Raw genomic sequence first — 57,671 nt, 5'->3', positions numbered from 1 at the left:
TCGGAGTGGAGCGGGGCCACCGGCTGCGCACACTCCAGCTGCGGGGCGCGCACGGCGCCGAGCGCCCGCGCCTGCCGGGCGGGCGGCGCCCCTACGTGCGGGCGACGCTCCCGCCGCGGCCCGATTCGATTCGCTACGACCGCGAGGAATCGGCCCTGCTGCTCGGCTCCACGGGGCGGATCTCGCCGGTGCCCGAGGCGGCGTGGGATTTCGAGGTGGGCGGGGTGCGGATCCTGGAACGCTGGTTCGACGAGCGGGCCGCCGCCGCACCCGCGGGCACCCTGGAGGCGATCCGGCCCGGGGCGTGGCCGCAGGAGTGGTCGTCGGAGCTGCTTGAACTGGTGACGGTGCTGGCGCTGTACGCGGAACTGGCTGACGGGAAGCCGGAGTTGGACGAGGAGGACCGGATCACCCGGGCGGAGCTCACCGCGGCGGGCGTGCTGCCCGTACCGGCGAAGGCACGGCGGCCGGCGTCGGTCCTCGACCATCACGAGGAGGGGCCGGGAGGCCAGTTCGCGCTTCTCTAGAGCCGCCCCCACCGGAGCCGTCGGGACGAGTCGGCCGTCCCCTGCCCCTGCCCCCGGGCAGCCAAAAGCCGCCCCACTGCCCCGGGAATGACGGATGGATGGGCAGTCGAGCGGCCTCTGCATGTGCGTGCGGGGTCGGCCGCCGCCGTCAGCCTCGGCGGCTGCCGAACAACGACCGGCGCAACCGCCTCAGCGGCGCGAACAGCGAGACGCGCGAGATCCGCGTGCCCCTGCTGGTGTTGCGTGTACGCGGCACCTCACGCGAGGTCAGTTCACGCATCAGCATCGTGGCCTCGGCCGTCTCGCGCTGCGGGACGGCAGGGCCGCCGAGCACCGAGAGATGGCGGTCGAGCCGCGAGCTGGTCGCACTGCTCCCGCATGTGATGGCAGGCACCCGGGGCCTGCTGCGCACCGTTATCTGTTCCATGTCACTCCCCACCCGTACGAGGGCACCCGTCACCGGGCAGGTTAACCCTATCCCCCCGTCGTGACACCCGTGTATCCCACCCACAGGATTCATCGCAGGGGTACCGGTGTTGACAGACCGTAATTGTTCAAGGGGGCGGCAGGAAGGCGGAGTTGAGCTAACTTGGAGTGGTTTCGACCATGATGCCGCTCTGCTGCGGATCGGGGGATCTGTCCTGTGAGTGAAGTGCCGGGCGAAGACCGGGTGGTGGCAGGCCGATACCGCCTTTTGGCCCCCTTGGGGCAGGGCGGGATGGGCGTCGTGTGGCGGGCCCGCGACGAGGTGCTCGGCCGCGAGGTCGCCGTGAAGGAGGTCCGGGCGCCGGCCGGCCTCGGCGGCACCGACCAGACACGGCTGTACGCCCGGCTGGAGCGGGAGGCGTGGGCGGCGGCCCGGATCTCGCACCGGAACGTGGTGACGGTGTACGACGTGGCGACCGAGGACGGCCGCCCGTGGATCGTGATGGAGCTGGTACGGGGGCTGAGCCTGTCCGACGTCCTGGCGGCGGACGGCACGCTCACCCCGCAGCGGGCCGCGCACATCGGCGCCGAGGTCGTCACCGCGCTGCGGGCGGCGCACGCCGCGGGGGTGCTGCACCGGGACGTCAAGCCGGGCAACGTACTGATCGGGAACGACGGCCGGGTGGTCCTCACCGACTTCGGCATCGCCATGGTCGAGGGCACCTCGGCGCTGACGATGACGGGCGAGCTGATCGGCTCGCCGGAGTTCCTGGCGCCCGAACGCGCGATGGGGCGCACCCCGGGCCCCGAGTCGGACCTGTGGTCGCTGGGGGTGCTGCTGTACGCGGCGGTCGAGGGGAGTTCCCCGTTCCGGCTGGACACGCCGCTCTCCACGCTGCGTGCGGTGGTGGACGAGGAACTGCCGCCGCCGACCGGGGCGGGGGCGCTGCGCCCGGTGATCGAGGGGCTGCTGCGCAAGGATCCGGCGGAGCGGATGACGGGCGCGGAGGCGGAGCGGCAGCTGCGGATCGTCGGGGCGGGCGGCACGGCGACCGTCACCGGCGGGGTGCACGGCAGCCCCACCGTCACGGGGCCGACCCCCTACCGGCCCACGCCGACGCCGAGGCCGGCGCCCGCGCCCGTGCCCCTGCCGTCGACGGGGCCGCCCAGTGGCGTGTACGGCCCGCCGACCGGGCAGACGGCGACGACGAGCACCCAGGACCGGCCCCGGCGGAGTGTCGCTGTGCTCGCGCTCGGCATCGCCGTGCTGCTGCTCGCGGTCGCGGGACTGGTGTACGCATTTACCAAGAAGGACGACCCGGGCACCACCGCCGGGCAGACCGGCTCGGGAGGCACGGACAGCAGCACCGGCTCCACGGGCAGCACCGGCACCGGCGGCACCACGACCGAGGGGAACGGCGGCAGCAGTTCCACCGGAAGCAGCGATGCCACCGGCGGCACCAGCACCACCAACGGCAGCACCGGCACCACCGGCGGCAAGACCACCCCGCCCCCGCAGCAGACCGTGCAGGTGTCCGTGCACGCGGTGCGCGACAGCTATACGGGAAAGTGCCCGCCGGCGTCGGGTGCGCTGCCGGCGTTCACGGCGACGATCACCGTGGGGCGCGCTCCGGCCGATGTGGAGTACCAGTGGGCGACCGGGAGCGGGGAGACCAGCGGCGGCGAGTGGCTGAAGGCGACCTTCGCCGAAGGGACGCTCGCGCAGCAGGTGCAGCACACGGAGGGGACGTACAAGAAGGACGAGACCTGGACCGACACGATCCGGGTGAAGGTACGGAGCCCGAAGTCGGCCGAGTCGAACTCCGTGTCCTTCACGGTGACCTGCGAGAAGGAGACCCCGACCACCACCGAAGGGCAGAACGGGTCGGGCGGGACGACCGCACCGCCGCCGACGACGACCGACGGCGGTGCGACGTACGGAGCGACGTCGGGGCTAGGCGGCTGAGTCCATGACCGGGAGGTATCCGCCGGACTGGCCCGTTGCGGTGGGGTGGTAGGACTCGCCGATGTTGCCCCAGTTGAGGCTGTGCAGCCACGGCGCCGGGGTGCAGATCTCGTGGCCGGAGAAGGCGGAGGCGACCCCGGCGAAGGTGTAGCCGTGGTCGGCGGCGCGCTTGGCGGTGGCGGTGTTGAGGTAGTCGGCCGCACTGTTGATGGCCGTACGGGACTTCTCGCTGAGACCGACCGAGCAGGTCCCTCCGATCTTGTAGAAGCGGGGGTAGCCGAGGACGACGACACGGGCGGACGGTGCCTTGGCTCTGATGCCGTTGTAGACCGAGTCGAGCTGTCCCGGCAGGGTCGAGTCGACGTAGGCGCGGGCCTGGTTGACCCGGTTGATACAGGCCGACTCGCCCTGCAGGACGCAGGTCGTCATGACGTCGGCGAAGCCCGCGTCGTTGCCGCCGACGGTGATGCTGACGAGGTCGGTGGCGGCGCTGAGGGCCGTCAACTGACTGCCGGTGACATCGCCCGTACGGGCACCGCTGCACGCGGCGAAGGCGAAGCTGGTGGGTGCGGACCTGGCCGCCCAGAGGGCCGGGTAGGCCTTGGTGCTGCGCTTGCAGTTGCCGCTGGAACCGTCGTAACTGCCGGCGCCGACTCCGGAGGAGTACGAGTCGCCGAGGGCCACGTAGTCGACGCCCTGTGCCTTCTGGTCCGCACTTGCGGCGCTCGCCCCGGTGAGGGCGAGGGCTCCGGCGAGTACGAACGAGGTTGAGAATGCCGCGAATCGGGACAGTTTCATGGAACCTCCCTTAGCAGGTTTTCCGCCACTCGTTTCGTACCAGCCCCAGTGACCCGCCGGTAGTGTTCATGCCAAGAACATTCGGCTCGGATCTTCTTTACACTTTTTCCGCATCCTTGACGGCGCTCCGCAGCCTGCGCGACATTGAAGCCCGGCATCCGGCGCGTCGGGGGGCAAAGTCGCCAATGCAGACCATGCAGAACATCAGTGACAAGCCGTCGGGCAGCAGCGGACCCGGGCGTGAGTTCCTCCTCCTGGTCGCCGGGGCGGCACTCGCCGTCGCCGCGGCGGGGGCGGTCCTCGCGTTCACCGACATGTCGTCGCCACTGCGGGCGCCGTTCACCGTCGTCTTCATGGTGGTGGCCCCGGGTGCGGCGGTGGCGACGTGGCTGCGCGGCCTGGATCCGCTGGGCCGCACGGTGGCGTCCGTGGCAGCGGCCCTGGCGCTCAACCTGCTCGTCGCACAGGCCATGCTGGCCATGCACCTCTGGTCGGTCAGGGGCGGGATCGCGGCGGTCGCCGGGATCAGCGCCCTCCTCTTCCTGCTCACACTTCTGCGGCGCCGAGGCGGCCGTACGGCGAGAAGGCAGGCATCCTGACGTGGACAACCCTCGCGCAAGCTCGCGCACCACCGGCTCGCGGCTCGACCTCACCGTCTGCCGACCCGGCGAACTCAGCGCCGCCGACCGGGCGTCCTGGACGGCCATGCAGTCCAAGGCGCACCTGCACGGCTCGCCGGAACTGGCGAACCCCTTCCTGTCCCCCGAGTTCGCACTGGCGCTGGGCCGGTGCCGGCGCGGGGTGCGGATCGGGGTCGTACGGGAGGGGGGTGAACCGGCCGCGTTCTTCGCCTACCAGAGATCCACCACCGGCGTGGGCCGGGCACTGGGACTGGGCGTCTCCGACAGCCAGGGCATCGTGCACAGACCCGGCTTCGAGTGGGACGCCCGAGCGCTGCTGCGGGCGTGCGGGCTCGCGGTGTGGGAGTTCGACCATCTCGCCCAGGGGCAGGGCGCGTTCGAGGCCGGTGCGACCGGCAGCTTCGCCTCGCCGGTGATCGACACCCTGGACGGGTACGACGCGTACCTGGCCCATCTGCGGGACCACTCGCCGAAGTTCCTCAAGTCGACGCAGGCCAAGGAGCGCAGGCTCGGCCGCCAGGTCGGCGAGGTGCGGTACGTGCACGACGAGCGCGACCCGGCGGTGCTGCGGGCGCTGATGCGGTGGAAGTCCGCGCAGTACCGCAGGACCGGGCGCAGCGACCGCTTCGCACAGGAGTGGATCACCCGGCTGGTGGAGCAGCTCTTCCACACCCGCACCGACTCCTTCACGGGGCTGCTGTCGGTGCTGTACGCGGACGGCCGGCCGGTCGCGGCGCACTTCGGTCCGCGCTCGGAACGGATCATTTCCAATTGGTTCCCGGCCTACGACCCGGAGTTCGCAAAATATTCGCCGGGTTTGCTGATGCAGCTCAAGATCGCGGAATCGGCGGCCTCGGAGGGGATCGCCTACATCGATCTGGGGCGCGGCCAGAAAGAGTACAAGGATTCCCTCAAGACCAGGGAGATCATGGTCTCCGAGGGATGGGTGATGCGCCGTCACCCTGTGGCATTCGGCCACCGTGCGCACCGTGCTCCGGTGCGGGCACTCCGGAATACGGTCGTGGAACGGCCTGAACTGTTCGAACCCGCCGACCGGCTGCTCAAACGGATCGGGGAAATCCGATCAGGACGCTTCCGGATGTGACCGTCGAAGTACGGCCAAAGTCACAAAAAAGCGAGGCTACGTTCCAGGTCTTGCCATAGGGTCCCAATCATCAATACCGTCGTACATCCACCCGCAAAGGTCCATCGAGCAAAGCGGCTCTAGGGGAGGGCTCAAGCGTCGCGATGAAGGCCGGAGCGGGAGCGCGGTAGGGGGGTGCCGTGCTCGGCGAGAGAAGGTTCTCTGCCGGGGCACGTGCCGCGCAGAGCAATAGCCAGCTCACCCAACAGGTACGGCCGAACCAGTACGGAGTGCGATTCCGTCATGGCCGGGGTGAAACCCCCCTTTCGAACCGGAAACTCATCCGGACCGCCCGGGGGCGGGCGGTCCACCGGTGGAGAGGGAAAAGACTCATGAGCTCATTTCTCCGACCCGCGGTACCCGGCCAAGATCCGCTCGGCGAGCCGTCCACGAATGGCAGCAGCCGAAGTAGCGCGATCAAGAAAAGCCTGAAGTACCGGCCCATCTCTTCTCATCTCGCGATCACTCCGCCCGTGAGCGTCGTGATCCCCGCCATGAACGAGGCGGAAAACCTTCCGTACGTCTTCAAGACACTGCCGGAATGGATACACGAAGTCGTTCTCGTCGACGGGAATTCCACCGACAACACGGTGCAGGTGGCCCGTGAGCTGTGGCCGGACGTGAAGGTCGTCCGGCAGACCGGAAAGGGCAAGGGCGACGCGCTGATCACGGGATTCGCCGCGTGCACGGGCGACATCATCGTGATGGTCGACGCGGACGGCTCGGCCGACGGCCACGAGATCGTCAGCTACGTCTCCGCGCTGGTCTCCGGCGCCGACTTCGCGAAGGGCTCGCGCTTCGCGAACGGCGGCGGCACGGACGACATGACGCCGGTCCGCAAGCTCGGCAACTGGGTGCTGTGCTCGGTCGTCAACGCCAAGTTCGGCGCCCGCTACACCGACCTCTGCTACGGCTACAACGCCTTCTGGCGGCACTGCCTCGACCAGATCGACCTCGACTGCACCGGCTTCGAGGTGGAGACCCTGATGAACATCCGGGTCGTCAAGGCGGGCCTGCGCGTCCAGGAGATACCCAGCCACGAGTTCGAGCGCATCCACGGCACGAGCAACCTCAGCGCGGTGCGCGACGGGCTGCGGGTGCTGCGGGTGATCCTCAAGGAGCACGGCAAGCGGCACGGCAGGCGCCACGCGGCACTGCCCGTCGTCGCGCCCCGCCGGATCATCGGCCGGGGAGAGGCGTCTTGAGAGCACAGCCCACCGAGGAGTTCTCCGTGGTGATCTGCGTGTACACCGAGGAGCGCTGGGAGGACATCCTCGCGGCGGTCTCCTCGGTGCACGCGCAGTCGCGGCCGGCGGCGGAGACGCTGCTGGTCGTGGACCACAATCCGGCGCTCAGGGAGCGGCTGGAGAAGGAGTTCAAGGACGCCGACGACACGCGGCCGGTGCGGGTGCTCGCCAACGCGGGCCCCCGCGGGCTGTCCGCCGGCCGCAACACCGGCATCGCCGCGGCCCGCGGCTCGCTCGTCGCCTTCCTCGACGACGACGCCGTCGCCGAGCGGGACTGGCTGCACCACTTCGCCGCCGGTTACGCCGATCCGCGCGTCATGGCGGTCGGCGGCCGGACCATGCCCGCGTGGGCGTCCGGCGGGCGGCCCGACTGGTTCCCGGAGGAGTTCGACTGGGTCGTCGGCTGTACGTACAAGGGCATCCCGCCGGGCAAGGTGCGGGTCCGCAACGTGCTGGGCGGCAACGCCTCGTTCCGCAGGTCCGCCTTCGACGCGGCGGGCGGCTTCGCCACCGGCATCGGCCGGGACGGCGACAAGCGGCCGCTGGGCTGCGAGGAGACCGAGCTGTGCATCCGGCTCGGCAGGGCGCTGCCGGACGCGGTGCTCCTGATCGACGACCGGGCGGTCATCCACCACAAGGTCCCCGCGGTCCGGGAAAGGTTCGGCTATTTCCGCACCCGGGCGTACGCGGAGGGCTTGTCGAAAGCGCTCGTGGCACGGAGCGTGGGTGCGGGCAAGGGACTTGAGTCCGAACGCCGGTACACGACCCGGGTGCTGCCCGGGGGCGTCGGGCGCGGGCTGCGGGACGCGGTTCTCGGCCGCCGGGGCGGGGCGGGCAGGGCGGGGGCCATCGTGACCGGAGTGGCCGCGGCGGCGGGCGGGTACGTACTCGGGAGCGTACGGGCCCGCAGGGGAGGCGGGAGCTTCACGCCTCCCCCGATCGCACCACTGACGCACGGCGCGGGCGGGGAGAGCGAGGGACGCGAGGGGGCGCACGCATGAGAAGCACCGCTGTGAGCACGGGGACCGCTGTTCCGATCCTGATGTACCACGCCGTCGGACACCGGCCCGCCGAGGCGGCGTACGGGCTGTCCGTGTCACCGGAGTCCTTCGCCGAGCAGCTGGCCCTGCTCGAAGCGAACGGCTTCACCCCCGTCACCACCGGGGAGTTGGGGGACTCCTGGCGGTCCGGGCGCACCGTCCTGCCGCCGAAGCCGGTCCTGATCACCTTCGACGACGGGTACGAGGGCGTGCACCGGCACGCGCTGCCCGCCCTCGTCAAGCACGGCTTCCGGTCCAGCCTGTTCGTCTCGACGGGCTGGCTGCGCGGCCGGTACGAGGGTCCGGGCGCGCTGGACACCATGCTCGACTGGGACCAGGTCCGCGAACTCGCCGCCGCGGGAGCGGAGATCGGCGGGCACAGCCACAGCCATCCGCAGCTGGACCAGCTCGACGACGACGGGCTGCGGTACGAGGTGCTGCGCTGCCGGGAGCTGGTCGCCGACGAGCTCGGGAGCGCTCCCGTCTCGTTCGCGTACCCGTACGGCTACTCCAGCCGGCGGGTCCGCGCGGCGGTCAGGGACGCCGGGTTCGGGCAGGCCCTCGCGGTGAACAACGCCCTGGCCACGCGCGCCCAGGGCCCGTACGCCCTGCGCAGGGTGACCGTCCAGCGCAGCACGGACATCGGGCGGTTCGAGCGGCTGGTGGAGAACCGGGCGACCTTCCGCGACTTCGCCAGGGAGCGGGCGCTCACCCGGGGATACGCGGTGGTGCGCAGGTCCCGGTCCGCCGTCCGCCTCGTGCGGCAGTCCCGAGAGGCAGCCGCCAGCCGTGTCTGACACGACCACCGCCCAGGCCGAGAGCGACACCGGGGGGAACAGGAAGGTGCCCGGGGCGGGCCCGCCGGCCCCGCCGGCCCGCAGACTGCGGCTGCCGGTCCCCGGGAAGGGCGGCGGCAGTCCGCTCTTCCGCAACGCCTACGCGCTGATGCTCAACACGGGTGTCAGCGCCCTTCTCGGCCTGAGCTTCTGGCTGGTCGCGGCGCGGTACTACACGCCCGCCGCGGTCGGTCAGGGGTCGGCGGCGATCGCCGCGATGAAGCTGCTCGCCGGGCTGGCCGCGCTGACCCTGACCGGGGCCCTGGCGCGGTTCATCCCGGTGTCCGGCCGCCGCACCGGGCGGCTGGTGTTCCGCACGTACGCGGGAAGCTCCCTGTTCGTCGCGGTGGCGGCCGGGATCTTCCTGCTCACGCTCGACTTCTGGGGACCTTCGTACCGGTTCCTGCACGGGCCGCTGAACGGTCTCGGCTTCGTCCTCGCGGTGATCATGTGGTCGCTGCTGACGCTCCAGGACGGGGTGCTGACGGGGCTGCGCAGCGCGCTGTGGGTGCCGGTGGGCAACACCGTGTTCTCGGCGGTGAAGCTGGTCCTGCTGGTGCTGATCGCCACGTCGATCCCGACCGCGGGCGTCTTCGTGTCGTGGGTGGCGGCGATCGCGGTGTCGGTGGTTCCGCTGGGCTTCCTGGTGTTCCGGAAGCTGGTGCCCCGGCATGTGAAAGCGACCGAGGGGCTGGCCGAGCCGCCGACGACGCGTCAGATGGGGCGGTTCCTGGCCGGTGACTACACCGGTTCGCTGTTCTCACTGGCCGTGGTCTATCTGGTGCCGGTGATCGTCGCCTCGCAGGTCAGCTCGGCGGACAACGCGTACTTCTACATCACCACCACCATCGGTGGCACCGTCAATCTGCTCGCCATCAACATGGGTGCGTCACTGACGGTGGAGGGTGCGCACGACCCCGCCTCGCTGGCCCGCAACTGCCGTGCGTCGCTGAAGAAGATGGCGAAGCTGATGGTGCCGGTGGCGGCCGTCCTCTTCTTCGGGGCGCCGTACATCCTGCACGTCTTCGGCGCCGGATATGCGGAGGCGGCGACTGGGCTGCTGCGCTGGTTCGCGGTCGGCGCGCTGCTGCGGGTGGTCATAGAGGTCTACTTCGCGGTACTGCGCGCGCAGAGCCGCACCAGTGGACTCGCCTATCTCCAGGGCGGGTTGTGCGTCCTGGTGCTCGGGCTGACGCTGCTCCTGCTGCCCCGAATGGGACTGACGGGCGCGGGCGTCGCCGAGGTGTCGAGCCTCGCGGTGGTCGCTGCGATCGCCGCTTTCAAGCTGTACGGGGTGGTCAGGTCGGTTCCCGCGGAGAAGGCTCCCGTACGGACGGAGCCCGCGCCCGGGAACGTACCGGACGAGGCGGCGGCGCCGGAAGAAGCAGGGGCCGAGTCCCAGGAGGAGGCCGCCGCGTCCGTTCAGGCGCCCCCCGAGCGCCCGCGCTGGGCGCTGCGGACGGCCCTGGGCGACGCGAGGACGCTGCCGCTGGGCACCCACGTCGACTTCGACCACCAGGAGCGCAGACCGGACGTACGGATCGGCCCGGAGACTCCGGCGGCCGGGCTGTACATCCCCCGGGGCGCCTCCGGAGTCGTACCGGACATGAAGAAGACGGAGGACGGGAAGCCGGAGGGCGCCGAGGAGGCCGGCGAGGAGGGCGAGCACCGGCCGACCTGGGCGCTGCGGCTGCCCGCACCACCACCCGATCGCTTCGCCAAGTCCCATGCACCGCACACCATTTCGGACCCTGCGCGCACCGCGTCGACCTCATCCACCCCGGGCGCCCTGCCGTCCGCCGAGGAGAGCGAGAAACCCGCACCGCCGGTGGGCGAAGCCGCTGACGAGACGGGCGGGGGCACCGCTCCCCCGCCGCACCGCGCCTTCCTGGCGCTCCGCCACCGGCTCCCGGAACTCGCCCTGGGCGCAGTGCTGTTGGCGGCCGTGCTGCTGTACTGGCTCCCGGTGCGGGGCATCCGGGAAGCGGACCTGGAGCAGATCGGCGGGCTCGGTCTTGTCACCGTGCTGCCCCTCGCCACACTGATCGGCGCCGTGCTGCTCGTGGTGTCGTTCGCGTCGATGCTGTGGCTGGAGCGTCCGAGGACCGCGCTGCTCGCCGTGGCGCTGATCGCGACCGTGGTGTCGCTGCACGCCCTGCCCGCCGTCCTTGAGGAGGCGCCGCGCTTCCCGACGGCCTGGCAGCACCTGGGCTTCATGGACTACATCGACCGCACCGGCACCGCCGTGCCCGATCTGGACGCGCGGTGGAGCTGGCCGGGATTCTTCGCGGCGGCGACCTTCGTGGCCGAGGCGTGCGGGATCTCCGACATGTCGGAGGTCATCCGCTGGTGGCCGCTGACCATGCAACTCCTGTACCTGGCACCGCTGTTCCTGCTGATGAAGTCGCTGCGGGCGAGCTGGCGGGCCAAGTGGACGGGCGCCTGGTTCTTCGTGCTGAGCGGCTGGGTCGGCCAGGACTACTTCTCGCCACAGGGCTACACCTACCTCCTCTACCTCGCCTTCGTGGCGATCCTGCTGGTGTGGTTCCGGGAGCCGCGCGTCATCTGGACGAAGCGGCGCCCCGGCGAGGCGGAGGTGCGTCCGGCCGGGCGGCGCGAGAAGGCGACGCTGCTCGTGGTGCTGATCGCCCTGTTCGCGGGGACGGTGCCGGCGCACCAGCTGACCCCGTTCGTGATGGTCGGGGTGCTGGCGCTGCTGGTGATGTCCGGGCGGTCCACGCTGCGCGGACTGCCGATCCTCCTCACCGTGCTGGTCACGGTGTGGATCGGGTTCTTCGCCGAGCCGTACTGGTCGGGGCACTTCGACGAACTCTTCGGCGGCATCGGCGGGTTGGGCGACAACGTGTCCTCGTCGGTGGCCGGCCGCATCGAGGGCGGCAGCTCCACGCACAAGCTGGTGCTGTACGTACGGGTGGCGCTGGCCGGCGGTGTGATGGCGCTGGCCTGCTGGGGCGTCTCCAGACGCCGGTTCGCGGGCTACAGCGAACGCTCGCTGCTCGTCCTCGCGTTCGTGCCGTTCCTGATGCTCGGCATGCAGTCGTACGGCGGCGAGATGGCGCTGCGCGTCTTCATGTTCGCGCTGCCCGGCGCGGCCCTCCTCGCGGGCCTGGCCTTCTTCCCCCGTACCGGCGCCACCCGGGCCGAGCGGGACGCGGACCGCACCAGCCTCGCCCCGCTCGCCGCCCTGCTGGCCGGGCTCGTCCTGATGGGCGGCTTCCTGGTCGCACGCTGGGGCAACGAGGCGTTCGAACGGGTGCGGGCGGGCGAGGTCGCGGCGATGGAGTACGTGTACGCGCACGACGAGCCGACGGCCCGGCTGCTGTGGATGAGCAACGACATCGTCGACAACGTCACGCCCGCGATGCCGTGGGGCGCCAGGGACATGGAGAAGGTGCAGTACGAACCGACGGCGGCGCCGCGCGACCCGGTGCTGGTGGCCGGTCTCGTCAAGTCGCTGAAGGACGCGGGCCCGAACTCGTACCTGATGATCAACCGCAGCCAGACGGTCTACCTCCAGATGAACTCGGGCTACGCGCCGAGCTGGGAGCGGCGCCTGGTCCAGAACCTGGACGCGCGACCGGAGTTGAAGAAGGTCCTGGCGAACGAGGACGTGACGCTCTACACCAGGGCCGAGCGGCCGGAAGGGCCGGTCGCGAAGGCGGAACCGGGGCCGATCGGGCCGAGGGTGACGTGGACGCCGTGGTCGGTGGTCGGCGCGCTGGCCGCACTGGCGCTGATCGTGCTGCTGGCGGTGCGGGAGGTGGTGCGGGTGGCGCGGCCGGAGAGCGTGCGGAAGCTCCAGTGGATGCAGTCGACGTACTGGTTCTCGCTGCCGCTGCTGGCGGTGCTCCTGGGGGCGCTGGTGGAGCGGCTGGTGTCGCTGTCGGGGGTGGGCACGTAGGGCCGGGCGGGCACGTGGTGGACTGGGCGGGCACGTGGTGGGCCGGGCGGGCGCTACTTGCGGGTGAGCCAGCGCAGCTCGTACGGGCCCATGTCGAAGTCCTGGCCGTCGACCTGGGCCTCGATGGGGCGGTCGAGGGTGTTCACGACGAGGACGGTCTTCTCGCTCGCGAGCACCCGGACGTTGGGGACGTCGTCGGCGGCGACCGGGACCTTGTCGTCGTAGCGGGTGCCGGGCGGGAACTCCTTCGCGAACCGGGAGATCAGCTTCATCATGGTCAACTCTGCGCCGCCGTTGGCGAGTTGGGTGGGCGTCCAGAGACAGCCCGCGCACTTCGCGCCCTCGTTCTGCGGGTTCCAGTAGAAGGCGGTGCCGGTGCCGCCGCGTACCAGAGCGATCATGCCGGCGGCCTGGACGGCGGCGCGGTGCGGTTCGCTCCAGCCGTCGCGCTCGTCCTCGGCGTCGCCGGGTTCGACGTAGTACTCGGCCCACCAGAGCGGCAGCCTGCCGCCGGTCTGCTCCCGTACCCAGCGGCTGACCGCGGTGAGCTTGTCGGTGGCGCCGAAGTCGGACGGCAGCAGTTCGTCGTCCCTGGTGTAGCTGGAACCGTCGACGACGACGAAGTCCGCGCCCGTCTTGTGCTCGTTCCAGTACGTGAAGGCGTCGAGGGAGCGCTGGTCGAGGGAGCCCCAAGGGCCCTTGACGGCGGAGGCGTCCTCGGTGACGCGGGGTTCGAGGCTGTCCATGACGAGGTAGGGGCCGCCGACGAGGATGTCCTTGTTGACGCTCTTCAGCTCGGCACGGACGAGGTTGTAGAGCTTGGTGTAGCCCTCGTAGTCCCAGCGCCTGGCGCTGTCGTCGAAGAAGCCCTTGAACTCGTTCCACACGATGAAGTGCTTGACGTCCGGGTAGCGGCGGGCCACGACCCCGGCGAGTTTGGCGAAGTCGGCGTAGTGCTCGGGGGTGGGCGCGGTCTCCAGGGACTTCTTGGACCAGTTGGTGTTGGCGGCGCCCTGCTTCCCGCCCTTCATCCAGTCGGGGGCGCAGCACAGGGTGACGACGGGGGTGCCGCCCGACCTGCGGATCAGGTCGATGCGGCTGTCCATCTCGGCGAACTGGTAGCGGCCCGGGGAGGGTTCGGGGTTGTTGGAGCCCCAGCCCATCAGGTGCTGGATCTGCGGCAGCCGCTGGGCGGCGAGGAGCTTCTCGGCCCTGGAGCGGGCGGCGGCGTCGCCCGCGTCCGCGCTGAACTGGGTGTGCGTGAAGCCCCAGCCGAGGTTCGGGTCCGGCTTCCCGGGAGCCGGTGGCGGCGGGGTGCCGTGCACCTTGGCGCCGTCCGTGGAGGTGCCCGCGCTGTCGCCTCTGCCGTCGCCGCCCGGCCAGGCGGTGCACATGGTCAGTACGAGCGCGAGTGCGGCCATGCCCACGCCGATCAGCGCGGTGAACCGCCACCGCCGCGCCCCCGAGTCCCACCCATGACGTCCCATCATTTTTCAGGGTAGCGGCGGTAGTTGGGATTCCGGTGGGCTTGTCGGGATCCGGCCGGGACGGGGTGGGTCCGGGAGGGGGCGCGCAGAGGCTCTCGGCGGGCCCGCAGGACAAAGTCCGTGCGCGGGGCGGCCGGGTGCCGGATCATGTGCGGCATGTCTGCGAACCGCGAGTCCGCGAGTGCTGTGCCGGTGGGCCCGGTACGTCCGGAACCGGCGGGCCCCGTACGTCCGGAACCGGCGGGCCCGGTAAGCCCGGAACCGGCGGGCCCCGTGCGCCCGGAGTCTGCTCTTCCGCTTCGTCTGAACGTCGACGACTCCGACTCTCCGGCGGACGTGGTCGACGCGCTGTTCCTGGGCCGGTTCGCGACGGGCGAGCAGCCGTACTCGCACAGTTCGTCCATCGACCGGGTGCGCTCCGGCGCCGAACTGCTGCCGCCCGGCGCGACGGTGCTGCGCGCGGCCAGGGACGACGACCGCAGTGCGCTGCTCGCCGAGGGCGACGGCTGGACGCTGCTGGTGTCGCGCTGGAACCGGGGCGCGGACGTGACCGTGACGGCCACCTCGGCCGAACTGGCCGAGAAGGTACTCGGCGAGGCGACCGACGGCGCGCAGGACGAGCCGGAGCCCCAGCCCGAAGCCGTCACGATGGGCTTCTGGTACGTGTCCCCGCGGCGCGGCCCGCACCGTACGACCCGGCAGATCTCGGCCGGGACGTGGGAGGAGGTCCGCGGCAACTACACCGCTCCGGTGGCCGACGCGATGGACCGGCTGATGAAGGTGACGCCGGACGACGTCGCGGGCCGGCTGCTGCTGTTGCACGGACCGCCGGGGACGGGGAAGACGTCCGCGCTGCGGACGCTGGCGAGGTCGTGGCGGGACTGGTGCCAGGTGGACTGCGTGCTCGATCCGGAGCGGCTGTTCAACGACGTCGGCTACCTGATGGACATCGCGATCGGGGAGGAGGACGGGGCCACCGGCAAGTCCCGGTGGCGGCTGCTGTTGCTGGAGGACTGCGACGAACTGATCCGGGGCGAGGCGAAGCACACGGCGGGCCAGGCGCTCTCCCGGCTGCTGAACCTGACCGACGGTCTGCTCGGGCAGGGCCGGAACGTCCTGGTGGGCGTCACCACGAACGAGGACCTGGAACGGCTGCATCCGGCGGTGGTGCGGCCGGGGCGGTGCCTGGCACGGATCGAGGTGGGGCCGCTCTCCCGGCGGGAGGCGGTGACGTGGCTCGGCACGGACGAGGGGATCGGCCGGGACGGCACGACCTTGGCAGAGCTGTACGCGCTGCGCCGCGGGGTCTCCCCCACGGCCGTGCCGGGGGCTCGGTCGGGGGGTGCGGATGCAGGGCTGTACCTGTGAGCGGGCGGGGCGGGTGGTCTTCGTGCGGGTGCGTCGTGGCTGATCGCGCAGTTCCCCGCGCCCCTAAATGCCTACCCCCAGCCCTCTTGGGCAGCGGGGCCGCCCCCCGGGGGCGGGACGGGTGGGCAAGGGGGCGGCCCCCACCGCGGCACGCCCCTCCCGCGACCGCACGCCCTCGCCACCGCCCCCCTCAGTCCGCGTAAGCGGCCCGTACCGCCTCCTCCGCCACCGCCACCGCCGCCGCCCGACTGAGCCCGAGCCGTCGAGCACGCTCGGCGTACGACCGCGCCGCCGACGCCGCCTCCCTCTCCGCCGCGTCCCCCGCCGCCGCCACGAACGTCCCGTTCCGCCCCCGCGTCTCGACCACCCCGTCCGCCTCCAGCGCCCGGTACGCCTTGGCGACCGTGTTCGCCGCGAGTCCCAGGTCGGCGGCCAGGCCCCGGACCGTCGGCAGTTTGTAGCCCACCGGCAACGCCCCGGAGCGGGCCTGCTCCGAGACCTGTGCGCGGAGTTGCTCGTACGGGGCGGCTGCGTCGTCGAAGTCCACGACAATCTTGAGAGTCACGGAACGGATTGTCCCCCACCGCCGACAGCGAAAGCGGCCCCCTGCGCCGAAAAAGAAGAGGCGCCCGCGCCCTCCCGTTGCGTACCGTCGCCGCTGATGACAGTGATCATTCGTGACTTCCGGCCAGAGACCTCCGACCTCGCCGCCATGGTGCGGTTCCGGCGGACGACCCTCCCCTACAACCTGACCACCGCCGCGAGCGTCGCGGACAACGTGGCATCCGTTCCCGCCGAGGCCCACAGCCGCTTCCTGGTGGCCGAGGACAGCACGACCGGCGAGATCGTCGGCGCGTTGCAGGCCCGGTTGCACCACACGAGCACCGAACCCGGCCACGCCTCCTGCATCCCCGTCGTCCTCCCCGACCGCCGTGGGCAGGGCATCGGTTCCGCGTTGAGGCGGGCGGGCGAGGAGCACCTGGCCGCGCTCGGAGCGACCACCCTGCACGCCTGGACACTGGACGCCCGGTCCGCCGCCTACGCGGAGAAGCTCGGATACGCCCCCGCGCACTCCATGCACTATCAGCGCCTCGACCTCGTGGACCGCGTCCTGCCCCAACCGCCGCCGCTGCCCGAGGGGTTGACGCTGATCAGCGCCGCCCGGCTCGGCGACGATCCGCGTCCGCTGTACGACGCGGACGCAGAGGCCACGGAGGACGAGCCGAACTCCGTGCCCGTGGTCGTGGAACCGTACGAGGAGTGGCTGGTGAGCGTCTGGAACAAGCCTGTGCTTGACCACGGGCTCACCACCCTGGCCGTGACCGACGACGGCACGGTCGCCTCGTTCAGCCTCGCCCACACGGACGGCGAGACCCGCTACCTCTCCGGCATGACCGGCACCCGCCGGGACTTCCGGGGGCTGGGGCTGGCGAAGGCCGCCAAGCACGATTCGCTGGTCCGGGCCCGCGCCGCGGGCTACCGCGAGGCGTTCACCAGCAACGACGACGTCAACGGGCCGATGCTGGCCATCAACAAGTGGTTCGGTTACGAGCACGGCAACACGGAGGTCGAATATGTCCGCACCGTCGACTGAGGCAGATCTGCCGGACGGACCGGGCGGACCGGGCGGACCGGCCGGACCGGGCACGCCGGTGGAGACCGTCCAGATCGCCCTCACCAAGGCCGGCCGTCTCAAGATCCGCTACCCGGCGACCCTGCTCTCCGACGACGGCACGCACCTCACCGTGCGCGCGGACTGGGCGCGGGAGACGGTGAAGGACTTCGGGTTCGTGCAGTTCGCACCGGGCGACGTCTTCGTCGAGCACTACTGGCGGGACCGGTGGTACGCGGTCAAGGAGGTCCGCTCGGGGGACGGCACCCTCAAGGGCTGGTACTGCGACGTGGCCCGCCCCGCCGTCGTGCACACGGACGGCGGGGAGACCACCGTGGAGGTCGAGGACCTGGACCTCGACCTGTGGCGGTCCGCCGACGGGTCGAGCGTGCTGCGCCTGGACGAGGACGAGTTCGCCGAGAGCGGTCTCGCGGACCGCGACCCGCGGGCGGCCGCCGAGGCCGTCCGCACCCTGGACGCGCTCGAACTCGCCGCCCGTACCGGGGAGTTCACCGACCTTCTGGTCAGCCGCTAGCGCCCACGTCGTTGCGGGGTGCTCCGTCGCCGACCGGCGGCAGGTCGCCCCGCTCGACGACCGCCCCGCCCTGCGACCTCGCCTCCGGCAGCACCTCGTCCATCTCTTCCGGGCTCGCGTGGTGGGCCTTCTCCGCGGCCGCCTTGACCGTGGCCCGGTCCGCACCTCCGGAGCCGGTGAGCCGCACCACATGTCCGCTCTCGGCGCGCAGGTAGGCGCTGTCGCCGTTGGCGGAGCTGTACCAGTGGTCGCCGTCCTTGGTGCAACCGGCGCAGCCGTCGGCAGGCAGCGTGCCGCGGTCCACAGAGAGCTGGACCTGCCCGCCGCCGCCCGTCGAGACGTACGTACCGGAGAAGCCGTCGTCCCCGATGACGCCCACCGACTGGGCGGCGAGCGTGAAGCCGGGTATCTCGGTGACGTAGACGTGCTCCAGCGCGGACTCCCCCGCGCGCTTCTTCAGCTCGGCCCGGTCGATGTCCTTGGACGCGCCGAACGTCTCCGTCCCGCACCCGGCCAGCACCAGCGGCAGCAGCACCGCGGCCGCCCTCCGCACTCCATGTCTCATGACACCCATCAAACCGCACACCCGTTCTCCCCCCGGGCCGCTACCGCCACGATCTCGACCTCGTATCCGTTTCGATCCTCCAGGTATGCCGCGCAGTGATCTTCCCCGCCCGCGTACGGATGGCGGTCGGCGAAGAGCAGGGTCCAGCCGTGCTCCGGGGCCGCCGCAACCAGGGCGTCCAGGGCCGCCCGGTCGCGGGCCCGGAAGGCGAGGTGGTTAAGGCCGGGGGCCCGGCGTTCGTGCGCGGAGCCGATCAGGGCAGGCGACTGCTCCAGCACCACGTACGTACGGCCGAGGCGCCAGCTCCTGCCGTCGGCCCAGTGCTGATGGGGGGTGTGGCCCAGCTCGCCGAGCAGCCAGCCCCAACTCTCCGCCGCGGCCACCAGGTCCGGCACCCACAGCTCGACGTGGTGCACCGAGCCGACGGCCCCGGACTCGCGGAGCGCAATCCTCCGGTCCGGCACCGCTTCCTCGTACGCGATCGGATCGCCGTCCTCGTGCCAGTGCAGGACGAACCGTTCCCCCGCCCGGTACGCCTCCAGGCCCGCCCGGCAGTACGCCACCATGTCGTCCGGCAGCGCGGCCAGGGGGTGCCAGGACAGGCCGGAGCACTTGTCGGGCTCGCGGTTGACCGGCGGGTCCGCCGGGTCGTACCGCGCCTCGAAGAACCAGCCCGTGCGCGGCTGTCCGCCGGGGCCCCGGTGCTGCATGACCAGGGCCACCGACAGATCGTCCGGGGAGAGGGTGATGCCGATCTCCTCGGCGGCCTCGCGGATCATCGCCGTACGCACGTCCTCGCCGTCCTCGACGTGTCCGGAGGTGGCGTGCAGCAGGCCGTCCGCATACCCCGTGTTGGCGCGGCGGGCGAGGAGCACGTCCGCGCCCCGGCGCAGGATCAGGTGGACGTCGACCACCTCGGAGTGCCGGGACGCGGGCGCGGAATGCCGGTTTTCGAGCTTCATGCCCCGATGGTGGCATCCGCCACTGACAACGGGCGTTCGGCGGCGGCCGACGGCTGCTTCCGCCGTGCGAGGGCGAGTTCCGGGATCAGCGTCAGCACGCCGAGCACCGCCAGGCCCGCGCCCAGCCACAGCGGCGCCCGAAGCCCCCACGTTCCGATCGCCAGGCCGCCGACCGACGATCCGATCATGACGCCGAACGTGATGAAGGACGAGTGGACGGTGTTGAGGAACGGTCCTGTGCTTCCGATCCGCTGGATCCGGGTGATCATCGCGGGGTTCATCGTCACGCCGACCAGCCCGATGCCCAGCATGAACAGGACCGCGGGGACGGGCAGTTGGGCGAAGACGGCGAACCCGGTGAGGAAGACGAGGTTCAGCAGGAGCCCGGTGAGCATGACGGGCAGCGCGTACCGGTCGGCGAGGCGGCCGACGACGTTGTTGCCGACGACGGTGGCCGCTCCGTACGCGACGAGCAGCAGCGGCACCGTCCCGGTGGAGAAGCCGGTGACCTCGGTCAGGATCGGGTTGAAGTAGCTGAAGGCGGAGAAGGTCGCGCCGATGATGAGGGCGCTGGTGGCGAGCGCCAGCCAGAGGCGGGGCCTGCGGAACACCCCGAGTTCCTGGCGGAGCCCGCCGCCGCCCTCGGCCCGCCCGAGCTTCGGTACGCCGAAGGTCGTGGCGACGGCGGCGAGCACGGTCAGGCCGGTGATGGTCCAGAACGCCGCACGCCAGCCGAAGCTTTCACCGATCAGGGTGGACAGCGGCAGGCCGAGCAGGGTGCCCAGCATCAGCCCGTTCAGGACCATCGCGGTGGCCCGGCCGCGCAGTTCGGGCTTGACGAGGTGCGCGCACAGCGAGAGCGAGACGCCGAAGAAGGCCGCGGACGCGGTCCCCGTGACGAGGCGCGCGACGAACATGACGGCGTAGTCGGAGGCGGTCGCGGCCAGCACGTTGCCCACGAGGAAGACGGCGAAGAGCGCCATCAGCGCCTTCTTCTGCGGCAGCTTGACGACCGCCGTGGTCAGGACGGGCCCGCCGACCGCCATCGCCGCCGCGAACGCGGTGATGAGGTAGCCGATCTGCGGAATGGTGACGTCCAGGCCCGCCGCCATCTGCGGCATCAGCCCGGCGACGACGAACTCGCTGGTCACCATGGCGAAGATGCCCATGGCGAGGACGTATATGGCAAGTGGCACGGCAGGTTGCCTCTTCCTAGATTTTGGATAGATCAGTACAGAACAAGGGCAAAAGAAAGTGCCGCAAACAGCACGGCACGGGACATGACGCGAACAGTACGAACTGCACGAACAGCGTGATCAGGGCAATCGGTGCGAACAGGGAAAGGCGGAGCCGGGAATCAGCGCGTCAGCGCATCCAGCGCGGTCTCGGCAACCGCCTCCAGCGTCGCCCGGTCCGCACCCCCCTGGGCGGAGATCCGCATACCGCCGATGACGGCGTTGATGAAGCGGGCGAGCGAGTCCGCACCCCGGTCGGAGGCGACGGAGCCGTCCCGCCGCCCCGCCTCCAGGGTGGCGCGCAGCGCGGCCAGCCGGCGGGCGAGGTCGCGCTCCAGCAGCCTCGCCACCTCCGGATCGTCGTAACGGGCCAGCTCCACCGTGGCATTGACGGTGAGGCAGCCGATGCTGCGCCCGGCACCCCTGACCTCGAACTCTCCGTCGATGATCAGCGCGAAGAGGGCGCGGATCCGCTCGGCTCCCGAGCGCGAGGCGTCCTCCAGCAGGACTTCCTGCCGGTCGGTCATCATGTCGACGTACCGTCCGAGCGCCCGCCGGAAGAGGTCGCGCTTGCTCGCGAAGGTGTTGTAGATGCTGCTCCGCCCCAGACCGGTGGCCTCGCACAGGTCCTGGGTCGAGGTCGCCTCGTACCCCTTGGCCCAGAAGGCGTGCATCGCCGCTTCCAGGGCCTGGTCCTCGTCGAACGTTCTCGGTCGCGCCATGCGGAAGACCGTAGCACAGGTTATGGATCGATCTGTTCAATACCCTTGCGGTAGTGGAAGCGGTCGTAGATCCCCTCGTCGAGGCGCCGTTCGACCAGCTCGTAGCCGTAGCGCGGGTAGATCCTCTGGTTCTCCCACATCATGGCGTTCGTGTAGAGCCTGATCTCGGGGAGCCCCAGCTCCCGTGCGTACGCGTCGACGAACGCGAGCAGTTCCCGGCCGACCCCCTTCCCCGCCATGTCCGGGTGGACCGCGATCGAGTCGAGGAAGAGGTGGTCCGGCTCGGGGACGAGCACCAGCACGCCGTGCACCGGCTCGCCGACGACGAACACCCGTCCCGCCGCGACGTTCTCCCCGTGGTCGGCCAGCATCGGGACGGGCGCGCGGCTTATCCGTTCGATGTAGTGCTGGTACGCCGCGTCGGTCACGGCTTTCACGGCGGGGACGTCGTCCGCGGTGGCGGGACGGATGCGTGTGTCGCTCATGCGGTTACGTTACGACCGCTCCCCGCTCCGCAGGAAGGGCAGCCTCGTCAGCAGCGGGCGCAGCAGCGGCCAGGCCAGGAGCAGCAGGATCACCGCGTACACGGCGATCGAGAAGGGCGTGTTGACCAGGCCCGTCACACTGCCGTCGCTGATCTGGAGCGCGCGGCGCAACTGCTGTTCGGCAGCCGGGCCGAGGATGACGCCGATGACCGCGGGCAGGACGGGAAGCCCGTACCGCCGCATCCCGAAGCCGATCAGGCCGATGATCAGCAGCACCACCAGGTCCAGTGCCTCGCCGCCGACCGCGTACGCGCCGACGGAGGCGAAGAAGAGGATGCCCGCGTAGAGGTACGGGCGCGGGATGCGCAGCAGCTTCGCCCAGAGCGGGGCGAGCGGGAGGTTGAGCGCGAGGAGCAGGATCATGCCGACGAAGAGGGACGCGATGAGGCCCCAGACCAGTTCGGGTTCGCGCTCGAAGAGGAGTGGGCCCGGCTGGATTCCGTACTGCTGGAAGGCGGCCAGCATGACGGCGGCGACGGCGGTGGTGGGCAGGCCGAGGGTGAGCATCGAGACGAGGGTGCCGGCGGCCGACGCGGAGGCCGCGGACTCCGGGCCCGCGACGCCCTCGATGGCGCCCTTGCCGAACTCGTCCTTGTGCTTCGAGAGCCGCTTCTCCGTGACGTACGAGAGGAAGGTGGGGATCTCCGCGCCGCCGGCCGGGATCGCGCCGAACGGGAAGCCGATGAGCGGGCCGCGCAGCCAGGACTTCCAGGTGCGCCTGACGTCCTTCCTGCCGAGCCAGGGGCGGCCGACCGGGATCGCTTCCGCGCCGCCGCGCCGCAGGTGGGCGGCGACCCAGAGGGCCTCGCCGATGGCGAAGAGGCCGACCGCGACGATCACCACGTCCACGCCGTCGGCGAGTTCGAGCGAGCCGAAGGTGAGACGGGACTGGCCGGTCATCTGGTCGAGGCCGACGAGCCCGATGGTGAGGCCGATGAGGAGGGAGGCGAGGCCGCGGATGCGGGAGGAACCGAGGACGGAGGTGACCGCGATGAAGGCGAGCACCATGATGGCGAAGTAGTCGGGTGCGCCGATGTCGACGGCGAGGGCCGCGACGGCGGGGGCGAGGGCGACCAGCAGGATCGTGCCGATCATGCCGCCCGCGAAGTGGCCGATGGCGGCGGCGGCGAGTGCCTGCGCACCGCGCCCCGCCTTCGCCATCGGATGGCCTTCCATCGCGGCCACCACGGCGGCGCTCTCGCCCGGGGTGTTGAGCAGGATCGAGGTCGTCGAGCCGCCGAACATCGCCCCGTAGTAGATGCCCGCGAACATGATGAACGCGCCGGTCGGCTCAAGCCCGTACGTCACGGGCAGCAGCAGCGCGACGGCCATGGCGGGGCCGATGCCGGGGAGGACGCCGATGGCGGTGCCGAGGAGGACGCCGATGGCGGCCCAGAGGAGGTTGATCGGGGTGAGGGCGGTTCCGAAACCGTCCATCAAGGAGTTGAGGGAGTCCATGGTGGTTACAGCACTCCCATCAGGGGGCCGCCGGGGAGCGGGACGCCCAGCAGGTTGTTGAAGACGAAGTAGGTGAAGAGGGAGAGCCCGGCCGCGATCAGCGGGTCGCGGCTGAAGTGGCGGCTGCCGAGTGCGTACGCGGAGCCCCAGAAGAGCAGGGCGCCGGAGATCGGGAAGCCGATCGGGCCGATCAGGACGGCGTTGCCGAGGAAGACTCCGGCGAGGAGCACGACCGTGCGCCAGTCGCTGGGCTCGGACAGGTCGACGTCCTCGCCGCCCTCGGCCTCGCCCCGGCCGCCGCGCAGGACGTCCACGGCGAGGAGTACGGCGACGAGCAGCAGGGCGCCGCCGACGACGATCGGCACGGTGGTCGGGCCGACCGGGCCGCGCTGGGCGATCTCGACGTGCATGGTGAGCGCATCGGTGAGGACGAGGATCCCGATCACCAGCAGCAGGGCGCTGACGCCGAGTTCGGAGTGCTCGCGCAGCCAGGCGGCGCGGCCGACGGGTCCAGGAGCCTGCGAGGTCTCGGTCGAACTGGGCGACTTCTCCAGGGAGTTCACAGGCCCAGCTCCTTCAGGACGGAGTCCACCCGCTTGTCTTCCTCGGCGAGGAAGTCGCCGAACTTCTCCCCCGTGAGGAACGCGTCGTCCCAGCCGTTCTTCTTCATCGAGTCCTTCCACTCCTTCGAGGCGTGCAGCTTCTCGAAGAGCTGGACGAGCTTGGTGCGTTCGGCGTCGGTGAGGCCGGGCGGGGCGACGACGCCACGCCAGTTGGTGAACTCGGTGTCGAGACCGGACTCGCGCAGGGTCGGCGCGTCGAGGCCGGGGACCCGCTTCGGCCCTGTGACCGCGAGCAGCCGCAGTTCGCCCGCCTTGATCTGGTCCAGGTACTCGCCGACGCCGGAGACGCCGAAGGCGACCTTGTTGCCGAGGATGGAGGCGAGGAGTTCGCCGCCGCCGTCGAAGGGGACGTAGTTGACGTCCTTCGGTTTGATCCCGGCGGCGCGGGCCATCAGCATCGGCGCGAGGTGGTCGGGGCCGCCCGGCGCGGAACCGCCGCCGACGGGGACCTTGGCCGGGTTCGCCTTCCAGGCGGCGATCAGGTCCTTGATGTTCTTGTACGGGGAGTCCTTGCCGACCACCACGATGTCCTGCTCCTCGGTGAGCCGGGCGACGGGGGTGGTGTCGGCGAGGGTCTTGGGCGCCTTGTTGGTGTGGACGGCGCCGACGACGCCGAGCCCCATCGACATGGCGACCTTGCCGTTGCCGTGGTCGGCGGCGAGCCGGGCGAGGCCGACGGTGCCGCCCGCGCCGGGGAGGTTGAACACCTCGATGCCGCTGGTGAGTTCGGCCTCCTCGGCGTTCTTGGCCGCGGTGCGCGCGGTGATGTCGTAACCGCCGCCGGGGGTGTTGGGGACCATGAAGCGCAGGCCGGGGATCTGGGTGCCGGTGTCGGAGCCGCTGCCCGTGGAGAGCAGCGGCGGCCCCACGAGCACCAGGAGTGCCGCCCCGGCCATGGCGAGGGGGGTGCGCAATCGCACGGGCGCCGCCTTTCGGTTCGTGTATCAGGGGGAGGTTTCGCAGGGGGGAGGTGGGGACATGTTGCCGGTGCGTCAACCAGCTGTCGCCGTTCCGGAACCAACGGACGTTGTGGTCCTTGTGGTCGCGCCCTAGCTTGAGCGGGTGACGAATGTGCTGGTCGTGGACGACGACTTCATGGTGGCGAAGGTCCACAGCCGCTGCGTGTCCGCGATGGACGGTTTTACGGTGGTCGGGGTCGCCCACAGCGGCGCCGACGCACTGCGCGCCGCCGAGCGGCTGCACCCGGACCTCGTACTCCTGGACGTGTACCTGCCCGACATGGACGGGCTCGATGTACTGCGCGGGCTGCGTGCCGCCGAGGAGCGGGACGCGGACCGGCCGACGGCGGACGCCCTGTTCATCACGGCGGCGCGGGACGCGGGGATCGTACGGGCGGCGCTGCGGGCCGGGGCCCTGCACTATCTGATCAAGCCGTTCCACCAGGCGGCGCTGCGCGAGCAGCTGCAGCACGTGGCGGCGCTGCGGAACCGGTTCGACGCGCTGTCCGCGCAGGGGCAGGCCCGGCAGGAGGACGTGGACCAGCTGTTCGGGACGCGTCCGCCGGGCTCGCGGGAGCTGCCCAAGGGGCTGGCCGCGCACACCGCGGATCTGGTCGAGCGGACGCTGCGGGCGCACCCGGCGGGGCTGTCGGCTACGGAGTGCGCGCAGGGCGGGGCGCTGTCCCGGGTGAGTGCGCGCCGGTACCTGGAGTACTTCACGACGACCGGCCGGGCCGAGGTAACGCTGCGGTACGGGGGCACGGGGCGGCCCGAGCGGCGGTACAGGTGGGTGGCGTGAGCGGCGGTACCGGTGGGGTGGCCTGAGCGGCGGTACGGGTGCTGGCGTGAGCGGCCGGAAGCCGGTGCAGGACCCGCTGGAGCGGCGCGTCCCGGACACCGTCCAGGCGCCTTCGCGGACGCATTCCAGGCACCTTCTTAACCGTCACTGAGTGGCTCCTTAAGCAAGCCATAAAGAACGTCATCACCCGCCCTCAGCAGGGGATTTCACGGATTCCGGGGTCTAGCGTGCTGTTGCGCCGGGGGAGTTCTCCCCCCACTCCCCCGGCCGAGATTCCCGTCCCCTGCCAAGGAGTTCCCCACCATGACCGCTGCTCGTCGCAAAGCCGCCACCGTCACCGCCCTCGGCCTCGCGCCGCTCGCGCTGACCGGGCTGGCCGCCGCCCCGGCCGCCGCCCACGGCTCCATGACGGATCCGGTCAGCCGGGTGTCGGCCTGTTACGCGGAGGGCCCGGAGAGCCCGGACTCGGCGGCCTGCAAGGCGGCCGTCGCCGCCAGTGGCGTCCAGGCGTTCTACGACTGGAACGCGGTGAACATCGCCAACGCCGCGGGCAACCACAAGGCGCTCATCCCCGACGGCAAGCTGTGCAGCGCCGGCAACGACAAGTACAAGGGCCTGGACCTGCCGCGCGCCGACTGGCCTTCGTCGAAGCTCAGCGCGGGCAAGCACACCTTCCGCTACAAGGGCACCGCCCCGCACAAGGGCTCCTTCGAGCTGTACGTCACCAAGGACGGGTACGACCCGACGAAGCCGCTGAAGTGGTCCGACCTGGAGGCGAAGCCGTTCGCCAAGGTCACCGACCCGAAGATGGAGGCCGGCGACTACGTCTTCGACGGCACCCTGCCGAAGAAGTCCGGCCGTCACCTGGTCTACAGCGTGTGGCAGCGCTCGGACAGCCCGGAGGCGTTCTACACCTGCTCCGACGTCGTCTTCGGCAGGGACACCGCCGGTTCCGGTACGGGCGCGGGCACCGCGCCGGCCCCGGCTGCCTCCGCCCCGACCGACAAGGACATCGCGGCGGGTGCGGGCAAGTCGACGGTCGAGCACAAGGGCCACGGCGACGGCGACCACAGGACGGGTGCGGGCGCACGGTCCGCCGCCCCTCAGACGAAGACGCCGACTGCTCCGGCCGCTCCGGCTGCCCCGGACGCCAACGCGCCTGCCGCGCAGGGCAGTTCGCCCGCGCCGGTGAAGGCCGACGAGAACCTCGCCGAGACCGGCGGCGACAGCACGACCCCGTACATCGCGGTCGGCGGGGCGGCGGTGTTGGCGGCGGGTGCGGCGGTGATGTTCGGCTCGGTGCGGAAGCGGGCGGCTGCGGGCGGGCGGCACGGGCGCTAGGCACGCCGGAGGCTGGTCACGTGCGGGGGCTTCGTGGCTGGTCGCGCCCACGCGGCGGAGCCGCATAGTCCATGCAGCCCCGCGCCCCTAGTGGGTGTGCTGTCCATTCCGGGGGAATGGACAGCACACCCACCTCCGATGTCACTTCCAGTGCGGCATGATCTCCTCGTGGATCAGGCGGAGTTGGGCGTCCACGTCGGCGACCCCCGCCAGCTCCCGCCCGGTGAACGCCTTCACCAGTCCGCTGTCGGTGATCGCGCAGATCATGTGGTTGACGCCGCTGGGCTCGATCTCGGTCCGGATCTTCTCCAGGCACTCCGCGGGCGTCCCGGAAACCGACAGCTTCTCGGCGATCTCGGGCGACGTCAGCTCGATGCCCCTGGCGAGGTCGCCGGCCGCGATCGCGTCGATGACCGGCTTCAGCTCGGCGGGGTCGACGCCGTTGCGCCGCAGCTGCTCCTCGGGCATCGAGGAGGCGTAGATCCCGACCATGCTGCGCGCCGCCTCCTTCGCCCGTGCCGAGTCCCGGTCGGTCGCGAAGACCACCCACGCCCCGATGTCGAGGGTCCGCCAGTCCTTGCCGGCCCGCTCCGCGCCGATCCGGATGTGGTCCACGGCGTAGTCGTGCGCCTCGCGGGTGTAGCTGAGCGCGTGGTGGCAGCCGTCCGACAGCTCGCCCGCCGCCTCGAAGGACTTGGGGCCGCGCATCGCGCCGAGCTTCACCGGCAGCCGCTGCTGCACGGGGCGGGCGAAGGTGAAGAGCCCGTTGTACGAGTAGAACTCGCCGTCGTACGTGATCGAGCCCTCGTCGAGCAGGGTCCGTACGACGTGCAGCGCCTCCTTCGTACGGGACAGCGGCTTCACCTTCGCCCAGTCGATGCCGTACTGGGCGAGCAGCCCGAAGTTCCCGCAGGACAACACCCCCTCGGCGCGCCCGCCGGACAGTTCGTCGAGGGTGGCGAGGGCCTGGGCGATGAGGGTGGGCTCGCGGAGTAAGACGGAGGAGAGGCTCGGGCCGAACCTGATGTTCTCCGTCTGCCCGGCCGCCGCCGCGAACAGCTGCCACATGTCCTTGTGCCAGGTCTCGTCCGCGGCGTAACAGGCGTGGAAGCCGAGCTCGTCGGCGAGCCTGATGGAGGCCAGGGACTCCTGGAGCGGGTAGTCGGGGAGCATCACATAGCTGAACTTCACGGATGAGCCTTCCGGTTGCTGACAGGTCCATGCGGACAGGTCCATGCAGGAAATTACCCCCTTCACCCGTACGGCCCACCCCACCTGCGGGAATCAGTGCTCCGCCGGAGCGTGGTGGCATGAGATTCGCCGACGAGTTGAAGAACGCCGTGACCCCGCGGGCCGCACTGCTCGTCATCGGCTGCCTGGCCCTGCAACTGCTGTTCATCACGTCGTACGTGGGGGCGCTGCACCACCCAAAACCGCAGGACATCAAGGTGGCGGTGGTCGCGCCGGGCGGGGCGGCGGAGCAGCTCTCGGAGCAGCTGCGCGAGCTGCCCGGATCCCCGCTGGACCCGCGCCCGCTGGCCTCCGAGGCCGTCGCCCGGCAGGAGATGATGAACCGCGACATCGACGCGGCGCTCGTCGTCGACCCGCGCGGCAAGGCCGACACCCTCCTGGTCGCCTCAGGACAGGGCCGCTCGGAGACCCGCGTGCTGGAGCAGATCTTCACCGGGGTCGCGAAGTCGCAGCAGCGCACGGTCGCCTTCAAGGACATCGCCCCGGCCTCCACGCAGGACGCGAACGGGCTGAGCTCCTTCTATCTCGTCGTCGGCTGGTGCGTCGGCGGCTATCTGTGCGCGGCGATCCTCGCGATCAGTGCGGGCGCCCGCCCGGCGAACACCAAGCGGGCCGGGATCCGGCTCGGCGCGATGGCCGTGTACGCGGTCGTCTCCGGCCTTCTCGGCGCGGTCGTCGCCGGACCGATCCTGAGCGCGCTGCCCGGCAGCCTGTGGGGTCTGTGGGGCCTGGGCGCACTCACCGTCTTCGCGGTCGGCGCGCTGACCCTCGCCCTCCAGGGCATCTTCGGCGTGGTCGGCATCGGCCTGGCCATCCTGATCATCGTGATCGGCGGCAACCCGAGTGCGGGCGGCGCGTTCCCCGGCCCGATGCTGCCGGGCTTCTGGCGCTCGATCGGGCCCGCGCTGCCGCCGGGCGCGGCGACGTGGGTGGCGCGCTCGATCGCGTACTTCAAGGGCAACAACATCACCGGGCCGCTGCTGGTCCTCTCCGCCTGGGCGGTGACGGGCTCCCTCGCCACCCTCGCGGTCGCGTCCCGCATCAGGTCGAGCCGCAAGGGCGCGGACGACGAGCCGGGCGGCGCGACGGAGGTCAGCACCCCGCAGACCCCGCTCGTATGATCACGACCCTCGCGGTCGAGAACTACCGCTCGCTGCGCAAGCTGGTCGTCGAGCTGGGCCGGGTCAACGTGGTCACCGGTGCGAACGGCACCGGCAAGTCCAGCCTCTACCGGGCCCTGCGCCTGCTCGCCGACTCCTCCCGCAACGGCGCGGTGGCGGCCCTGGCCCGCGAGGGCGGGCTGAACTCCACCCTGTGGGCGGGCCCCGGCAAGCTGGGCCGGTCGGTGCGGGAAGGCCTCCACCCGGTGCAGGGCGTGGTCGGCGGGGATCCGGTGAACCTGCGGCTCGGCTTTGCGGGCGACGAGTTCGGGTACGCGATCGACTTCGGCCAGCAGCCGCCGGACGCCCACTCGATGTTCGGCGCGGACCCGGAGATCAAGCGGGAGTGCACCTGGGCGGGCCCGGTGCTGCGCCCGGCCGCCCTGCTCTCCGAGCGCTCGGGGCCCGCCGTACGGGTGCGTACCGCCGCCGGCGACTGGCACCGCTCGCAGGGGCAGATCCGACCGTACGACAGCATGCTCAGCGAGATCGCGGACCCTCAACTCGCCCCCGATCTGCTCCTGTTGCGCGAACGCATCCGCAACTGGCGGTTCTACGACCACGTCCGCACCGATGCCCACGCCCCGGCCCGGTCCGCGCAGGTCGGCACCCGTACGCCCGTGCTGAGCGCCGACGGGTCCGACCTGCCCGCCGCCCTCCAGACCATCCGCGAGATCGGCGACCGGGCGGCGATGGACGAGGCGGTCGACGCGGCGTTCCCCGGCAGCAGCGTCTCGGTCGCCGACCACGGCGGGCGCTTCGAGCTGGAGCTCCACCAGCACGGTCTGCTGCGCCCGCTCGGCGCCCCTGAACTCTCCGACGGCACCCTGCGCTATCTGCTCTGGGTGGCGGCCCTGCTCACCCCGCGCCCGCCCACCCTGCTCGTCCTCAACGAGCCGGAGACCAGCCTCCACCCGGACCTGCTGCGCCCGCTCGCGGATCTGATCCTCACCGCGGGCCGCCACATCCAGCTGGTGGTGGTCACGCACGCGCGCCCCCTCGCCGACGCGCTGGCGGAGGGGACGCGGAGGGCCCGGATCGACATCAACACGATCGAGCTGGTGAAGGACTTCGGCCAGACGGTGGTCGCCGGGCGGGAAGGGCCTCTGGACGAGCCGCTCTGGTACTGGCCGAAACGGTAGCCACGGGACGCCGGGCAGGGTTCACCTGCCGTAGTACGCCCGGGTCATCAGGGCCACCATGTCGTCGATCATCGGCATCCGCGGGTTGGCCGGTGCGCACTGGTCGGCGTACGCGTTGAGCGCCTGTTGCGGGAGGGCGGCGAGGAAGGCCTCCTCGTCGACGTCCTCGGCCTCGAAGCTCGCCGGGATGCCGCACCTGGTGCGCAGGTCCTCGATCGCCCGTGCGTAGGACTCGACGCCCTCCTCCGGGGTGGCCGCCGGGAGGCCGAGCACCTGGGCGATCTCCTGGAAGCGCTCCGGGGCCCGGTAGACCTCGGCCTTGGGCCACGGGGTGGCCTTGGCGGCGACCTGGCCGTTGTGCCGGACGACGTGCGGGAGGAGGAGTGCGTTGGTGCGGCCGTGGGCGACGTGGAAGGTGTTGCCCAGGGTGTGTGCCATGGCGTGCACCAGGCCGAGGAAGGCGTTGGCGAAGGCCATGCCCGCGACGGTCGACGCGTTGTGCATCTTCTCGCGCGCCTCGGGGTCGTTCGCCCCGTCGACGACGCAGCGCTCCAGGTTCGCGAAGATCAGCTTGATGGCCTGGAGGCAGAGGCCGTCGGTGTAGTCGTTGGCGTAGACCGAGACGTACGCCTCGGTGGCGTGGGTGAGGGCGTCGAAGCCGGAGTCGGCGGTGACGGTCGCCGGGAGCCGCAGGGGCAGGGTGGGGTCGACGATCGCGACGTCCGGGGTGAGGGCGTAGTCGGCGAGGGGGTACTTCCGGGCGGCCTCGGGGTCGGAGATCACCGCGAAGGGGGTGACTTCCGAGCCGGTGCCCGAGGTGGTGGGGACGGCCACCAGCCGGGCCTTCTCCCCCAGCGCCGGGAACTTGTAGGCCCGCTTGCGCACGTCGAAGAACTTCTCCTTGGTGTCCGCGAACTCGACCTCGGGACGCTCGTACATCAGCCACATGATCTTCGCCGCGTCCATCGGTGAGCCACCGCCGAGCGCGATGATCGTGTCCGGCTCGAAGTCCCGCATCAGCGCGGCACCGGCGCGGACGGTGGCCGGCTCGGGGTTGGGCTCGACGGTGTCGATGACCTGGAGGGCGACCTTGTCCTCGCGGCCGTTCAGGATGTCGGTGACCCGCTGCACGAAGCCGAGCGCGCTCATCGTCCTGTCGGTGACGATCGTGACCCGCTTCAGTCCTGCCATCTCGCCGAGGTGGCGGAGCGCGTTGCGCTCGAAGTAGATCTTCGGCGGGACCTTGAACCACTGCATGTTGGTGTTGCGCCGTCCGATCCGCTTGATGTTGAGGAGGTTGACCGCGGTGACGTTGTCGGAGACCGAGTTGTGTCCGTACGAGCCGCAGCCCAGGGTCAGCGAGGGCAGGAAGGCGTTGTAGACGTCGCCGATGCCGCCGAAGGTGGAGGGCGCGTTGACGATGACGCGGACCGCCTTGACCCGCTTGCCGAACTCCTCGGCCAGTTCCTCGTCCTCGGTGTGGATGGCGGCGCTGTGCCCGAGGCCGTCGAACTCGACCGTCTCGGCAGCCAGTCGGAGGCCGCCGGCCTGTTCGGCTGTCCACTGCGGGGACCTGCCGACGACGGCGGCGTTCAGCCTGGCGCCGGAGCAGTTGCCGGCGAAGGCCGTGGTGCCGAAGACGAACTCCTCCAGCTTGGTCTTCTCGGCCGCCGTGACGACGTACGCGTGCAGCCGCTCGAACTCGGCGATGCCCGCCTCATAGATGTCGTGGTCCAGGATGACGGCCTGCTCGGAGGCGCAGATCATGCCGTGGTCGAAGGCCTTGGAGAGCACGATGTCGTGGACGGCGCGCCGGAGCCTCCCGCTGCGGGCGATGTACGCGGGGACGTTGCCCGCGCCGACGCCGAGGGCGGGCTTGCCGCACGAGTAGGCCGACTTGACCATGGCGTTGCCGCCGGTGGCGAGGATGGTGGAGACGCCCGGGTGGTTCATCAAAAGCCCCGTGGCCTCCATCGACGGCTCGTCGATCCACTGCACGCAGTCGGCGGGCGCACCGGCCGCCACCGCGGCGTCGCGGACGGTGCGGGCGGCTTCGGCCGAGCAGTTCTGGGCGGAGGGGTGGAAGGCGAAGACGATCGGGTTACGGGTCTTCAGGGCGATCAGCGCCTTGAAGACCGTGGTCGATGTGGGGTTGGTGACCGGGGTCATCGCGCAGACCACGCCGACCGGTTCGGCGATCTCGGTGATGCCGTTCAGCTCGTCGCGGGAGACGACGCCGACCGTCTTGAGACCGGCCATCGAGTGCGTGACGTGCTCGCAGGCGAAGAGGTTCTTGACCGCCTTGTCCTCGAAGACGCCGCGGCCGGTCTCCTCGACCGCCTGCCGGGCCAGGTCGCCGTGGGCGGCGAGCGCCGCGAGCGAGGCCTTCTTGACGATGTGGTCGACCTGCTCCTGGTCGAGCCGTTCGAAGGCGGTGAGCGCGTCGAGCGCGCGCCGGACGAGTCCGTCGACCATCTCCTGAGCCTGCATCACAGGTGCTCCTTCGCTGCGGCCTTATCGCTGGGGCCTTTTCGCTGATGCCTCCGTTCCACTCCTCACGGAGACCGGAAAGGGCCGACGAATGCCCCAAGCAGCGGGCCAAAGGTCCCTCCGATTTTCGCCGCGCACCCGCCGCGCACCCACTGCACATCCGCTGCACATCCCCTCCCGCACCGTCCAGACCCCGGCCCCCCTCAGTTGTGGACAGGACTTATTCCTTGATCAACAACTTGGAAACACCTTGCATGAACGATGAACAACGCAAGCGAACCAGGAAGTTGGGACCACCTTGAGCAAGTCCAGATCCACCGCCCGCGCACCCCGGGCCACCGCCCGAATATCCCGGGCCTCCTCGGTCGCCGCGCTGCTCGGCGCGGCGGCCCTGCTGACCGGAGCCCTGCCCGCGCACGCCGCCCCGGCAGCCCCGGCAGCCGATGTCGTCCCCGGTCAGGGCACGGCCACCCCGGCCCTGGTCGACGGCATCGCCGAACCCGCCAGCGCCTCCGCCGCCCCGGTCGACGCCGCCCGCGGCCACCTCGCGGCCAGGAAGAGCCGCTACGCCATCGCCGACCCGAAGCGCGACCTGACCGCGACCGACACGGTCCGGGACGGCGCCGACGAGACGGTCCGCTTCCAGCAGAAGCACCGGGGCGTGCGGGTCCTCGGCGGCCAGTACCTGGTGCGGATGGAGAGCAAGACCGGCGAGCGCGTCGTCACCGGCACCTCGGGCAAGTACTTCACCGCCCTCGACGTCGACCCCGAGGCAACCGTCCCGGCCTCGACCGCGGCCGAGCGGGCCCTGTCCTCGGTGCGCACCGAACTGCTGGGCAACAGGCTGACCAAGGACTCGGCGAAGACGCCGAAGCTGAGCGTCGCCTCGCACGGCCTGGTCGTCCTGCCGCAGGGCAAGGGCGTCCTCACCCACCACATCACCGTCACCGGTGTCGACCCCGCTGCGAAGACGCCGGTCAAGCAGGAGGTGTACGTCGACGCACACGCGGGCTTCCCGGTGCTCTCGTACTCCGGCATCCAGAACATCGAAGCCGGTGGCAGGGCAGAACGCCCCGGCACCACCGGTTCCGGTGTGAAGCTCGACGGCAAGAAGGTGAAGCTGGAGATCGAGAAGCAGGGCTCCTCGTACCTCCTGCGCGACCACACGCGCACCTGGAACACCAGCAAGAACCCCGTCACCACCTGGGACGCCTCCGGTGTCGACGTCGAGGCCGCGTCCGGCAAGTGGCCCGAGGGGATCAAGGAAGTCGCCTCCCCCACGCAGAAGTTCGACAAGACCGCCACCGACAGCGGAGCCGTCGACGCGCACTGGGCGGCCGGCCAGGTCTACGACTACTACAAGCAGAAGCACGGCCGCGACAGCCTGGACGGCCGCGGCATGGCCATCAAGTCCCTGGTGGGCGTCACCGAGTACGGCCAGCCGTACGCCAACGCCTTCTGGGACGGCGACAAGATGGTCTACGGCAGCGGCGACCAGGAGTTCAAGTCGCTCTCCGCCGACCTCGACGTGGTGGGCCACGAGATGACGCACGGCGTCGTCGAGCACACCGCGGGCCTCGTCTACACGGGCCAGTCCGGTGCGCTCAACGAGGCCGTCGCCGACTACTTCGGCAACGCCATCGACGTCACCGTCTCGAAGAACGAGAAGTCCCCCGACGCCGGTCTGATCGGCGAGGACCTCTGCCGTACGAAGTCGCCGCGCGACTGCGCGCTGCGCGATCTCAACGACGGGAAGACGACCTCCAAGGACTTCCTCGGCGTCACCTTCGGCACCGACCGCGGCGGTGTGCACCTCAACTCCACCATCTTCTCCGGTGCGTTGTGGGACGTCCGCGAGGACCTCGGCGGCAAGCTCGCCGACCGGATCGTCTACAAGGCGCTCACCGAGTACCTGACCCCGCTGGACGGCTTCACCGCCGCCCGCGCCGCCGTCCTGTCCGCCGCGAAGGACCTCGGCGTCAAGGGCGACAGGCTGAAGAAGGTCACCCGCGCCTTCGCCGCGCACGGCATCGTGCCCGGCTGGGAGCAGGCCGTCGGCGTCGACACCGACAAGCTGCTCGGCGACCTCAACACCCGGGGCGAGCAGCCGGGCGCGGGCGGCGGCTGGTGGGCCGCGGCCAAGTCCGACGCGGAGGGCGCGGAGGCGTACTCGGTCTGGGCGGGACGCACCGACGGCAAGGGCGCCCCGAAGCTGATCAGCCCCAACGACGGGCGCTACCACTCCGGTCCGGACACCGACGGCAGGACCGTCGCCTGGGTCGCGGTCGCCGCGAACGGCTCCGACGTGCTGTCCCGCTCCCTCAAGGGCGGTCCGGTCAGGAAGATCCGCTCGCTGCCGACCCTGGCGGGCGCCGTGCACGTCTCCGGTGACGTGATCACCTGGCAGGAGGAGGGCGAGGGCCGCAAGCCGCGCGCCGCCTGGGTCAAGGGCAACGACCCGAAGGTGCACTACGCCGACGGCGGGGCCGCCGACGTCACCGCCGCGCTGCCGACGGTGAACGGCACGAAGCTGGCGTACGCCAAGGTCTACCCAGGACCTGACGGCTACCAGGTGATCTCCACGGAGATCCTGGACCTGAGGACCGGCACGAAGAAGCTGATCCCCGCGAACGGCGGGTACGTCGGCATCGCGAGCCCGGTCCTCACCGGCAAGCACCTGTACTGGCTGGTCGACAACATCATGGACGACAACCGGCAGATCCTGCGCCGCGCGAACGCCGACGGCTCCGGCGCCACCGACCTGATCGCCGAGGACGACGAGCGGGCGTACATCTGGGCCCTGGACGCCACCGACGAGGCGGTGACGTACACCTACTGGAAGCCGGGACAGGACTTCGTCAACGAGAACCTGGCCAAGCTGATCCAGACGGACGCGGACGGCAAGAACCCGCAGCGGGTGTCCTGCTCGCGCGGTGAGCAGTACGGCGTCGCGGCCGACACCGGCAGGCGCGTGGTGTGGGGCGACGGCACCACCGGGCACACCGACCTGGTGACGCGCGAGCGTCCGGCGGGCCGCTGCTGATCGGACGGTACGCAGCACGGTGCCCCGCTTCCCTCTCGGGAGGCGGGGCACCGTCGTACTGAGACCCGTCGTGCTCAGACCGAGGCCGCCAGCAGCTCGCGCGTGTACGTCGCCTTCGGCGCGTCGAAGACCTCGTCGCGGGTGCCGCTCTCCACGATCTCGCCGTGGTGCATCACGGCGATCCGGTCGCAGAAGTGCCGTACGACGGCGAGGTCGTGGGAGACGAAGAGCAGCGAGAGGCCGAACTCGTCGCGCAGGTCCATCAGGAGGTTCAGCACCTGCGCCTGTACGGACACGTCGAGCGCCGACACCGGTTCGTCGGCGACGATCAGCTTCGGGCGCACCGCGAGGGCCCGTGCGATGCCGATGCGCTGCCGCTGGCCGCCGCTGAACTCGTGGGGGTAGCGGGTGAGTTGGTCGGGGCTGAGGCCGACCTGCCGGAGCAGTTCGGCCGCCCGCTCGCGCCGCTCGGACGCGTCGAGCGAGGTGTGGACGGTGAGCGGGGTGGTGACGATCTGTTCGACGGTACGGCGCGGATTGAGCGAGGCGTACGGGTCCTGGAAGACCAGCTGGACGTCCCGGCTGAGCTCGCGCCGCAGCGCGGTGTCGGTCGCGGCGGCGGAGATGTCCCGGCCGGCGAAGCGCACGGTTCCGGCGGTGGGCCGTTGCAGCCCGGCCAGCACGCGGGCTGTGGTGGACTTCCCCGAGCCCGACTCGCCGACCAGACCGAGGGTCTCGCCCTCGGCGAGGTGCAGGGTGACGTCGCGGACGGCGACCCGGGGCTGCGGACGGCGGCCGAACAGCGGCCTGGGGGAAGGGAATTCGACCCGCAGACCGGTGAGGTCCGCCAGCGCCGCGCCGCCCTGCGGGGCGGGGCGGGGCGCGCGTACGGGTTCCGGAGACGGCTCGTCGACCGTGGGCAGCCGGGTGCCGGGCACCGTGTCCAGGGTCGGGGCGGCGCCGATCAGGGCCCGGGTGTACGGGTGCTCCGCGTCGGTGAGGAGCTTGGCGGTGGGGCCCTCCTCAAGGAGCCGGCCGCCGCGCATGACCAGCATCCGGTCGGCGCGTTCCGCGACGACGCCCACGTCATGGGTGACCAGCAGCACGGCGGTGTCGCTGCCGTCCACCAACTCGCCCAGCAGGTCCAGGACTTGGCGCTGCACCCGAACGTCGAGGGCGGTGGTCGGCTCGTCGGCCACGACCACCGCGGGCTCGTTCACCAGGGCGATGGCGATCATGACGCGCTGGCGCATCCCGCCGGAGAACAGGTGCGGGAAGTCCCGGGCGCGTACGGCCGGAATGCCGACCCGTTCCAGCATCGCGGCGGCCCGCTCGCGTGCCTCGGCCCGGGAGGCCTTCGGGTGGTGCAGCCGGTACGCCTCGGCGACCTGCTCCCCCACCGCGTGGAACGGGGAGAGGGCGGCGAGTGCCTCCTGGAAGACCATGGCGACCCGGTCGCCGCGCAGTGCCCGGAGCCGGGCATCGGGCGCGCCCACGACCTCGGTGCCGCACACCCGGAGACTTCCGCCGATCTTCGTGCGTACCGGATCGTGCAGGCCGAGCGCGGCGAGCCCGACGGTGGACTTGCCGGACCCCGACTCCCCCACCAGGCCGACGACCTGACCGGGTTCGAGAGTGAAGGAGACCCGGTCCACCGCGGTCACCGTGCCTTCTCGGCCGGTGAAGCACACGGACAGGTCGGTCGCTTCCAGCACCGGGTTCATACGAGCCTCACCCTCGGATCGAGCCGGGCCACCACCAGGTCGGCGACGGCGACGAACACCACCACGAAGAACGCGGCGAGCAGGACGGTGCCGACGACGGTCGGCAGGTCGTTCTGGAGTACGGAGTCGACGGCTAGGCGGCCGACCCCGTTGATCCCGAAGACGGTCTCGGTGATGAACGCCCCGCCGAACAGGGCGCCCACCTCCAGGCCGAGCAGCTGCACCAGCGGCCCGGCGGCGCCGCGCGCCGTGTACTTCAGATGGGCACGGACGGCGCTCATCCCCTTGGCGCGCGCGGTCCGCACGTACCCCTCGTGCATGGTCTCCAGGAGCTGGGAGCGCGAGAGGCGGGCGAAGGCGGCGGCGTTGACGAAGCCGAGGACCAGCCAGGGCAGCAGCAGACCGGCCGCCCAGGCGGCCGGGCCCTCGCCGAACGGGGTGTAGCCGGGGACCGGGAAGAGCCCCGTCGTGTAGACGAGGAGGTACTGGAGGGCGTAGCCGAGGAAGTAGATCTGCACGCTCGCTCCGACCAGCGTGAAGCCGGAGAGCAGCCGGTCGGTGGCGGTGCCCCGGCGCAGCGCCGCGGTGAAGCCGACGCCGATGCCGAGCACGACGATCACCACGAGGGCCCCGGCGGCCAGCGACAGGGTGGCCGGGAGGTGGGAGAGGACCGCGCCGAGCACGGGCTGCTGGAGGACGTACGAGTAGCCGAGGCAGGGGGCGGCGCAGTCGAGCGCGGTGCCGTCGAGGTCGCGGATCGTACGGCCCAGGAAGAGGCCGCGCAGATAGTCGGCGAACTGCGCGAGGATCGGCTGGTCCAGGCCCATCGAGATGCGGAGTTCGGCGACCTGGGCGCTGTCGCACTGCGGTCCGCAGGCGGTGAGGGCGGGGTCGGCGGGGGCGGCGTGGAAGAGCCCGAAGGTGACGGCGGTGATCACGAGGAGCACCGCCGCCGCCTGGAGGGCACGTCGCAGGACGTAGCCGGTCATGGAGTCGCTTCTCCGGATGGCGCTTCGAAAGGGGCGGGGGTCACTTCTTCAGGAACAGCCAGGCCGGGGAGACCGTGCCGTAGATGGGGTGGATGGCCGCACCGCCGACGTCCTTGCCGTGCACCTGGGTGGTCGCGGAGTTGAGGAAGGGGACGACCGGGACGTCCTTCATGACGGTCTTCTCCAGGGCGACGAGCGCCTTGGTCTTCTCCTCGATGCCGGGGATGGTGCGGACCCGCTCGATCTCCTTGTCGACGGCCGGGTTGTTGTAGCGGCTGTAGTTCTCCAGGGCGTCGAGTTTCCCGTAGAAGTTCTCCGGGAGGAGCGTGGAGAGGGTCGGCCAGTTCACCGAGGTGGTCTGCAGCCACAGGTCGTACGGGGCGGGCCCGCGGAAGACCTGGTCGGTGAAGGCGGCGTCGCTCATCGGCTTGGTGACCAGCTTGATCCCGGCCTTGCCGAACGCCTCGACGAGGACCTGGGCGACGCGGTCGTTGACCGGGTTCGTCTCGTAGGCGTACGTCAGGGTGGTGACCTTCGTCTTCGCCTTGGCCAGGTGCTCCTTGGCCTTGGCGATGTCGCCCTGCGGGGCGACCGGGTAGAGGTCGTACTTCTCCCAGCCGGCGACGGCGGGCGAGGAGAGGGTGGTGGCGATCTCGCCGAGGCGGGGACCGCCCATCACCTGGCGGGCCTGCTCGCGGGGGAAGAGGTAGTGGATGGCCTTGCGGACCTCGGGGTCGGAGACCCGGCTGTTCTTGATGGCGAGCGATGCGGTGTACGCGCCCCGGCGGCCCTCGACGAGGAGCTCCTTCTTCTTCGGGTCGCGGTCGATGGCACTGAAGAGCTCGGGGGCGGTGCCGTCGCGGTCGGTGGAGGCGGTGCGGGCGCCCTCGCCGTTCCCGGAGAGGATCTCCTGCCCGGCGTTGACGGCCTTCTTGCCGAAGGTGAACTCGTAGCCGTCGACGTACTGGTGGCGGATCGGGTCGGTCTCCGGCTTCCAGTGCGGGTTGCGCTCCAGGGTCAGCGACTGGTTCTTCCTGTGCTCGACGATCTTGTACGGGCCGGAGGCGAAGGGCTTGATGTCGTACCCGGAACCGGTGTCCTTGTCCTCGCGGACCGGCGAGGACGAGGACTGGGTGGCCATGAAGGACACGTCGGCCTGCGGCTGCGGGAAGCGGAAGACGATCGTCTTGTCGTCCGGCGTCTCGATGGCCTTGAGGTCGCCGTCCTTGGGACCGCCGTAGACCTTGCGGGCCTCGGTGAGGTTGGTGGTGCCGGTGAGCCAGGTGGGCCAGTAGGAGGGTCCAGCCTCGAAGCCCGGGGCGAAGGTGCGCTGGATGCCGTACTTCACGTGCTTCGAGGTGATCGGCTTGCCGTCCTCCCAGACCACGCCGTCCTTCAGGGTGAAGGTCCAGGTCCTGCCGCCGTCCGAGGACTTCCCGATGTCGGTGGCGAGGTCGCCGACCAGCTTGGGCTTGCCGTCGACGACCTGGTACTGGGTGAGCTGACGGCCCCAGAGGAGCGAGGTGTTGTAGGTCTCGCCGCTGTAGATCTTCTGCGGGTCGAGGTGCGCGTAGTCGTTGGCGTTGAGGACCTTCAGGGTGCCGCCCTTGCGGGCACCGGGGACCTCGGGGGCGGGGCCCGCGCTCTCCTTCGCCGTGCCGATGATGGCGGCGAGCTTGGACTCGGTCTTCGCGGCCCCGTCGGTCTTCGCCTTCTGCCCCGCGCCCGCTCCGGCCGAGCAGGAGCAGACCAGCAGGGCGGCGACGGTGGCGGCGACCGGGACGGCTACGGCGCGGGAGCTGAATCTGGGCATGGCGGACTCCGGTGATTGCTGAGGGGCGTTGGGGTGAGGGTGGTTCAGCGGGCGGTACGGGGGTCGAGTGCGTCCCGCACCGCGTCGCCGAAGAGGTTGAAGGCGAGGACGAACACGAGGATCGCGAGGCCCGGGAAGACCATGTAGGTCGGATCGTCGTAGAAGACCTCGGCGCCGCGCGAGATCATCCGCCCCCAGTCGGGGACGGGTTCGCTGATGCCGACGCCGAGGAAGGACAGGGCGGCCTCGGCGGTGACGACGGCAGGCAGCGCGAGACTGATGTGCACGAGCACCGGGGCCCATACGTTGGGCAGCAGCTCGCGCAGCACGATGTGGCGCCTGCTCGCCCCCAGCGCCCGCGCCGACTCCACGAACTCCCGCTCCCGCAGGGACTTCACGGTGGTACGGAGCACCAGCGCGAGCGGCACCCAGCCGAACGCGGCGAAGACCAGGATGAGCACGGTGAACTGCATCCACACCGGCTCATTCTCGCCCGGGTCCACGAACCGGGTCTGGATCACCGGGCCGAGCGCGAGGAGCAGCAGGAGGGTCGGGAAGGCGAGGAGTACGTCGCAGACGAAGGTGAAGGCACGGTCGGCGAGCCCGCCGAGGTAGCCGACGGTCACGCCGAGCACGATGCCGAGGACGGCGATGACGAGGGTGGCGGACCCGGCGACGAGGAGCGATGTCCGCATCCCGTACAGGAGTTGGGCGAGGACGTCCCGCCCGAGCCCCGGCTCAAGACCGAACCAGAACTCGCCGGACATCCCCCCGTTGGGCAGCATCGGCAGTCCCTCAGCGCTGAGCAGTCCGGGGGTGTTCTGCCCGTAGTGCTCGGTGGGGTTCTTGCCGTACCAGGCGGTGAGCAGCGGCGCGAGGACGGCGAGCAGCACACAGACGGCGACCGCACCGAGGGCGACCATGCCGGTGCGGTCGCGCCGGAAGGCGCGGACTGCGGCGGCGAACGGACCGCGAGGCGGCGGCGTACGTGCTTCGGGCATGGGTGCCGTGCTCCTGAAGTGCTGTGACGGGCCCGTCCGTCGGGGTCTCCGCCGTGGGTCGGCAGCCATCACAACAAGCGGATTCCGGCCCGGCAAATCGGAAATGAGCGAGCTGCGCGTATTGCGAAGGGAGTGTTACGGGGGTGCTGCGGGCGGCCATGCGGCCGCAATGTTCCGGACCGCCTTTACGGTACGAATCAGGTCAAGACGCTCGGCGAGGAGGAGGGTCTGGCGGATCGGTGAGATCTCGGCCACACATTTCCGGCCCCTCCGGCCCTTCCGGCCCTTCCGGCCCTTCCGGCCCCTCCGGCGTTCGAGGAGCGGGGATCGGGGCGGCGCCCCGGCAGTGACCCCGGCGCCCCACCCGCACAGCGAGGAGCCCCGGCCTGCTGGTGGCAGGCCGGGGCTCGTCATTCACCCGCGGTACGTCAGCCGATCTCGGTCCCCGTCGCGGCCAGAGCGGCCGGTACCGGCTGGAAGAAGGTCTCCCCGCCGGCCGAGCAGTCACCGCTGCCGCCGGAGGTGAGGCCCAGCGCGGTGTCGCCCGCGAAGAGCGCGCCGCCGCTGTCACCGGGCTCGGCGCAGACCGTGGTCTGGATGAGCCCGTTGACGACCTGGCCGTTGCCGTAGTTCACGGTGGCGTCGAGGCCGGTGACCTCGCCGTCGTGGACCTGGGTGGTGGACCCGCTGCGGGTCACCTTCTGGCCGACGGTGGCGTCCCCGGCCTTGGTGATGGCCTGTGCGCTGCCGTTGTAGAGGTTGACCTCGCTGGGGTGCGGGGTGTCACCCGTGTACTTCACCAGACCGTAGTCGTTGCCCGGGAACTTCGAGTCGGCGGTGGTGCCGATCTCGGAGCCGCCCTGCTTGTCGGACCAGCTCTTGATGTCCGCGGTGCAGTGTCCGGCCGTCAGGAAGTACGGCTCGCCGCCCTTGGTCACGTTGAAGCCGAGCGAGCAGCGCGCGCTCGCACCGTAGATGGCGTCGCCGCCCGCGACGAGGGGCTTGAACTCCCCCTTCGAGTGCTTCAGCCGGACCTTGGAGCCGAGCTCCTCGACGGCCTTGTTCAGCTTGGCGAGGGCGGCGCCCTTCACCGTGCGGTCGGCCGTGACCACGATCTTGTTGCTGACCGGGTCGGTCGCCCAGGACGTACCCGGGATCGACGCCCTGCCCGCCAGCGCCGTACGCGCCGACTTCAGCTCGGCCAGGGTGTGCTGGACGATTCTGGCCTTGCCGCCGGCCGTGCGCACGGTCTCCGCCGCCGCCTCGTCCGTGACGTTGACGACGAGGGACTTCGCCTTCGCGTCGTAGTACGACCCGGCGACGTCCGTGCCGAGCTGCTTGGTGAGCGAGGAGGCGAGCTGGCCCGCGCTCGCCACGGAGAGGGACTTCAGCGTCGGCGCGGGGGCCACGCCTTCGCTCGCGTTTGCGGCCTGGAAGGTGATGCCCGTGGCGACCAGGGCGACGACGGCGGTTCCGACCGCTGCCGCGCGCCGCTTGGGTATGCGTCGGTGCTTCACAAGTGACCTCCTGTGGGGGGCCGGGCCCGGAAGTGTGGGGGTGGGCCCGGGTGGGGCCCCACTATTCCCAGGGCAACCGGGGGCACACAAGGTCGACTTCAGGACGCGCACACGACAACTACCGCACGCCCCCTTTCCCTTGACATGCCAGGGACATGCCAGACGTGTGCCCGATTTGCGACCGACCGGTCACAGTCGCGAACACCGCGTGCAACCGGTGACCGCCCCTGGGTGAGGTCTACTCCTGTCCGGTACTGGTCCTTCCGGTACCGGATTCCGACGCCTCCGGCGGCTCCGGCACCTCCGGGGGTTCCGGTGGCATCTCCGGCACCCCCGGCGGCATCCGTGTCGCCTCGCCGAAGTCGTACGGCGGGAGCGACAGTTCCTCGGTGGGTACGACGAATGCCTCCCCCTCCGACCACAGCTCCGGCTCCGGCTCCGGTTCGGGTCCGGGCTCCGGCCACAGCTCCGACGGCGCCTGCACCGGCACGGATGCGGCCGCCTGCGGTACGGGTGCCGCGGCCGTCTGCGGGGTCGGCGCCGCCCGTTCCAGGAACCGCAGCAGTTCCACCGGGAACGGCAGCACCAGCGTCGAGTTCTTCTCCGCCGCGACCGCCACCACCGTCTGCAGCAGCCGGAGCTGGAGCGCGGCCGGCTGGTCGGACATCACGCCCGCCGCCTCGGCGAGCTTCTTCGACGCCTGGAGTTCGGCGTCCGCGTTGATCACGCGGGCCCGCCGCTCGCGGTCGGCCTCCGCCTGCCGGGCCATCGACCGCTTCATGGTCTCGGGCAGCGACACGTCCTTGATCTCGACCCGGTCGATCTGCACGCCCCACCCGACGGCCGGGCTGTCGATCATCAACTCCAGCCCCTGGTTGAGCTGTTCGCGGTTGGACAGCAGGTCGTCGAGTTCGCTCTTGCCGATGATGGAGCGCAGCGAGGTCTGGGCCATCTGCGCGACCGCGAACCGGTAGTCCTCCACCCGTACCAGGGCGTCCGCCGCGTCGATCACCTTGAAGTAGATGACGGCGTCGACGCGCACCGTGACGTTGTCGCGCGTGATGCCGTCCTGGGCGGGCACCGGCATCGTGACGATCTGCATGTTCACCTTGGTGAGCCGGTCGAGGAAGGGCACCACCATCGTGAACCCCGGCCCGCGCACCGTGCTCTTGAGCCTTCCGAGGCGGAAGACCACCCCCCGCTCGTACTGCTTGACCACCCGGGCCGCCGCCATCAGATACACCGCTCCGGCACCCACGGCCGCGGCCCCCGCCGTCAACAACTCCTCGACCATCACGGCCCCCTGGAGTCCCACTGTCTCCGGACATGTCCTGAGAAGAAGGTAACCCCGCGGGGCACCAGTCGACAGGCCCCCGTCCGGACGAGTCCGGATCGGGGGCCTGCCTGCTGCTGGCTGCAGTTCGGTGGTGGTGCCGGAGATCAGAAGATCGTGACCCCGTACGCGCTGAGTGCCTCGGTGACGGGCTGGAAGAAGGTCGTGCCGCCCGACGAGCAGTTGCCGCTGCCGCCGGAGGTGAGGCCGATCGCCTTGGTACCGGAGTACAGCGGGCCGCCGCTGTCGCCGGGCTCGGCGCACACGTTGGTGCGGATCATGCCGTAGACGACGTCGCCGCCCCCGTAGTTGACGGTGGCGTTGAGCCCGGTGACCCGGCCGCTGTGGATGCCGGTGGTGGAGCCGCGCCGGGTCACGTTCATGTTGACGGTGGCGTCGGCGGCGCTGGTGATGTCGACGCTGCCGACGGTGCCCGGGTGGGCGACCGAGGCGTTGTCGTAGCGCAGGATGCCGTAGTCGTTGACCGGGAAGCTGGACCCGGTGGTCGGGCCGATCTTCGTCGTCTTGGCGGAGTTGGCGTACCAGGTGGGGTTGCCGTCGGTGCAGTGCCCGGCGGTCAGCGCGTAATAGGTGTCGCCCTTGCGGACGTTGAAGCCGAGCGAGCAGCGCCAGCTCGGCGCGTAGATGGCGTCGCCGCCCGACAGGAGCTTGGAGAACTTGCCCGGGGTGCGCTCGATGCGCAGGGCACGTGCGTTGTCGCCCGCCGCGTCCTTGATCCGCGCGATCTCGGCGCGGGAGACGGTGCTGTCGGCGGTGACGACAAGGGTGTTCGTCGCCTTGTCGACGTGCCAGGCGGTGCCCGCGACGTCCGCTGCGAGCACGGCGGCTCCGGCGGAGGCGAGCTGGGTGGCGCTCACTGCGGAGGTGTCGGCGGCCGGCTGGGCCTGGGCGTTGGGGATGGTGATCGCGGCAGCGGCGGCGAGTCCTGCCGCCACGGCCAGGAACCGGACGCGTCTCGCTGTGCCGCTTCTGTGTGTGGTGGTGCGCTCGTTCCTCACTTGTCGTTCCTCCCGAGGGGAATCGGGGGCCCGGTCCGATGTGGGGTCTTTCCCGGGGCCCGTGAGGCGCAGCCGGAAGCGTGCGGCGGTCCCGTGACGACTGGCTCGGCCGCAATGCCCCTGACAAGCGCTGTCTCGGGAGTATTCGGGCCCTCAACAGGACGCGCAAGAGCGCGTTTCAGCCGTGTACGGGCGTACGGAAGTACAGGAAGGGACACGGCGTGCGTCAGCCCCGGGGCCCTTGGGGCGCCCGGGGCTGAAGTTGCTCAACTCCCTTACTTCTCCTGCTTGTTGAGCTCTCCGGCCGGCACCGCGAAGGACAGGGCGTTGCCCGGCGGCGGGAAGGGGCAGATGAAGTGGTCGGCGAAGGCGCACGGGGGAAGCACGGCCCGGTTGAAGTCGACGGTCACCGCGCCGTCGACGGCGGGCGCGGCGGGCCGCAGGAAGCGGAACCGGTAGCTGTTCTTCCCGCTGCCCGCGTCGGCGAACACGGCCCACAGCGAGCCGTCGTCCTCGACCGCGACGTGCAGCGAGTGCTCGGACCCGTCGTGCGCGAAGACGATCTCTCCGGCCAGACCGAGGCCGCGCGAGCGCCCGTCCGCGTTCTCGACCTGGATGCTCCGGGCCTTCTCGTACGGTACGAAGCGGCCGGGCAGCGCCCAGGCGGGGTCGTAGGGTCCGGCCTCGATGCCCGCGAAGGCGCGCCGCGCGGCGGACTGCGGGTCGAAGTCCCGCACCGCCCACAGGCCCTCCCTGCTGAGGACGACGAGACGCCTCTCACCTGCGCCGACGCGCGACTCGGGGATCGGCCCGCGGTCGGCGCCGAGCCGGACCTCGCCGTCGAGCGGCTGTCCGTCGACCGTGATCCCGTCCGCCGCGGCAGCGGTCAGCACCACCTCCTTGCCGTCCTCCCGCCACTGTCCCGGCACGCCGTCGATGCGGCCGTCCGGGTGGTCGGCGAGCCAGTGGGTGCCACAGAGGGAGAGCGGTCCGTACGGCGAGGCGACCGTCTCGACACGGTGCTCGTGCCAGCGCCGCCAGTCCTGCTGCGCTTCCTGCTCCTGCTGCGCGTCCCTCTGGGGGGCCGCGCCGCTGTTTTCGCTGCTGCTCATGGGTTCAACCTTTCCACACGGCGCTTGCGAGCGCCCGGAGTCCGAGGGTGTGCGCGGCCCTGCCGCCTTGCGGTCACGACCGTCGTCCGGCGCCGCTGCGGGCGTACCGGCTGACGGGCCGGGCGAGCCCGAGGTGGTCGCGGAGGGTCGCACCGGCGTAGAAGTTCCGTTGCAGACAACGGTGTTGGAGCAGGGTCGCGGTCCCGTTGACCAGGCGTTCGAGGTCGCGCTCGGGCGAGAGGGGGGTGAGGTGGAACCCGTCCACGACGTCGGCGGCGTGCCACTGGGTGAGCACCTGCGCGAGCCCCACGGGCCCGCCGGTGTATCCGGCCGCCCCGTCCTGCCTCATCCGTACGGCATCCGTCTCCGCGAGCGGCGGCCCGTCGAGGTGCGGCTCTCCGGCGAGGTCGACGGTGAGGGCCGCGAGGATCCGCAGCGAGTCGGGGTCGCGCCCGGCGGTGGCGGCGCGTCGCCGCAGGTCGGCGCGCATGACTCCGGCCTCCCCCGGGGAGAAGGCGCGGACGATGACGACGTCCGCGTAGCGCGCGGCGACGGCGAGCCCGTCGGGCCCGCACACGCTCACGTCGACAACGGTGACGGGCCACCCCTGCGGGGGCCTGGGCACGCTCGCAGACCCCTTGACGGAGAGGAACTCCCCCGCGAAGTCGACATGGTGCACCTTGTCCGGGTCGACGAAGCGACCGGTCGACGAATCCCCCGGGCCGGTGTCCTCCTCCCAGCTGTCCCACAACCGGGTCGACACATCGACCACTTCACCGGCTTCCCGCCACAGCGCGTCGGCGGACGGGGCCGGCTCGCGCCCGAAGAGAGCGGCCCCGCTCTCCGAGGCCGACACGGCGACCGACCAGCCGGCCCGCCCCCGGCTCACCCGGTCCAGGGTCGCCACGGCCGCCTGCACATGAAACGGCTCGGCCCGTGTCACGGTCACGGTGGGCACGAGCCCGATCCACGAGGTCTCGGCCGCCGCCCGCGCCAGCAGCCCGACGGGGTCGCTCCGACGCCCGCCGCCACCCTCTTCACCGCCCGCCACGGTCACGAAGTCCAGCACCCCCTGCTCGGCGAGCCGCACCAGCCCACCGACGGAGGCACCACCTCCCACCTCGGCCCCCATGCACAACGGCCGACTCCCCACCGAACCCATGACCACTCCCCTCCAGAACGGATCCCACCCGGAACAACCCCGATCCCCACGGTGAACCGGTGGGGCGGGGCCCGGCAGGGTGGAGCGGTAGCGAGCACATGCCGGAGCGGGAGGGTGCGCTCCGCGTGAGGGCCGCCCCCTTGCCCACCCGTCCCGCCCCCGGGGGGCGGCCCCGCTGCCCAAGGCGGCTAGGGCGGTAAGGGGCAGGCTTTTAGGGGCGCGGGGAACTGCGCGATCAGCCACGACGGACCTGCACGTGCACACGCACATTGAAAGAAGAGAACAACCCAAGGCAGACATGCAGAGGCTCCGTGGACACAGTGATCACACACGGGAATCGCCCTCACCGGACACAGCCGGCCGCACGCCACACACACCGGACCGAGCCCCTCAGCCCGGTCCTGGCCCGAGACTAAGGCCGCCGCTCAGCCCTCTGTCAAGCATGTCCACATTCTGAACAGGTCGTCTCAGAACCACCCACACGCCTGTTGACGCATCATCAAAACACCTGTTCCATAAGCGCCATGCACCCACAGCAGTGGCTGGTCACGCGCCCCCACATCGACTTCGGTCGCGTGTGGTCCGCGTCCTGTTGAGCCAAGACTCCACCACCACTGCCCCTTGCCCCCACCGGGCCCAGCCGTGCGCCCACACACTCACGTCCCCGCTGCACGCCCCCTCTTCCAGGCGTCAGCAACTACAGTCGCAGCACCCACAGCAGTCGCAGCAATCGCATCCGTCGCAGCAGCTGCTGCAATCACAGTCGCAGTTGTCGCACCAACCGTCCCGCTTCTGCCTGGACCACGGTCCCTCGTACTCGTTCGCACAGCACACCTGGCAGGTGCAGAACAGTCCGATGGCCACCATGCACCCCGCCAGCAGCCCTCGCGGGGGCTTCGGCGGAGGCGGCGGAGGCGGAGTGGGCCCTCCGGGCGCACCCGGCGCCTGCGGACCGCCCGGGATTGCGTACGGATTGCCCGGCACCGGAGTGTTCCCGTGCACCCCCGTCCCGCCGTGCCCGCACGCAGTGGTCCCGAACGCCCGGTTCACCGCCTCCTCCAGCTCGTGCGCCAGCAGTACGTGCACCAGCTTGGCGTCCACGAACTCCGCGTCCCGGAGCGCGAGCCGCACCCCCCGCACCGCGTCGTCGCACAACCGCCGCGCCTCGACCAGCGACGTCCCGGTCGCGGTCAGCGGATTCCACGCGCCCGACGCCTCGTCGGCGGCCCGGTCCTCGACCGCGTCCAGCAGATGCGCGAGCCGCCCGAAGAGCCGGCCCGCCTCGGCGAGCGGCGCCGCGTTGCCCGGCCGTCCGGCCAGTACCGCGGTGTGCGCGAAGGCGGCGGCCGTGGCCGTCTCGGTCGGTTCGGTGACGAAGAGCAGCGGGGTGCCGATGCCCGCGACGGCCTCGATGCCGCCCTGCCGGTCCACCGCGTCGACGAGGACCGACGTGTCGAAGCCGAGCGAAGCCCCGGTCCTCGCCCCGGCCCGGTCCCAGCTCCGCGCGACCCGGCGGGCGGCGACCGCGACGGGGCGACGCCCCAACAGCCCGTCCCGGTCGGCGACGTGGTCCCGTACCTTCGCCGAGGCCAGCACCAGTGAGACCGCGGCGGCCAGCCTCGCACCCTCGCCCTGTGCGACCGGAGCAGTGCGCATCGCCCGCAGCGGGCAGGGCCCGGCCGTGCGCCGCCAGTCCGTCGACCGTACGGACTGAGCCTCCGTCAGAACCGAGACGATCAGCCCGTCGTAGTTGGTGACGATCCGTGAGAACTGGCCGTGGTCACTGCGAAGTGCCAGGCAGAGTCCACAGAGATGGGCCATCCACTCGGTCTTGAGACCCTCGCTGAGCCGATGCGTGCAGGGCCTGACGATGCCGAACAATGTGTGCCCCCGTGATGCGGTGGGCCGTGCGCTCGCGCCACCTACTGAACAGTCCGTCAGGCATCGTACAGACGGCGTATGTTCACCCGTCCGACCCCCTGCTCACCCATCTGGCCCGATGGTGCGATTTACACTCTCCCGGCGGCCCCCGCAACGACAGAGCCCAGGGAAATCACCACAACTTCTGCACCAGTACCGTCACGAAAACCCTGCGCGCCGACTATCCACTTGGCGCGCAATCCGCATGATGGACGACCATAGGGGGAGCGGAACACAAGCAGACCGCGGTGAAAGGAGGCGTTCATGGGATCGGTGCGCAAGGCGAGTGCCTGGCTCGGGCTCGTCGAGGACAGCGACGACGACCGCTACTACGACGACGAGTACGCCGAGGGGAACAACGAGACACCCGAGCCCTGGGTCACGGACCCCCGGGTCCGTGTCGTCTCCGAGGCCGCCGAGGACAAGGGCCGCCGGATCGCCACCGTCACTCCGGACGGCTTCCGGGACGCGCGCGGCATCGGCGAACTGTTCCGGGACGGCATCCCGGTGATCGTGAACCTGACGAGCATGGAGCCGGGCGACGCCAAGCGCGTCGTGGACTTCGCGGCCGGCCTGACCTTCGGTCTGCGCGGCTCCATCGAGCGCGTGGCCACCCGGGTCTTCCTGCTGACCCCCGCCGACACGAGCATCGTGAGCGGCGAGGCCGCCGGCCGTCAGACCGGCGGCTTCTTCAACCAGAGCTGAGCAGGGCGCTCACCGGCGCCCCGTCCCGGGCCTACCGGAACGCGTCGAGTCCGGTGAGCGCCTTGCCCAGCACCAGTTGGTGCATTTCCACGGTGCCTTCGTACGTCAGCACCGATTCCAGGTTGGTGGCGTGCCGCATCACGGGGTACTCCAGCGAGATTCCGTTGGCGCCCAGGATCGTGCGGCTGGTGCGGCAGATCTCGATCGCCTCCCGCACATTGTTGAGCTTGCCGAAGCTGACCTGTTCCGGGCGCAGCCTCCCGGCGTCCATGCGCAGGCCCAGGTGGTGGGCGAGCAGGATGCCCTTGTGGAGTTCGACGGCCATGTCGGCGAGCTTGGCCTGGGTGAGCTGGAATCCGCCGATGGGCCTGCCGAACTGCTCGCGCGTCTTCGCGTACTCGACCGCCGACTCGAAGCTGGCGCGTGCCGCTCCCATCGAGCCCCACACGATTCCGTACCGTGCGTGACTCAGGCAGCTCAGCGGTCCCTTGAGTCCCGTCACTTCCGGGAGTACGGCGTCGGCGGGCAGCCGGACCTCGTCGAGGACCAGCTCACTGGTGACGCTGGCGCGCAGCGACCACTTGTGGTGGATCTCCGGCGCGGAGAAGCCGGGGGCGTCGGTGGGGACGACGAAGCCGCGGATGCCCTCGTCGGTCTGCGCCCAGACGACGGCGACACCGGCGACCGAGCCGTTGGTGATCCACATCTTGCGGCCGGTGAGCACCCAGTCGGTGCCGTCCCTCTTCGCGTACGTACGCATACCGGCCGGGTCCGAGCCGTGGTCGGGCTCGGTGAGGCCGAAGCAGCCGATGGTCTCGCCGGAGGCCATGCCGGGGAGCCACCGCTGCTTCTGCTCCTCCGAGCCGAAGCGCCAGATCGCGTACATGGCCAGCGAGCCCTGTACGGAGACGAGCGAGCGGATGCCGGAGTCGGCGGCCTCCAGCTCCAGACAGGCCAGGCCGTACTGGACCGCGGTGGCGCCCGCACAGCCGTAGCCGGTCAGGGACATGCCGAGTGCGCCGATGGAGCCCAGTTCGCGGGCGAGGTCGCGGATGCCGGGCAGCTCTCCGCGCTCGTACCAGTCGGCGATGTGCGGCAGGACGCGGTCGGCGGCCCAGCTGCGGACCGTGTCGCGGATCGCGAGGTCCTCCGGGCCGAGCAGGTCGTCGATGCCGAGCGGGTCGGCGGCGTCGAACGGCGGAAGCTTGGGGGGATGTGCGGACATGCTGGCCCTCCGGCGGCTCTCGGCTGCAGTTGTTCACCACTGCATTAACTAGCAGTGATAGTTAATGCCTCCGGGTGACGGTACGGGGCCGGGACCGGGTCAGTCCAGGCCCGCCGTCGCCTCGGCGGGCTCGCGTCGCGCGGGCGGAAGCTTCTTGGACTCCTGGGGCTGGGCCGGCAGCTCGGCGTCCGGGTCCGCCGCCGGGTCCACGGCCGGATCCGGTTGCGGGCCCGACGCCGCCTGGTCCATGCCGCGCGGCAGCCTCAGCGCGGCGACCGCACCGATGAGCAGCAGTCCCGCGCTGGTCAGCAGGGTCACGTGCAGGCCGTGCACGAAGGCGACGCGGGCGGCGGAACGCAGTGCGGCCCCGGCCGCACCACCGATCTCCTTGGCGACCTCGTACGCCTCGCCGAGCGAGTTCGACGCGAACTTGCTGGAGGCGGCCGAGACGCCCTCGACGTGCTGGAGGCCGGGTCCGTACGCGGCGTTCATGACGCTGCCGAGCAGGGCGATGCCCATGCCGGCGCCCAGCTGGTAGGAGGTCTCGCCGATGGCCGCCGCGCCGCCCGCCGAGTCGGCCGGGGCCTCGCTGAGCATCGACTCGTACGAACCGAACAGCGTCGCCTGGATGCCGAAGCCGAGCAGCACGAACCCGCCCGCCATCAGCCAGGGCCGGTCCTCCTGGCCCATCATCGTCAGCAGCGTGACGGAGCCCGCGGTGAGCGTGAAGCCGGACACCACCATGGCCCGGGGGCCGACCTTGTGGAGCGCCCACCCCCCGATCGCGCCCGCCGCCATCGCGGCGAAGGTCAGCGGCAGCAGCCGCAGACCGGTCTCCAGCGGGCTCAGTCCGAGCACCAGCTGGAGGTACTGGACGGCGATCAGCTCCAGGCCGACCAGGGCCAGCATGCCGAGCACGAGGCAGCCGACGGAGGTGGTGAAGGTGACCCGGCCGAACAGCTTCATGTCGATCAGGGGGTGCTCGCGGCGTCTCTGTCTGCGTACGAAGAGGACCAGCAGCACCGCGCCGACCAGCAGCGGGGCCAGGGTCATGACGTCGAGCACCGGGTCGCCGCTGCCCGCGCGCTTCACTCCGTAGACGACGCCGAGCACGCCCGCGGAGGCCATCAGCGCGCCGACCACGTCCCACGGGCCCTGGCCGCTGCCGCGCGATTCGGGCAGCAGCAGACGGCCGATCGGGAGGAGCACGATCATCAGCGGGATGTTGATCAGGAAGACCGAGCCCCACCAGAAGTGCTCGACCAGGAAGCCGCCGAGCACCGGTCCCCCGGCCGCGCCGATTCCGGACACCGCGGCCCAGATGCCGATCGCCATCGCCCGCTCGCGGCGGTCGGGGAAGACCTGGCGCAGGATCGACAGCGTCGCGGGCATGATCATCGCGCCGCCGACGCCGAGCAGGGCACGGGCCGCGATGAGCAGCTGCGGGGTCTCCGACAGCGCGGCCAGCGCGGAGGCGAAACCGAACAGTCCGTAACCGAGCAGCAGGATGCGACGGCGGCCGACGCGGTCGCCCAGCGTGCCGAAGAGGATCAGCAGCGACGCACAGACGAGGGGATAGGAGTCGACGATCCACAGCAGCTCCACGGAGCCGGGGCGCAGGTCCTCGGTGACCGAGGGGACCGCGATGTGCAGGATCGTCGAGTCGAGCGCGACGAGGATCAGACTCACGCAGAGGACCACGAGCACGACCCAGCGGTTGGCTCCGCGACCTGACAGGAGCCGTCGCCAAGGACCTCCCGCAGTCAGCTCGGCGCCGGCCGTGGTTGTCCCTGCCATGTACGTAACCTCCCAGTGATTCCCTCGCGCTCGGTGGGCCGCCGGGGACGTCCGTGCCTTATACGTCCTGGTGGGCCCGGCATCGACGGGCGAGTGAGCCGTCAGCGTACGCGAGTTCACCCCCGGGGTGCGTGGCCCATCTCTCACGGAAATGCCGGAGTCGGTGTGGCGTACACCACGCGGTACCCGCACCCGTGCCCGCGTGAACATCCGTTCCGGCATCCGCTCCGGCGTGCCAAGCAACACCACGCACCGCGCGGCGCGGTCGGTTCCCGGCCCGGCGCGGGCCGGGCCGGTACCGGCCGACGGCGGAACGGAGAATTTCTCCCGATGCCTCTGTCACGGGAATTCAGAAGATTTCAAGAGGCTTGCGGGAGTGGGCAAGAATGAATAGGGCACAAGGTCCCCACCATTTCCGGAACAGCCGGGAATAAACCTAACGGTGAGACACACCCCACATCACATGGTCATCACAAAGAGGCAGGACCGGTCAGGCCTGTGACGCACCCGCTGTAATGTCGATTGGGTGCGTATCGACCGAATCTTTGCCCGGCTGGACCGGGAACCGGAGCTGCCGAAGATAGAGATCCCCGGCATGAGCCGGACCCGCAAGGTTCTCTTCGGCTCGACGGTGGCGTTCTACATCGCCATCGTCTGGGCCGTGCTGGTCACTTCCTGGCTCGTCCTGCTCGACTGGAAGGTGATGCTCTTCCGGCCGTACGAACAGTGGCCCGAACTGCATGCCTTCCTCGACTACTTCGTGGTGCTCGGCCAGCGCGGCCCGACCGCGGTGATGGTCGCGGCGTGGCTGGGCTGGCGCTCCTGGCGTCAGCACACGCTGCGCCCGCTGCTCACCCTGGCCACGGCGCTGCTGCTGCTCAACCTGACGGTGGGCGCGGTGAAGATCGGTCTGGGCCGCCTCGGACCGCACTACGCGACCGAGATCGGGTCCGCCGAGATGTTCGCCGGCGGCGATATATTCCCCTCGGGCCACACCGCCAACGCGGTCGTGACCTGGGGCATCCTCGCGTATCTGGCGACCACCCCGCGGGCCAGGCGCTGGCTGTCGGTGATGTCCGCGGTCGTCGCTCTCGGTGTCGGCGCCACCACGGTCTACCTGGGCACGCACTGGCTGAGCGACGTACTGCTCGGCTGGGCCGCCGGACTGCTGATCCTGCTGGCGCTGCCCTGGTTCGAGCCGCTGATCGCACGGGCGGAGGCCTTCGTCTTCGCGGTGCGCGAGCGGTGGCGGGCGCGCGGTGCGCTCGCTCCGGCCCTTCCCGGGGCCACCGATCCGGCGGTGCCGGCCGGTGTCCCGGCGGCGATTCCCTCGATACGTCCGGACCCGGCGCCCGTCCGCGAGCCGGTGGGCGCGGGCAGCAGCCGGTACGGGGCCACCCGGCCCGCTCATCTCCCCGCTCCCGCACACCTCCAGGCGCGGCCGCACGGGGTCCGCTCGGAGCGCGCACCGGTCACCCCGGCGGGCAGCAGGCGGCCCCCGCAGACGCGCGGGGGCGGGTCGCACACACCGCACCCGGCGCGCTGAGGCCCTCCCGCCGCTGCCCCTGACAGGACAAAGCGGGATACGCACAGCGAAGGCCCCGGGCCGCTCACCAGGAGCGGCCCGGGGCCTTCGTCGTTCCCGTCCCGGCCGGGAACGGGCCGGTCCGCGCCGAGGTCCCGTGCGGGACTCAGCCGATCCAGCAGCGGGTCACGGTGTCGTCCTCGACCTCGAAGTTGAGCCGGCCCTGGAGGAACTCCATGGTGATGATCGCGCCCGGCGGGAGCGTTCTGACGGTGCTCCAGCCGTGCTCCCCGGCGGTCCGCTCGGCCGCTGCCGCGGCAAGGCCCACATAGCGCTCGGGGTGGTCGTCGGGCTGGGCAGGGGGTGTGGGTAGAGGTGCCATGGGGCCCACCGTAGGCGCCAGATACCTTCCCGGTCACGCTTGTGTCACAAGATCACGACAAGAGTTTGCTTACGTCGCTTTCACTCGATAGGGCAGTCTCGTTGTTCATAAATGCCCATTTCCCACTGGGTATTTGATGCATTCACCAGCTCCACCCCTTTCCTTTCCGGCGGCTCCGAACCCGGTAAGATCCGCATTCTGGAGCGGTGCCGTGGAAAGAAATCGGCCACTGGCACAGGGGAATCCGGAATTCTTGATTCCACATCAACTCGGCACTCCCGTCAGCCCTGTAGCACATGTCGCACGCACATCCGATCACGTACGCCCCCTGTCGGATCGGGGGTTCTCGCGCGCATCATGAGGCGGTTGGCCCGGTCCGCAGCATGCGAGGGGGCACGATGGGCACGGAGACCGTCGAGACGGCTGGTGCGCCGGCGGCGCGGGTACAGCGACCCGGCCGGGTGGTCGTGGACTGGCTGACCACTACGGACCACAAGAAGATCGGCCATCTCTATCTGATCACGGCGTTCGGCTTCTTCCTGGTCGCCGGGCTGATGGCCCTCATGATGCGGGCGGAGCTGGCCCGTCCAGGGCTCCAGCTGATGACCAACAACGAGTTCAACCAGGCGTTCACCCTGCACGGCACGATCATGCTGCTGCTGTTCGCGACGCCGACCTTCGCCGGGTTCGCCAACGAGATCATGCCGCTGCAGATCGGTTCGCCGGACGTGGCGTTCCCCCGGCTGAACATGCTCTCGTACTGGCTGTTCCTCTTCGGCGGGCTGATCGTCCTCGGCTCGCTGATCGTGCCGGGCGGCCCGGCGAACTTCGGCTGGTTCGCCTACGCACCGCTCAACAGCATGGTCCGCTCCCCCGGCATCGGCGCCGATCTCTGGATCATGGGCCTCGCCCTGTCCGGCTTCGGCACGATCCTCGGTGCGGTGAACTTCCTGACGACCATCATCGGGATGCGCGCCCCCGGCATGACCATGTTCCGGATGCCCATCTTCACCTGGAACGTACTCTTTACGTCGATTCTGGTGCTGGTCGCGTTCCCGGTGCTCGCGGCGGCGCTGCTGGTGCTTGAGGCGGACCGGCGGTTCGGGTCGATGGTCTTCGAGGCCCAGTTCGGAGGCGCGCTGCTCTGGCAGCACCTCTTCTGGTTCTTCGGGCATCCGGAGGTCTACATCATCGCGCTGCCGTTCTTCGGCATCGTCAGCGAGATCATCCCGGTCTTCTCCCGGAAGCCGATCTTCGGTTACGTGATGCTGGTCGGCGCGACGATGGCCATCACCGGTCTGTCGCTGGTGGTGTGGGCGCACCACATGTTCGCGACGGGCGCGGTGCTGCTGCCCTTCTTCTCGTTCATGTCGTTCCTGATCGCGGTGCCGACCGGGGTGAAGTTCTTCAACTGGACGGGCACGATGCTCAAGGGCTCGCTGTCCTTCGAGACGCCGATGCTGTGGTCGGTGGGGTTCCTGGTGAGCTTCCTGTTCGGCGGTCTCACCGGGGTGATCCTGGCGTCTCCGCCGCTGGACTTCCACGTCACCGACTCGTACTTCGTGGTGGCGCACTTCCACTATGTGGTGTTCGGGACGGTGGTCTTCGCGACGTTCGCCGGGTTCTTCTTCTGGTGGCCGAAGTTCACCGGCAAGATGCTCGACGAGCGGCTCGGCAAGATCCAGTTCTGGACGCTGTTCGTGGGCTTCCACACCACGTTCCTGGTGCAGCACTGGCTGGGCGCGGAGGGCATGCCGCGCCGGTACGCGGACTACCTGGCGGCCGACGGCTTCACCGCGCTCAACACGATCTCCTCGATGGGGGCGTTCCTGCTCGGTCTCTCCACGCTGCCGTTCTTCTACAACGTCTGGAAGACCGCGAAGTACGGCAAGAAGGTCGACCTGGACGACCCGTGGGGGTACGGGCGTTCCCTGGAGTGGGCGACCTCCTGCCCGCCGCCGCGGCACAACTTCGTCACGCTGCCCAAGATCCGCTCGGAGTCCCCCGCGTTCGACCTGCACCACCCCGAGATCGTGGCCGTCGAGCAAGCGGCGGAGGCAGGCGCGTACGCGGAGGCGGGTGCGTACGCGGAAGCGGAGGCGGCTAAGGGCGGCTCCGCTCCACCGCCCGCCCCAGAAGGTCACGAGCCGCACTGATCCGCTCCGTCAGCTCCACCGGCTCGACCACCTCGAACTCCAGCCCCATCAGCAGCACATGGATCACCAGCACGTCCATGCTCAGTGCCCCCGTGCGCAGCAGACAGCTCTGTGCGCCCTCCGCCTCCAGCACACCGTCGCTGGGGCCGACGGTCTCCCGCGCCACCTCAAGAGGTACGAGCAGGCGCAGCACGGCAGTTGCCCGGTACGCCGCCGTGGAGACGCCCTGCGAGACGTACGCGGCGAGGTCGTCGGCCGGGGCGTCGCGCGGTGCGAAGCGCGGTCCGTGCGGCGGCTTCGGGGTGATCCGGTCGGCCCGGAACGTACGCCAGTCGGATCGCTCGACGTCCCAGCCGACCAGGTACCAGCGGCGCTCGGTGCACACCAGGCGGTGCGGCTCCACGGTGCGGTGGGTGGCGTTGCCCGCGTGGTCGCGGTACTCGAAGC

Annotated in this window: 46 protein-coding genes and 1 pseudogene (2 of these 47 cut by a window edge); 19 read left to right on the top strand and 28 right to left on the bottom strand. The window is 70.7% G+C overall.

The genetic code is table 11. From position 1 onward, the window contains the following. Positions 1-527, top strand: partial view of a type ISP restriction/modification enzyme gene (locus ACH4SP_RS31770; RefSeq protein WP_398419958.1) — the final stretch only. It extends 700 nt beyond the left edge of the window; 527 of the gene's 1,227 nt are visible here — the last part of the coding sequence; its start codon lies beyond the left edge, outside the window; its stop codon occupies positions 525-527. Positions 528-675: 148 nt separating this feature from the next. Here ACH4SP_RS31770 and ACH4SP_RS31765 read toward each other — a convergent pair whose 3' ends face one another. After that, complete coding sequence (locus ACH4SP_RS31765) at positions 676-954, bottom strand: hypothetical protein (RefSeq protein ID WP_398419956.1); 279 nt, start codon at positions 952-954, stop codon at positions 676-678. Positions 955-1,170: 216 nt separating this feature from the next. Between ACH4SP_RS31765 and ACH4SP_RS31760 the strand changes: the two genes are divergently transcribed. Continuing rightward, complete coding sequence (locus ACH4SP_RS31760; RefSeq protein ID WP_398419955.1) at positions 1,171-2,919, top strand: serine/threonine-protein kinase; 1,749 nt, start codon at positions 1,171-1,173, stop codon at positions 2,917-2,919. Here ACH4SP_RS31760 and ACH4SP_RS31755 read toward each other — a convergent pair. Next, the gene (locus ACH4SP_RS31755) at positions 2,908-3,717 is read right to left on the bottom strand and encodes an SGNH/GDSL hydrolase family protein (RefSeq protein WP_398419952.1); all 810 of its coding nucleotides are present in this window, start codon (positions 3,715-3,717) and stop codon (positions 2,908-2,910) included. The two genes, ACH4SP_RS31760 and ACH4SP_RS31755, sit on opposite strands and share 12 nt — an antisense overlap. Before the next feature lie 194 nt (positions 3,718-3,911). On the opposite strand from ACH4SP_RS31755, the gene ACH4SP_RS31750 reads away from it, so the two are divergent. The 6 genes from ACH4SP_RS31750 to ACH4SP_RS31725 all read left to right on the top strand — a co-directional run bounded on the left by ACH4SP_RS31750 (position 3,912) and on the right by ACH4SP_RS31725 (position 12,547). Continuing rightward, positions 3,912-4,316, top strand: a complete 405-nt coding sequence (locus ACH4SP_RS31750; protein ID WP_398419950.1) for a hypothetical protein — start codon at positions 3,912-3,914, stop codon at positions 4,314-4,316. Between the two features lies 1 nt (position 4,317). Next, the gene (locus tag ACH4SP_RS31745) at positions 4,318-5,463 is read left to right on the top strand and encodes a GNAT family N-acetyltransferase (RefSeq protein WP_398419948.1); all 1,146 of its coding nucleotides are present in this window, start codon (positions 4,318-4,320) and stop codon (positions 5,461-5,463) included. 371 nt (positions 5,464-5,834) lie between these two features. Next, positions 5,835-6,707 (top strand): glycosyltransferase family 2 protein, encoded by an 873-nt coding sequence (locus tag ACH4SP_RS31740; RefSeq protein ID WP_398419946.1) that lies wholly within the window; start codon positions 5,835-5,837, stop codon positions 6,705-6,707. Beyond that, a complete protein-coding gene (locus ACH4SP_RS31735; RefSeq protein ID WP_398419944.1) occupies positions 6,704-7,750 on the top strand; it encodes a glycosyltransferase family 2 protein in 1,047 nt (348 codons plus the stop codon). Before ACH4SP_RS31740 ends, ACH4SP_RS31735 begins: the two co-directional genes overlap by 4 nt. After that, the gene (locus ACH4SP_RS31730) at positions 7,747-8,586 is read left to right on the top strand and encodes a polysaccharide deacetylase family protein (RefSeq protein ID WP_398419943.1); all 840 of its coding nucleotides are present in this window, start codon (positions 7,747-7,749) and stop codon (positions 8,584-8,586) included. The genes ACH4SP_RS31735 and ACH4SP_RS31730 overlap by 4 nt, the downstream gene beginning before the upstream one ends. Next, on the top strand, positions 8,579-12,547 hold the full coding sequence (locus ACH4SP_RS31725; RefSeq protein WP_398419941.1) for a polysaccharide biosynthesis C-terminal domain-containing protein: 3,969 nt from the start codon (positions 8,579-8,581) through the stop codon (positions 12,545-12,547). The genes ACH4SP_RS31730 and ACH4SP_RS31725 overlap by 8 nt, the downstream gene beginning before the upstream one ends. Before the next feature lie 53 nt (positions 12,548-12,600). Here ACH4SP_RS31725 and ACH4SP_RS31720 read toward each other — a convergent pair whose 3' ends face one another. Next, positions 12,601-14,034, bottom strand: coding sequence for a xylan 1,4-beta-xylosidase (locus ACH4SP_RS31720; RefSeq protein ID WP_398420294.1), 1,434 nt, complete (start codon positions 14,032-14,034; stop codon positions 12,601-12,603). A gap of 147 nt (positions 14,035-14,181) precedes the next feature. Between ACH4SP_RS31720 and ACH4SP_RS31715 the strand changes: the two genes are divergently transcribed. Then, positions 14,182-15,402 (top strand): DUF5925 domain-containing protein, encoded by a 1,221-nt coding sequence (locus ACH4SP_RS31715; RefSeq protein ID WP_398419939.1) that lies wholly within the window; start codon positions 14,182-14,184, stop codon positions 15,400-15,402. A gap of 190 nt (positions 15,403-15,592) precedes the next feature. On the opposite strand, the gene ACH4SP_RS31710 is transcribed toward ACH4SP_RS31715, so the two are convergent. After that, on the bottom strand, positions 15,593-15,967 hold the full coding sequence (locus ACH4SP_RS31710; protein WP_398419938.1) for a GntR family transcriptional regulator: 375 nt from the start codon (positions 15,965-15,967) through the stop codon (positions 15,593-15,595). Between the two features lie 96 nt (positions 15,968-16,063). Here ACH4SP_RS31710 and ACH4SP_RS31705 point away from each other — a divergent pair, with 96 nt between their 5' ends. Both ACH4SP_RS31705 and ACH4SP_RS31700 read left to right on the top strand, forming a co-directional pair. After that, the gene (locus ACH4SP_RS31705; protein WP_398419937.1) at positions 16,064-16,996 is read left to right on the top strand and encodes a GNAT family N-acetyltransferase; all 933 of its coding nucleotides are present in this window, start codon (positions 16,064-16,066) and stop codon (positions 16,994-16,996) included. Further along, positions 16,977-17,549 (top strand): DUF402 domain-containing protein, encoded by a 573-nt coding sequence (locus ACH4SP_RS31700; RefSeq protein ID WP_398419935.1) that lies wholly within the window; start codon positions 16,977-16,979, stop codon positions 17,547-17,549. Before ACH4SP_RS31705 ends, ACH4SP_RS31700 begins: the two co-directional genes overlap by 20 nt. Here the strand turns inward: ACH4SP_RS31700 and ACH4SP_RS31695 are convergent. The 8 genes and pseudogenes from ACH4SP_RS31695 to ACH4SP_RS31660 form a co-directional block, all read right to left on the bottom strand. Next, a complete protein-coding gene (locus ACH4SP_RS31695; protein ID WP_398419934.1) occupies positions 17,539-18,114 on the bottom strand; it encodes a hypothetical protein in 576 nt (191 codons plus the stop codon). The two genes, ACH4SP_RS31700 and ACH4SP_RS31695, sit on opposite strands and share 11 nt — an antisense overlap. 8 nt (positions 18,115-18,122) lie before the next feature. Then, positions 18,123-19,049, bottom strand: a pseudogene (locus ACH4SP_RS31690) (VOC family protein); the annotation flags it as partial. A gap of 23 nt (positions 19,050-19,072) precedes the next feature. Next, on the bottom strand, positions 19,073-20,272 hold the full coding sequence (locus tag ACH4SP_RS31685) for an MFS transporter (protein ID WP_398419933.1): 1,200 nt from the start codon (positions 20,270-20,272) through the stop codon (positions 19,073-19,075). Positions 20,273-20,433: 161 nt separating this feature from the next. Next, positions 20,434-21,033 carry a TetR/AcrR family transcriptional regulator gene (locus ACH4SP_RS31680; protein ID WP_398419930.1) on the bottom strand — a complete coding sequence of 200 codons (600 nt, stop codon included), beginning with the start codon at positions 21,031-21,033 and terminating at the stop codon, positions 20,434-20,436. 20 nt (positions 21,034-21,053) lie between these two features. Then, complete coding sequence (locus ACH4SP_RS31675; protein WP_398419928.1) at positions 21,054-21,518, bottom strand: GNAT family N-acetyltransferase; 465 nt, start codon at positions 21,516-21,518, stop codon at positions 21,054-21,056. A 9-nt stretch (positions 21,519-21,527) separates the two neighbouring features. Beyond that, complete coding sequence (locus ACH4SP_RS31670; protein ID WP_398419926.1) at positions 21,528-23,036, bottom strand: tripartite tricarboxylate transporter permease; 1,509 nt, start codon at positions 23,034-23,036, stop codon at positions 21,528-21,530. 5 nt (positions 23,037-23,041) lie between these two features. Further along, positions 23,042-23,590: a tripartite tricarboxylate transporter TctB family protein gene (locus tag ACH4SP_RS31665; protein ID WP_398420292.1), complete on the bottom strand. Its 549-nt coding sequence runs from the start codon at positions 23,588-23,590 to the stop codon at positions 23,042-23,044. 5 nt (positions 23,591-23,595) lie between these two features. Next, positions 23,596-24,579, bottom strand: coding sequence for a Bug family tripartite tricarboxylate transporter substrate binding protein (locus tag ACH4SP_RS31660; protein WP_398419924.1), 984 nt, complete (start codon positions 24,577-24,579; stop codon positions 23,596-23,598). Positions 24,580-24,721: 142 nt separating this feature from the next. Here ACH4SP_RS31660 and ACH4SP_RS31655 point away from each other — a divergent pair, with 142 nt between their 5' ends. Continuing rightward, positions 24,722-25,417: a response regulator gene (locus tag ACH4SP_RS31655; RefSeq protein ID WP_398419922.1), complete on the top strand. Its 696-nt coding sequence runs from the start codon at positions 24,722-24,724 to the stop codon at positions 25,415-25,417. A gap of 303 nt (positions 25,418-25,720) precedes the next feature. Continuing rightward, on the top strand, positions 25,721-26,758 hold the full coding sequence (locus ACH4SP_RS31650) for a lytic polysaccharide monooxygenase (RefSeq protein ID WP_398419920.1): 1,038 nt from the start codon (positions 25,721-25,723) through the stop codon (positions 26,756-26,758). A 141-nt stretch (positions 26,759-26,899) separates the two neighbouring features. On the opposite strand, the gene ACH4SP_RS31645 is transcribed toward ACH4SP_RS31650, so the two are convergent. Beyond that, positions 26,900-27,949 carry an LLM class flavin-dependent oxidoreductase gene (locus tag ACH4SP_RS31645; protein WP_398420291.1) on the bottom strand — a complete coding sequence of 350 codons (1,050 nt, stop codon included), beginning with the start codon at positions 27,947-27,949 and terminating at the stop codon, positions 26,900-26,902. Between the two features lie 119 nt (positions 27,950-28,068). On the opposite strand from ACH4SP_RS31645, the gene ACH4SP_RS31640 reads away from it, so the two are divergent. Together ACH4SP_RS31640 and ACH4SP_RS31635 are read left to right on the top strand one after the other, a co-directional pair. Next, positions 28,069-29,130: a DUF3533 domain-containing protein gene (locus tag ACH4SP_RS31640; protein WP_398419918.1), complete on the top strand. Its 1,062-nt coding sequence runs from the start codon at positions 28,069-28,071 to the stop codon at positions 29,128-29,130. Further along, the gene (locus ACH4SP_RS31635) at positions 29,127-30,311 is read left to right on the top strand and encodes an AAA family ATPase (protein ID WP_398419916.1); all 1,185 of its coding nucleotides are present in this window, start codon (positions 29,127-29,129) and stop codon (positions 30,309-30,311) included. Before ACH4SP_RS31640 ends, ACH4SP_RS31635 begins: the two co-directional genes overlap by 4 nt. Before the next feature lie 21 nt (positions 30,312-30,332). On the opposite strand, the gene ACH4SP_RS31630 is transcribed toward ACH4SP_RS31635, so the two are convergent. Continuing rightward, the gene (locus tag ACH4SP_RS31630) at positions 30,333-32,801 is read right to left on the bottom strand and encodes a bifunctional acetaldehyde-CoA/alcohol dehydrogenase (protein ID WP_398419914.1); all 2,469 of its coding nucleotides are present in this window, start codon (positions 32,799-32,801) and stop codon (positions 30,333-30,335) included. Between the two features lie 298 nt (positions 32,802-33,099). On the opposite strand from ACH4SP_RS31630, the gene ACH4SP_RS31625 reads away from it, so the two are divergent. Next, positions 33,100-35,844 carry a M4 family metallopeptidase gene (locus ACH4SP_RS31625; protein WP_398419911.1) on the top strand — a complete coding sequence of 915 codons (2,745 nt, stop codon included), beginning with the start codon at positions 33,100-33,102 and terminating at the stop codon, positions 35,842-35,844. Positions 35,845-35,918: 74 nt separating this feature from the next. On the opposite strand, the gene ACH4SP_RS31620 is transcribed toward ACH4SP_RS31625, so the two are convergent. From ACH4SP_RS31620 to ACH4SP_RS31575, 10 genes are all read right to left on the bottom strand, one after another. After that, complete coding sequence (locus ACH4SP_RS31620; protein WP_398419909.1) at positions 35,919-37,568, bottom strand: dipeptide ABC transporter ATP-binding protein; 1,650 nt, start codon at positions 37,566-37,568, stop codon at positions 35,919-35,921. After that, a complete protein-coding gene (locus tag ACH4SP_RS31615) occupies positions 37,565-38,557 on the bottom strand; it encodes an ABC transporter permease (protein WP_398419907.1) in 993 nt (330 codons plus the stop codon). The genes ACH4SP_RS31620 and ACH4SP_RS31615 overlap by 4 nt, the downstream gene beginning before the upstream one ends. Positions 38,558-38,597: 40 nt before the next feature. Next, positions 38,598-40,370, bottom strand: coding sequence for an ABC transporter substrate-binding protein (locus ACH4SP_RS31610; protein WP_398419905.1), 1,773 nt, complete (start codon positions 40,368-40,370; stop codon positions 38,598-38,600). Positions 40,371-40,414: 44 nt separating this feature from the next. Next, positions 40,415-41,371: an ABC transporter permease gene (locus tag ACH4SP_RS31605; RefSeq protein ID WP_398419903.1), complete on the bottom strand. Its 957-nt coding sequence runs from the start codon at positions 41,369-41,371 to the stop codon at positions 40,415-40,417. 428 nt (positions 41,372-41,799) lie between these two features. Next, complete coding sequence (locus tag ACH4SP_RS31600) at positions 41,800-42,888, bottom strand: S1 family peptidase (RefSeq protein WP_398419901.1); 1,089 nt, start codon at positions 42,886-42,888, stop codon at positions 41,800-41,802. Between the two features lie 238 nt (positions 42,889-43,126). After that, the gene (locus tag ACH4SP_RS31595) at positions 43,127-44,182 is read right to left on the bottom strand and encodes a slipin family protein (RefSeq protein ID WP_398420289.1); all 1,056 of its coding nucleotides are present in this window, start codon (positions 44,180-44,182) and stop codon (positions 43,127-43,129) included. 146 nt (positions 44,183-44,328) lie between these two features. Next, on the bottom strand, positions 44,329-45,240 hold the full coding sequence (locus tag ACH4SP_RS31590) for a S1 family peptidase (RefSeq protein WP_398419899.1): 912 nt from the start codon (positions 45,238-45,240) through the stop codon (positions 44,329-44,331). A 275-nt stretch (positions 45,241-45,515) separates the two neighbouring features. Further along, complete coding sequence (locus tag ACH4SP_RS31585) at positions 45,516-46,352, bottom strand: DUF1684 domain-containing protein (RefSeq protein WP_398419897.1); 837 nt, start codon at positions 46,350-46,352, stop codon at positions 45,516-45,518. Between the two features lie 73 nt (positions 46,353-46,425). Beyond that, positions 46,426-47,484 (bottom strand): LLM class flavin-dependent oxidoreductase, encoded by a 1,059-nt coding sequence (locus ACH4SP_RS31580; protein WP_398419893.1) that lies wholly within the window; start codon positions 47,482-47,484, stop codon positions 46,426-46,428. Positions 47,485-48,204: 720 nt separating this feature from the next. Then, positions 48,205-49,395, bottom strand: coding sequence for a DUF5685 family protein (locus ACH4SP_RS31575; RefSeq protein ID WP_398419891.1), 1,191 nt, complete (start codon positions 49,393-49,395; stop codon positions 48,205-48,207). Between the two features lie 303 nt (positions 49,396-49,698). Between ACH4SP_RS31575 and ACH4SP_RS31570 the strand changes: the two genes are divergently transcribed. After that, the gene (locus tag ACH4SP_RS31570) at positions 49,699-50,139 is read left to right on the top strand and encodes a cell division protein SepF (RefSeq protein WP_398419889.1); all 441 of its coding nucleotides are present in this window, start codon (positions 49,699-49,701) and stop codon (positions 50,137-50,139) included. 31 nt (positions 50,140-50,170) lie between these two features. Here the strand turns inward: ACH4SP_RS31570 and ACH4SP_RS31565 are convergent, their stop codons facing one another. After that, entirely contained in the window at positions 50,171-51,364 is a 1,194-nt protein-coding gene (locus ACH4SP_RS31565; protein WP_398419887.1) for an acyl-CoA dehydrogenase family protein, read from the bottom strand. 99 nt (positions 51,365-51,463) lie between these two features. After that, positions 51,464-53,161 (bottom strand): MFS transporter, encoded by a 1,698-nt coding sequence (locus tag ACH4SP_RS31560; RefSeq protein WP_398419885.1) that lies wholly within the window; start codon positions 53,159-53,161, stop codon positions 51,464-51,466. A gap of 526 nt (positions 53,162-53,687) precedes the next feature. Between ACH4SP_RS31560 and ACH4SP_RS31555 the strand changes: the two genes are divergently transcribed. After that, the gene (locus ACH4SP_RS31555) at positions 53,688-54,707 is read left to right on the top strand and encodes a phosphatase PAP2 family protein (protein ID WP_398419883.1); all 1,020 of its coding nucleotides are present in this window, start codon (positions 53,688-53,690) and stop codon (positions 54,705-54,707) included. A gap of 145 nt (positions 54,708-54,852) precedes the next feature. On the opposite strand, the gene ACH4SP_RS31550 is transcribed toward ACH4SP_RS31555, so the two are convergent. Further along, positions 54,853-55,068 carry an I78 family peptidase inhibitor gene (locus tag ACH4SP_RS31550; protein WP_398419881.1) on the bottom strand — a complete coding sequence of 72 codons (216 nt, stop codon included), beginning with the start codon at positions 55,066-55,068 and terminating at the stop codon, positions 54,853-54,855. A gap of 398 nt (positions 55,069-55,466) precedes the next feature. On the opposite strand from ACH4SP_RS31550, the gene ctaD reads away from it, so the two are divergent. Next, positions 55,467-57,224: a cytochrome c oxidase subunit I gene (gene ctaD, locus ACH4SP_RS31545; protein ID WP_398419879.1), complete on the top strand. Its 1,758-nt coding sequence runs from the start codon at positions 55,467-55,469 to the stop codon at positions 57,222-57,224. On the opposite strand, the gene ACH4SP_RS31540 is transcribed toward ctaD, so the two are convergent. Further along, positions 57,172-57,671 carry the 3' portion of a helix-turn-helix transcriptional regulator gene (locus ACH4SP_RS31540; RefSeq protein ID WP_398419878.1) on the bottom strand. It continues 472 nt past the right edge of the window, so only the last 500 of its 972 coding nucleotides appear in the window; the start codon falls outside the window, past its right edge; its stop codon occupies positions 57,172-57,174. The genes ctaD and ACH4SP_RS31540 overlap by 53 nt on opposite strands.

This window comes from Streptomyces sp. NPDC021093 (genome assembly GCF_044333135.1).
Taxonomy (GTDB): domain Bacteria; phylum Actinomycetota; class Actinomycetes; order Streptomycetales; family Streptomycetaceae; genus Streptomyces.
This window is presented reverse-complemented; position numbering and strand designations above follow the sequence as displayed.

Excerpts from the sequence above, each read along its gene's own strand:
- ACH4SP_RS31565 (WP_398419887.1), bottom strand. The coding sequence starts at position 51,364 with ATGTCCGCACATCCCCCCAAGCTTCCGCCGTTCGACGCCGCCGACCCG.
- ACH4SP_RS31610 (WP_398419905.1), bottom strand. The coding sequence starts at position 40,370 with ATGCCCAGATTCAGCTCCCGCGCCGTAGCCGTCCCGGTCGCCGCCACC.
- ACH4SP_RS31720 (WP_398420294.1), bottom strand. The coding sequence starts at position 14,034 with ATGGGACGTCATGGGTGGGACTCGGGGGCGCGGCGGTGGCGGTTCACC.
- ACH4SP_RS31605 (WP_398419903.1), bottom strand. The coding sequence starts at position 41,371 with ATGCCCGAAGCACGTACGCCGCCGCCTCGCGGTCCGTTCGCCGCCGCA.
- ACH4SP_RS31585 (WP_398419897.1), bottom strand. The coding sequence starts at position 46,352 with ATGAGCAGCAGCGAAAACAGCGGCGCGGCCCCCCAGAGGGACGCGCAG.
- ACH4SP_RS31675 (WP_398419928.1), bottom strand. The coding sequence starts at position 21,518 with ATGAGCGACACACGCATCCGTCCCGCCACCGCGGACGACGTCCCCGCC.
- ACH4SP_RS31550 (WP_398419881.1), bottom strand. The coding sequence starts at position 55,068 with ATGGCACCTCTACCCACACCCCCTGCCCAGCCCGACGACCACCCCGAG.
- ACH4SP_RS31580 (WP_398419893.1), bottom strand. The coding sequence starts at position 47,484 with ATGGGGGCCGAGGTGGGAGGTGGTGCCTCCGTCGGTGGGCTGGTGCGG.
- ACH4SP_RS31570 (WP_398419889.1), top strand. The coding sequence starts at position 49,699 with ATGGGATCGGTGCGCAAGGCGAGTGCCTGGCTCGGGCTCGTCGAGGAC.
- ACH4SP_RS31615 (WP_398419907.1), bottom strand. The coding sequence starts at position 38,557 with ATGACCGGCTACGTCCTGCGACGTGCCCTCCAGGCGGCGGCGGTGCTC.
- ACH4SP_RS31765 (WP_398419956.1), bottom strand. The coding sequence starts at position 954 with ATGGAACAGATAACGGTGCGCAGCAGGCCCCGGGTGCCTGCCATCACA.
- ACH4SP_RS31635 (WP_398419916.1), top strand. The coding sequence starts at position 29,127 with ATGATCACGACCCTCGCGGTCGAGAACTACCGCTCGCTGCGCAAGCTG.
- ACH4SP_RS31700 (WP_398419935.1), top strand. The coding sequence starts at position 16,977 with ATGTCCGCACCGTCGACTGAGGCAGATCTGCCGGACGGACCGGGCGGA.
- ACH4SP_RS31705 (WP_398419937.1), top strand. The coding sequence starts at position 16,064 with ATGACAGTGATCATTCGTGACTTCCGGCCAGAGACCTCCGACCTCGCC.
- ACH4SP_RS31630 (WP_398419914.1), bottom strand. The coding sequence starts at position 32,801 with ATGCAGGCTCAGGAGATGGTCGACGGACTCGTCCGGCGCGCGCTCGAC.
- ACH4SP_RS31715 (WP_398419939.1), top strand. The coding sequence starts at position 14,182 with ATGTGCGGCATGTCTGCGAACCGCGAGTCCGCGAGTGCTGTGCCGGTG.
- ACH4SP_RS31680 (WP_398419930.1), bottom strand. The coding sequence starts at position 21,033 with ATGGCGCGACCGAGAACGTTCGACGAGGACCAGGCCCTGGAAGCGGCG.
- ACH4SP_RS31730 (WP_398419943.1), top strand. The coding sequence starts at position 7,747 with ATGAGAAGCACCGCTGTGAGCACGGGGACCGCTGTTCCGATCCTGATG.
- ACH4SP_RS31595 (WP_398420289.1), bottom strand. The coding sequence starts at position 44,182 with ATGGTCGAGGAGTTGTTGACGGCGGGGGCCGCGGCCGTGGGTGCCGGA.
- ACH4SP_RS31750 (WP_398419950.1), top strand. The coding sequence starts at position 3,912 with ATGCAGAACATCAGTGACAAGCCGTCGGGCAGCAGCGGACCCGGGCGT.
- ACH4SP_RS31740 (WP_398419946.1), top strand. The coding sequence starts at position 5,835 with ATGAGCTCATTTCTCCGACCCGCGGTACCCGGCCAAGATCCGCTCGGC.
- ctaD (WP_398419879.1), top strand. The coding sequence starts at position 55,467 with ATGGGCACGGAGACCGTCGAGACGGCTGGTGCGCCGGCGGCGCGGGTA.
- ACH4SP_RS31695 (WP_398419934.1), bottom strand. The coding sequence starts at position 18,114 with ATGAGACATGGAGTGCGGAGGGCGGCCGCGGTGCTGCTGCCGCTGGTG.
- ACH4SP_RS31620 (WP_398419909.1), bottom strand. The coding sequence starts at position 37,568 with ATGAACCCGGTGCTGGAAGCGACCGACCTGTCCGTGTGCTTCACCGGC.
- ACH4SP_RS31640 (WP_398419918.1), top strand. The coding sequence starts at position 28,069 with ATGAGATTCGCCGACGAGTTGAAGAACGCCGTGACCCCGCGGGCCGCA.
- ACH4SP_RS31670 (WP_398419926.1), bottom strand. The coding sequence starts at position 23,036 with ATGGACTCCCTCAACTCCTTGATGGACGGTTTCGGAACCGCCCTCACC.
- ACH4SP_RS31560 (WP_398419885.1), bottom strand. The coding sequence starts at position 53,161 with ATGGCAGGGACAACCACGGCCGGCGCCGAGCTGACTGCGGGAGGTCCT.
- ACH4SP_RS31650 (WP_398419920.1), top strand. The coding sequence starts at position 25,721 with ATGACCGCTGCTCGTCGCAAAGCCGCCACCGTCACCGCCCTCGGCCTC.
- ACH4SP_RS31755 (WP_398419952.1), bottom strand. The coding sequence starts at position 3,717 with ATGAAACTGTCCCGATTCGCGGCATTCTCAACCTCGTTCGTACTCGCC.